The sequence below is a fragment of the Nostoc sp. FACHB-280 genome (assembly GCF_014697615.1).
Classification (GTDB): Bacteria; Cyanobacteriota; Cyanobacteriia; order Cyanobacteriales; family Nostocaceae; genus Nostoc_B.
On record NZ_JACJSD010000042.1, the window covers coordinates 1 to 57,671 of the forward strand.

Below are 57,671 nucleotides of genomic sequence, written 5' to 3' on the forward strand. Positions count from 1 at the left end.
CACGAGAATTCTGACCACTGAGGGACTCAACCTTGGCGGACTGGTTGATTTGTTCTTTGATGAGCATAGTGGACTGGTGGAAGGATACGAAGTTTCAGGGGGTATGTTTGCCGATGCTTACTCTGGGAGATCATTCATTCCTGCTCCCGAAACGCTGAAAATTGGTGCCGATGTTGCTTTTGTGCCTCCAGAAACTGCTCAAATGATGGCAGAACAAGTCGGTGGTATCCGAGGAGCCGTTAACGCAACTGAAGATAGATTCCAAGACTCGGCTGAGACTGCTAACCGCAGATTGCAAACAGCAGTTCAAACAGTAAATGAGCAACTGCAAAGCTCGGTAGAGAACGTGAACCGTAGTCTACAGGAAGCAAGGCAGAATGCAAGTGAGCAATTGCAGACCGCAACTGATGCTACTAGCAGCAAACTGCAAGACTTGAATCGAGATGCGACTGCTTCGCTGACAAATAATCTGATTGACCCTGCGGAGCAAAAGGTATATGTGATTGGCAAGCACGTTGAGCAGGATGTGCTGACTCCAGACGGAAATGTATTGCTACTGCAAGGGCAAGAAGTCACCCTAGTCGATGCAGAAGCGGCCGATCGCCTGGGTATCCTTGATGAACTCTATCGAGCCACTGGTGGCAGTCTAACTGCAAACATCAGCCGCAATATGCAAGCAACAATCCAATCCACTAGCAATCGAATGGGGAGCGCAACTCACAGTAGCGTCGCTAATCTGCGTCACTCGGTTGATGGGCTGGCTGCACACGTGGCAATCCAGCAGGCAAAAGGGCGTAGAGTCCTGCAAACAGTGCGTGCTAACGATGGCTTAATTATTGCAGCATCTGGGCAGATTGTGACCGAATCCGTCCTTGATCGTACCCAGACTTACGGTAAAGAAGCAGAATTACTCAACGCTGTCGGTCTAGATCTGGCAACCGCAGTTCGTTCTAGTGCTAATGACACATGGTTAGAAACCAAAGTTCAACTGCGCGAGGGGGCAAATATTGCTCAAGAGAATCTCAACACTTTTTGGCGAACCTTGAAAAAGCAGTCTGAAAATCTACAAGGACGCAGTACACGCGCAATGAAGAAGCAACGGATTGAACAAGCATTGGGTCGTCCAGTTACCCGTGTCATTCTTGACCCAGAAGACAACGTAATTCTCAATGTGGGCGAACTGATTACCCATCGCGCCGTCCGTCAAGCTGAAGAAAGTGGAGTTTTGAATATCTTGTTAAGTTCAGTTTATACCAAGGAGCCAGAAATCTCGGACAAGGAGTTACGTGCATCAGAACATGGAATGGCAGCTTTGGTGCATCACGGTAATGGGCGATCGCAACTTGAATCTAAATCAATCGTAGTCAACTAATGCTAGATTTTAACACCTTAACTATCCTGCCACACAGAGGTGTTAATTTCGGCATCTAATACCATTTCACTTTAAAAATGATACATATCGGCTAGCAGAGGAAGCAGAGGAAGTGATTTGTATCAATAATTTCGTGAATTAGTATAACTAAAGTACCTTAGTGTTGAGCGACTAAAGCTATCAGGAGTTTAGGCAACAATGTATAAACCAATCCTAGAAAAAGATGGGACTAAATTTGATGGTGGAATTACTCTACAGTGGTATGTGGCAGTACATTCCCACCCTTTAGATCAAAGAAATTATTCTTACGCGATCGCTATCGATAACGTATTAGAGCGTAACCCATCCCCTATTGCAGACTTTGACTCATGCTTGTTTGGTTGTTATGAAACACCGGATCAAGCACTGAATGCCGCAGTTGAGGAAGCAAATAAGAAAGTTGTGTCGCCAGAAATATTACAGAACAGATGATTGGCTTAAATAGTAATGCATTAAGCAACAGTTACACAAATTGGAAACATTGCCTTCTATCCTGATTGTGTAACTGTTTTTGCCACACAACAATGAGTATTATTACCAAAATGATTCTAAATGCAGATGCAGAGGTTCGCTATCTCACTCCTGGAGAACTAGACCAGATTAATATCTTTGTTAAGAGCAGTCAGCGCCGTTTGCAACTTGTGCAAACTTTAACTCAAAGCCGCGATCGTATTATTAAGCAAGCTGGAAAGGAACTGTTTCAGAGGTTTCCACGCCTTGTTGCTCCTGGTGGCAATGCCTACGGCGAAAGTATGACTGCCACCTGCCTGCGGGATATGGATTACTACCTGCGGTTGATTACTTACAGTGTAGCGGCTGGAGATACTACACCCATTCAAGAGATCGGGATTGTTGGTGTTCGCCAAATGTATAGATCTCTTGGCACCCCAATTGATGCGGTTGCTGAAAGTGTCCGTGCTATGAAGAACATCACTACCTCAATGTTGTCTGGAGAAGATGCAAGCGAAGTTGGCACTTACTTCGACTACTTAATTACTAATCTCCAATAGGCAGACAATAACAATCACCAGGAGAGCGATGTCTAGCGACGAGCCGTTTATACCATTTCTCTCCTGCCTTCTGCCTTATCCTGACGATAAATATTCACGATGACCTACTTGTGTCAGTATTTGCTCAAGCAACCATCAACACTATTTCAATGCTCTAGATAGAAACTTTATTTTCATCAGCATCGCGTTTGGAAAGAGTGGCATTATTTACAGAATTACTATTATTTAATTAGGAGATATTTTATGTCAGTTTATATTGGGAATTTATCGCATGAAGTGGAAGATAATGATATTAGGCAAGTTTTTTTAAAGTATGGCTCTATTAAGAGACTTGTAGTTTCTACTAACCAGAAAACGGGTGAAAAGAGAGGCTTTGCAGTTATAGAGATGGAAACAGACGCTGAAGAAATTGCAGCAATTCATGGGTTAAGAGGCACTGAGTGGATGGGTTATAGCCTTAAAGTTAATAGAGCTAAAACCATTGCGGATGTAAGTTAGGAGACAAACTTTGCTACACTAGCGATACAACTATTGAATACACTAGAAAGTTAAATTTTCTAGCATTGTATTCACGAATACAATGAACTCTCACCAATCTTCTGAGTCATCACCATCGGATTCTATTGCTGTTGAACCATTGACACAGAAGCAGCAAGATAAAAACAATGAATTATTTCCTATAGTCGGAATTGCCGCATCTGCGGGAGGGTTAGAAGCATTTACGCAGCTACTGAATCACTTACCAATCGATACTGGAATGGCATTTGTACTGATTCAGCACTTAGATCCAAATCAGAAGAGCCTGCTGACGGAGATTCTGGCGAAGACGACACAAATGCCTGTCCGTGAAGTGCAAAATGGGATGTTTGTCGAACCGAACCAGGTATATGTCATTCCGCCGAACACGAAGATGACGCTGTCTCAAGGGGTGTTGCAACTCATGCCCCGTGAGAAAATTCATGGGAAATATATGCCTGCTGATGCTTTTTTTGCTTCGTTGGCGGCAGAAATAGGAAGCAAAGCCATCAGTGTTGTCCTATCTGGAAGCGATGGAGACGGCGCACAAGGATCAGAAGCAATTAAGGCCGCCGGTGGCATTACCTTTGCTCAGTGTGAAGAATCGGCACAATTCAGTGATATGCCGAATACTGCGATCGCTACTGGTGATGTGGACTTTATTCTACCACCGCACAAAATTGCTGAAGAACTAGCAAAGATTGCTCGCCATCCCAACGTTACCTGTTCGATTTCTTCACAGACAGTTGAGCCACTGTCTAAAAGTGAGACTGCTTTGCCGGCAATCTTTGCAATGCTGTTCACCGCCACTGGTGTTGACTTTACGCATTATAAGCAAACGACTTTAAAGCGACGAATTGCTCGGCGGATGGTGCTGTATAACCTGGAAAGTTTAGAAGATTACGTGCAGTATCTGCAAAATCATCCAGATGAAGTGCAAGCACTGTACTATGAAATCTTAATCAGTGTCACCAGTTTTTTCCGTGATCCAGACGCTTATCAAGCTTTGAAAGAGCGAGTATTTCCGGTAATATCTAAGGGTCAGTCAGTTGATGAGCCGATTCGGATCTGGATACCAGGCTGTGCAACTGGGGAGGAGGTTTATTCAATTGCTATTTCCTTAATGGAATTTTTGGAGAATGTGCTTCCCAAACCTGTTATTCAAATTTTTGCGACAGACATTAATGAGACAGCAATTGAAAAAGCCCGCTTAGGTATCTACAAACCAAGCCAAATAGTTGATGTCTCACTAGAACGGCTAAGACGCTTCTTTAATCAAGTAGAGAGCGGCTATCAAATCAGCAAGCCGATTCGGGAACTTTGTGTTTTTGCTAAACAAAACCTCATCAGCGAACCGCCATTTTCTAATCTGGATCTCATTAGTTGTCGTAACGTCCTGATTTACTTTGAATCTGTTTTGCAAAAGCAGGTGATGCCCATTTTCCATTACAGTCTCAAGCCCACTGGGTTTTTGATGTTAGGTATCGCCGAAAGTGCAGGAGAATTTTCCAACTTATTTACTTTATTAGACAGAAAAAACAATATTTATACCAAAAAATTAATACCCACTCCACTTAACTTTAACTTTGCAACCAGCAACTATCCCGTAGCGAAAATAGCTGCTGATAAGTCCATGAGTCATAAGGTTTGGGATATTACTGACTTAAATAAACAGGCTGACCAGATTCTTTTGAATCGTTATGTCCCAGTTGGCGTGATGATTAACGACAATATGGACATTCTGCAATTTCGTGGAGAAACCAGTCCCTATCTGAGACCCGCCCCTGGAGATCCCAGTTTTAATTTGTTCAAAATGGCACGAAAAGGACTGCTAGAAGAGTTACGTACTGCGATTCATCAGGTAAAAAGGCAGAATGTTTCTGTGAGAAAAGAGCAGATACAGATGGAAGGGAGCGAGCCGTCTAGGAAAGTCAGCGTTGAGGTGATTCCGTTTCAGCCTGATTCAGTGGAAACTCGCTGCTTTCTTGTTTTATTTGAAGATGTACCTGCTCCAACAAATCCACAAGTGACCATCACACCTGGAAATGTAGAACAAGTAGGTAGCGAGGAAATACTCCGACTCCAACAAGAACTGGCAGCCACCAAGCAAGAGCTTGCTGCTACTCAAGAATATTTGCAATTGATTAGTCAAGAGCATGAAGCCACCACTCAACACCTGAAAGTGGCAAATGAAGAAATCCTCTCCAGCAATGAGGAACTACAAAGCACTAATGAAGAGTTGCAAACAGCCAAAGAAGAGGTACAAGCAACCAACGAAGAATTACATACAACTAATCAAGAACTGCAAAGTCGCAATCTCGAATTACACAATGTCAATAATGACCTGTTGAATTTACTCAGTAGTGTGAATATTCCCATTCTCATACTGACCAACGATTTACGGATTCGGCGTTTTACGCCAACAGCACAGCGTTTACTGAATCTGATTCCCACAGATGTGGGACGACCACTGAGCGATATCCGCTCCACTATTGACGTTCCTGATTTAGAGTCATTGTTCATAGAGGTGATTGACACCTTAACTGTCAAAGAACTGGAGGCGCAAGACCAAGAAGGGCGTTGGTATAATCTGCGAATTCGACCTTACAGAACTACGGAAAATCACATTGATGGCGTGGTGATGGTGTTGATGGATATTGATGCCCTCAAACGCAGTACCAACCAGTTGCAAGCAGCCCTTGATTACGCTGAAGCTGTGGTGGAAACTGTGCCAGAGCCTTTAGTAGTCCTCAATGCTGACTTACGAGTCATTAAAAGCAATCGGGCTTTTTACCAAATTTTTCAGGTAATGCCCGCCCAGACAGAACAGCAACTGATTTTTGAGCTAGGAAACGGTCAGTGGAATATTCCCCAACTGCGATCTATCCTGGAAGAAATTCTCACTCATAACACTCAAGTTGAAGGTTTTGAGCTTGGCTGTGACTTTAAAAAAATTGGTCAAAAGACTATATTGCTCAATGGTTATAAAATTTTACAGCCAGGCAATCAGCAGATGATTCTGCTGGCACTTCATGACATTACACAGCAGAAGTTGTTTGAGATAGAACGCGCCCAGCTATTGGCTCAAGAGCAGTCAGCCCGCCTGGAAGCAGAGGCATCTAACCGAACTAAGGATGAGTTTTTATCTATTCTATCCCACGAACTTCGCAACCCCCTCCACAGTATTCTGGGATGGTCTGATTTACTCCAGAAACAAAAGTTTGATACCGCTCAAATGAATCTTGCAATTGACATGATCCAGCGAAGTGCTAAAGCGCAAGTCCAAATGATTGAGGATCTTCTAGATATCTCGCGCATTACCACTGGCAAACTCCGTCTGAATATTTGTCCAATTGATCTCCGCTCTGTAATTGAGGCAGCCCTTGAGATAGTCAGATTATCGGCAGAAGCAAAAAATATTCAAATTGAATGCCACTTGCAACCCGTGATTGGAAAGGTACTGGGGGATGGGTCGCGATTGCAGCAGGTAATTTGGAATTTGCTTTCTAATGCCATCAAATTTACTCCTTCTGGGGGAAGTGTGATGATCTCACTAGAGGAAGTTAATTCCCAAGCCCAGATTCGAGTTAGTGACACAGGTATTGGTATACCTAATGACTTTCTCCCTTATGTCTTTGATCGGTTTCGCCAGGCTGACAGTAGCAAAACTCGTGCTAATCAAGGGCTGGGCATAGGGTTGTCCCTTGTCCGTTATCTAGTCGAACTTCATGGCGGCACGGTTCAGGCAGAAAGTCCAGGTGTAAACTTAGGGACAACTATTATTGTTAGGCTACCATTGAACGCCAATCTTGAGGAGGATTTTAGCTCTTGTGATCCAGGGGTGATAGATATTGCCGGCAACGCGGAAATATCCGTTGATAATATTCCTTCCCTGGAAGGTTTACACGTACTTGTTGTAGATGACGATGCCGATATACGTGAGTTAACGAAGATGATGCTACAAAATCACGGGGCTGAAGTAACTGCTATCGCATCCGCTGATGAAGCATTCTCAATACTCACAAGCCAACCAGGGTTGTATGATGTGCTATTGTCTGACATTGGGATGTCGAACCAAGATGGCTATACCTTGATCCGGCGAGTGCGCTCTCTTAGTGCTGAGGCTGGGGGACAAATTCCCGCAGCAGCAATGACAGGGTATGCCAGTAGTATTGATATCGAAGAATCTAGGAAAGCAGGTTTTCAAATGCACATTTCTAAACCCGTCGAGCTAACCCAATTGGTATTTATGGTTGCCAACTTAGCTAGACGAACTAAAAATGCTTGAAGATAACGGGAATTAAACATTTGTGAGGCAGAAACAAGCCTAAAAGCCATCCAAGGATAGAATCTCAACCCCACAAGCTCTGGAGATATTTGAGCAATGGCAACCTTATATAGTCGTGAGTGACATTAGCTTGCCAAAGGAAGATAGCTATGCCCTGATTCAAAAAGTGAAAAGCAAAGCGAAACAGCGAGGGCAAGTGGTGTTAGGGATTGCTGTGACAGGCTACGTCCATGAAAAGATATGTGAACGGTCTTTGTCTGCTGGATTTGACCTATGGTTTGCCAAACCCCTAGATATTGATGAATTCGTTGCTGTGCTTGTCTGTTTAGCTATTTGCCAACAGTCCTCATATGCGATCGCGCAACGGATTTTAGGTCATGTTCCTAGACATGGTGATTTAAGTCTGGAACAGCAGTTAGAACCGTCAGTTTCAAGTTAGCATCATCATTTTTGAAACACTATCAATTAATGTAATTTCGTTCTGGAGATTTTGAAAAATGTCGTTTACTATCGAATCTGCACGCTCTATTTTTCCTGAAACTCAAATTGCTAATGCAATTCCAGCTACGATTGAATCATGCAACCAACTTAGTGCTGAGGATCAGTTGGCTTTACTTTGGTTTGCCTATACAGAGATGGGAGTTACAATCACTCCTGCTGCTATGGGAGCAGCCAATATGGTCTTCGCAGAAAAAACCCTGACTCAAATCAAGCAGATGCCTGCTAGAGAGCAAACGCAAGTTATGTGCGATCTGGTTAATCATAGTGATATTCCCATTTGTCGTACATATTCATCTTTCGGTACGAATGTTAAGTTGGGCTTCTGGTATCAGTTAGGCGAGTGGATGAAACAAGGAATCGTTGCTCCCATTCCAGAAAGTTATGAACTGTCTGCACAGGCATCAGATGTCCTCCAAGCTATCCGTCAACTTGAAGGGGGTCAGCAACTCACCGTATTACAAAATATTGTCATCAATATGGGGTATGCCCCAACAGTTAGCACCCAAAAAGTCAAAGAACCTGTGGTTCCACCTAAAGATATCGCACTCAGAGCTAAGGTCAGCATTGAGGGTATCAACAACTTGACAGTCCTAAACTATGTGGAGAATATGAACGCCTTTGACTTCCAAGGGGCTGTAGCTTTATTTGCTGAAGATGGTGCCCTGCAACCCCCTTTTCAAGAACCGATTGTAGGTCAGGAGAACATCCTCGTCTATATGCGCGAAGAATGCTACGGACTCAAACTCATACCAGAGCAGGAGGTAGCTGAACCAACAGAAGGAGAATTTACCCAGATTAAAGTGACAGGTAAAGTGCAAACTCCCTGGTTTGGTGACAGTGTTGGGATAAATCTAGCATGGCGGTTCTTGCTCAATCCGCAAGGCAAAATTTTCTTTGTGGCAATTGACGTGCTGGCAACTCCCCAGGAACTACTTAACATGGGCTTTAGCCAGTAGAACAGGTTTGGGGTAGGCAGTATCTGGGTGGGTCTAGAGGAGTAGAGTTGGTAAATATTCTATTAGGAAGGGGCTATTTAGGTAGCGAGCAACCCATTTGCAGCAGCATAACCCTTTGAACCCCTGAAACACGGGGTTTTCTTTGTTTTTATCAAGCTCAATTATTAGCAATACTATTCGCTGAAGCTTGGGTGCAACATGAATTAAAGATTGATAGACAAGACCCCATATTTAGTTGCAACACAGTTTTTGGAACTTTTACAAAGGTAAAGATGTTTTTAATTAAAAAGATAAAAATAATATCACAAGTATTTTAATTTTGTAAATAATTTGTTATAATAATTACATATAACTTAAACACGAGGTCACGCCCATGCGCTACACCGATAAAGAAGGGAAGACCCTCAACCTTGATGATTGTATGACTGCTGACAGCTTCTTTATGGAAGCTGAAGTGTACATCTGCGAACCATTGGAAATGCATTTCAATAAAGAAGGAGATTTAAAAGCAGGAAAGAAACCGAACAAAGCGATCAGCTACGCTGGGCGGAACGCCATCGCACATCTTCGTAGTGATGGCAGTGAACTGATCCCCGCTGAAGTTCAAGCGCGTAGGCACAGAGACGGCAGTCAATTGCTGAATATGCCTCTCGCAACTGGCTACACATTAGATGATGAGGGAATGATCAATAACTACGCAATCCAGCCTGGTATGTCCTTGGCAGAGTATCCTTCACCAGAACAGCAACAGCGCTACATCTTCCAAGGGGCAGTAGCTATCCTGTTTGTTGCTCTGACACTGATGACTGCATTTGCTGTCAGCTAGGTTTAACAATAGCTAGTAGTCTATCGCATTAATCTTGATGGGCTACAATATCCCGGACTTCTGCAGAAGCCTGGGATCTGACCACCACTAACGACTGACAACTTATGCGATGAACCACTAATTAAAGTTTTGACAAACTATCGAAGGCAAATTTAGGAACATAATACAACGTAATTCTGAGCGTTTTTTCTGAGTTATGTTAACAAAAAAATGTGATGAATATAGATTTTTTAAAGAAAATTACTAGCTTATCTTTATTGCTACTTTGTCTTGCTTACGCTTTCTTTGGTTGGTATCTATCTACTTATCATATTATTTTGCTTGTAGTAAGTTTTATAGCAACTGTGGCTTTCTTTGGCGGTAGTAAAAATAGCTCTCTATTTGCGCGTTCGTTGAGTTTTTTTATTCCAAGTTCGTTTGTAATTTTTATTGTCTCTTTAATTATGAGTATATTCCTATTTGCTTTAGCAGTAAATAGCCCTATTTTAGGAATTCTCATTATCACACCGCTAGCAACTACTGTTTTAGCAGAATTAGAAATGCGTCTTACTGGTTTAAACAAACTAAATGCACTAGTAATTTTAACAATCATAGCTGGATTTGGTTTAATATTGGGCGAAATTATAGATGTCGTGCTTGTGCCAAGTCCTAGGTACTAAGTTATAGATACTGTCTCAATATAGCAGCCCTAAATTGATTAAAAAATAATTCGGGTAATAGCTTTTTAAATTATATTTTTTTATTTGTAATGATAGTTATAAAGGCTTATATTGCTTCTTGAAAACACAATATCTATAATCAGCTATCAATGATAAAGGAGACAAAAAATGCAAGTATTATCAAATGAATCGAGACAATTACTGACTCATAATATAACTGATAACAGCCAAGGAAATACAACTACATATACCTGGAACTCGGTGTGGAGCCACCATAGTTGCCCTTGCTGTTCATACGGGTTACTCCGTCATATAAGTAATGATGGTATTTACTGGCGTTGTAGCCATTGTTATCAAGAAATGCCCGTTTGGGACATATCTAAGTGCATAGCTAGCTACTCTAGCTTCCTGCCTCTACAAGATTTTCAAGCCAAACATCCATATTAAAATCTGGGAATTTAGCCAGGAAACTAATGCTCGACTTTAACACATTAACTGAATTCTCCAGCACTTACTGTATTGGCATTTGTGCCTTTCTAATTCCAGCCAACCTGCTTGCTACCTCATTGACAATAATTTTTACACTATTGCATCGTCCGGCTGTTCAGGTCTGGCAAGCTGCTGGAATTGCCAGTATCTTTGCTCTACTCATGATACTGCATGTACTTGCTTGGTTTATGATGGGAGTAGTTATGGCTCCTACATACATTTTGTTGGGTTTGGCAAGCATCTGTTTATTAGCAAATTTAGGGGCAATTCTTAGACATAGACGCTTTGTGAGAGCTGATAATTACAATACAGTTGATACCAGTATTTAACTCGCTTATTAACCGAGCTAAATACACTAAATTCTAGTAATCTAAGTTAATCAGCGTGTATCTTACTCTCCAGCGAGTGGGATGTTGAATATACCATTCAGTCTCAGCGAGGGATACAGTTTATTAGAGGTTTTTTATGAATATTTTGCTCCTGTATCCCCTTTTTCCAAAAAGCTTTTGGTCGTTTGAGAAGACCCTGGCATTGCTCAATCGCAAAGCGATGTTGCCGCCGCTTGGGTTAGTGACGGTTGCCGCTATTTTGCCGCAAGAATGGGAATTTAAGCTAGTGGATCGCAATGTACGCGAAGTTACCCAAGCAGAATGGGATTGGGCAGATTTGGTGATTCTGTCCGCCATGATCGTGCAAAAGGAAGATTTATTAAAGCAAATCCAGGAGGCGAAACGTAGAGGAAAACGGGTAGCAGTAGGTGGGCCTTACGCAACTGCATTACCTCAGGAAGTGATGGAGGTAGGGGCAGACTATTTGATTTTGGATGAAGGAGAGATTACTTTGCCCCTTTTTACCTGTGCGATCGCACGAGGCGAGCGATCGGGAACCTTTCGTGCAAATGGCGAAAGACCAGATGTTACCCATACACCTATTCCCCGGTTTGATCTGTTGGAATTTGATGCCTATGCAGAAATGTCAGTACAGTTTTCGCGCGGATGCCCCTTCCAGTGCGAGTTTTGCGACATTATTGTGCTTTACGGTCGCAAGCCGCGTACAAAAACACCAGAGCAATTACTTAAGGAACTAGATCGTCTCTACGAGTTGGGTTGGCGACGCAGCATTTTCATGGTGGATGACAATTTCATTGGCAATAAACGCAATGTCAAACTGTTCCTTAAAGAACTAAAACCTTGGATGGTAAAACATCAGTATCCTTTTTCCTTTGCCACAGAAGCCTCAGTCGATTTGGCAAACGACCAAGAATTAATGGATTTGATGGTGCAATGCAATTTTGGTGCTGTCTTTTTGGGGATTGAAACACCAGATGAAGCTAGTTTAACTCTAACCCAAAAACATCAAAACACAAGGGATTCTCTGAGTGAGGCAGTGAATGCGATCGCCAGATCAGGCTTGCGAGTAATGGCAGGATTCATTATTGGTTTCGATGGTGAAAAGGCGGGCGCAGGGTCGAGAATTGTACAATTTGTAGAACAAACATCTATTCCCACAGCGCTGTTTAGTATGTTGCAAGCATTGCCTGATACAGCTTTGTGGCATCGCTTAGAAAAGGAAGGACGACTCCGCACTAAGTCAGCTAACATCAACCAAACCACGTTGATGAATTACGTACCGACCCGTCCCTTAGAGGAGATTGCTCATGAATATGTAGAGGCATTTTGGCAATTATACGATCCAGCAAAGTTCCTTGATCGTGCCTATCGCCACTACCGAATTCTGGGCGAGGCGACTTATCCCAACAAAGGTAAAGGTGCAAAAAAACCGATTAATTGGGTAACGATTCGTGCCTTATTGACCATATGCTGGCGACAAGGTGTCTTTCGCAAAACCCGTTGGCAATTCTGGCGCAATCTTTGGAATATGTGTCGCTACAATCCAGGTGGCTTAAGTAGCTATCTGTCAGTTTGCGCTCAAATCGAGCACTTTGTGGAGTATCGCCAAATTGTCAAAAGGGAGATTAATGAACAAGTAGCGCAGTTTCTGGCATTGGGATAACAGCCAATGATAATTTTGCCGATCGAGATTATTCCATTTGGCATCTTGGTTAATGCAGTGTACGGTAGCAGTGAGGTTTATTTCAATGGAGTATTTCTCCTTTAGTCCTAAGACGATCTCTACTGCTGCGTTATCAACTCCCAATGCCATACCTGAATATAACTGGATGCGTTTTTGACATCAAATCGTATCTGCCAATTTCTCGGTTGTCCATCCAGTATTTTAGGCAAGCGTTACGAACAAAACGAGCAGTTTTAATTGCCTCATCCAGCGATTGATACTGCTGTTTTGTACCTTCCAGTTTTGCCTCAAATACCAACATTATTACGTTAAACTTGCTGACGTAATTATACCATCAACCGACTGCTTAATCTGGCTTAAGGCTATTAACATTTCTTCTCGATTGAGATGTCGTTTCTTGCCTGTTTTAGATACTTGGATAGCGTAACTCCATTTTATTCCAGCTTGTGAGCATCTTTTTCTTAACTGTTGAACAGTGATATGTTTGTTTGTAGAGCCTTGCTTTTTGTTAAATATCCGAAGTTTGGATTTATCAGTTAAGTTTTCGATTTTACTTACAGTGGGTTTTATAGATGTAGTGCAGTTGCAGTGCTTTTCAAAAGTGATAGATATCTCTAGCAAGAATTGAAAAATGAAGAAAATAGAAAATCCGTAAATAAGAATGTAGAGAAGCCCTGTTAGCATATTCTGTGCTAATTCCATTGTTTTAACTCCTGTTGATATAACTAGTAACTGGTTATTTGATGAAGCGGTATACCAGCTTTCTATTGATATCAAAGCGTGAGCTTGTGTAAATTTACTCTGAAGAAAAGGCTCGATAATAAATTAATGGTGTAACAGTGATGAAATATTTTGGGCTTGGTTTGCTTCGATAAAGATGCCACTCTACATATATTTAACAACTGTTCTAATATTATCAACTAACTGTAGTATCATTCCCAAAATAGCTTTCCAGCCTAGTATTATTCCCCAAAATCCGCTAACGAATAGACCAAGTACTGATTTAAGGAAGATAACTCCCCTGTAATTTATCTCGATATTTGATTCGGCTTTGGCATAGATAACACTATCCCCAATTTGATTTTTCAAATTCCTCACTTTTTGTTCTTCTTCTCTAATCCTTCTTTCTTCTTGCACTTTCCAGCCCCAAGGGACAAATCCCAAAATAATCGAAATGGGAAGATAGAATGGCCAGTTATATATGTAGCCCAGGGAAGCATAGATGATGAAAAAGGTTAGCCCCAAACCAGTACGCCAAATTAAACACCAAATAATAAACAAACTGTTGATAATAGCGTTACGGATAACTATACTTCTATTTTGATGATATGACATTTGAAGGTGGCTCCCGATAGCTAATATTTAATTTTTATTTATAGTGGTTGCATACCTTAACATCCAACCTAATGCTAGTTTGAATTATCATCTTTTTAGTTGGAAATTATAAATACATAATCAATTGCAATTACCTACTGAACCTCATCACAGAAGGTTAAATATACCAACCTATCGTAACGATGTTTGTACTTAGCCCGGTATAGTTGCTGTTGCTAAAATTAATATTTACTGTTTTACCGATTGTATCTTCACTGATTTTAAATCTAAGCAAAGTTTTGATGATTTTTTTAATAAATTTAAAATTGAGGTATAGTTTTTAAAAAAATAAAAATGATCAAGATTTGACTCTTAACCATTTGATGATATATTTGTAAAATGATGGGATATACCTATGTTTGATTTACATAGTTAAGGCGTATGCCATTAGTTGTGGTTTTTCTTGTTGCGCGTCTTAGTAGCTGATTGCACCTTAAACCGTACCTGTTTCCCAATAGTTATCTCAGCAACATTGCTAATATCTTTACCAGATTTATAGGCTTCAATAATTGCCTTATTATTAGCTTGGTACTTAATAACTCTAAATTCATCAGGAAAATCTTGATCGTCTACCTCTACTAGTAAGTTAGCGACTTTGGGCGGGTTATCCCTGATTTCAATTACCCTTTCCTTACCAATATTTTTGTCACTGATTAATCCAATCTCGTGTAGATGGATCAGGGTACGCTTGATTTGTTCAAGTTGAGTTTTACGACGTGAGATTACCTGGTCGTGGAGTTCGGCTACTCGCACTTTTCTTTCTTCCCAGGTTTCAAGGTCAAGATTTAACTGGTCAACTACCCAGGCGATCGCATCAATTTTGGTTTCGATACCATCTTGAACACTCATAAGTTCTTGTACGAGTTGTTCTACTTTACCTTCTTCGCCTAACTCGCTTGCTTCTTCTATCTGTGACCAGAGTTTAGCAGCATCTAAGCTTAACTCTTTGAGCGTGAGTTGATTGATTTCGCGTTCAATTGCTGGAGTCATAATTTACTTTTGATATGAAAAGCTAGTAGCAGTTACCTATTTACCTGCTACTGCTTGTTGACTAGGAAGAGTTGATGCTTGAAGGGATATTGAATCTAGTACCCGTACCGCAAGTGATAGTAATCTGACTTTTCTTGTGCTAATTCTGCTTCGTAGTCATAGTAATCCGCCTCGCTTAGTAAGGTGCTTATTTGTTGAATTTGCTGGGCAGAGGTTACTAATTTTTTGTTAGCTTTTAGATTAGAATTAGTAGTAGTTTTCATGTCTATACAACTTCAATTGTTCAATGAAGTTATTGCGTCAGCAAATGTTGCGATCTTGACTTAGAAAGATAATATTTATTTTTTACCTTTCTCATAACTATCTACTACTGATTTGTCTTTAACCACTGGCTTTTCTACCACAAAGATAGTTGTCCTGGTGATATATTTCCCCGTCGTCGCGTATGGAACAGCAGATGACAAGCTGTGCATAAAGCCGCGAGATTCTCGACTCGATTATCTTCGGGCAGATAATTCCAGTGGTGAACCACTAAAGTTTTAATACTGCGTTCTCTACGATTTAACCCATCTCTTTTATCAGTTGGGCGTAAGCATTGTATACCACAGCGCGTGCATTTCCAGTCGGATTTTGATTTGACCTCAAGTGCGATAGTATCCCAGTTTGAAGAATAGCGACTGCGGGTTTTGCTAGTCATTAATCAGTCCTTTTGGGTTACACAAAAATAATTTTGATTATATCGTTAATGTTTATCATAATATACTTAATTTTTTTATATTCAGTTTGATTTATAAATTTATTTGCGTAGTTAGGGAAATCTTAACTTTTAAAAAAGGATAGATATGCACTGATTATTGTAATTGAATAACGCAGGTTACGCCAAAAAATAAAATATAAGTCTTTGATATCGGTATGTATTTTTAACGGAGCAAGCTAATGATTGACGCAGAGGATCTACTACTCTTGCGGTTGCTCCTTTGATGAATTTGATGCAATATTGTTGTTTTTATATTGAGTATTTAAGCAGAAAGTTTTTCGGAAAAATTCACCTGCGACATAACTTGTGCGCGTATTGAATTAGCAGCCGTCTCTGCAATTTCTGCTCTATCAGAATCAGTAAGAAGTACTGCAAGTAGCGATTTGAGAGCTTCGCGGTTAGATATAAACTCTTCACTGTATAAATCATCTTGCAGCAGGGTGGCTTCTAAGTGAGGTAATAGCTCAGGCGCAGGAGATAGTAACCGCTCTTTAATGCGTCTCCTTGCAGTCTCTGTTGCCGCTTTTGTACCTACACCTAAATCCCATGTTTCAATTATTAGCTTGATTTCACGGTTAAGTGATACACGCAGCGTTGATAGGCGGCCAAATAAAGGAAGGTTAAGCATTAAAGGTGGTAGTGCATTACCCCAATCCAGACCAGCACCAATAGTGCAATTGGCTTCATCTTCGATACGAACAGCTTCATCGAGCCATCCTTCACCAAAAAGTAAATCTATAGCTTCTTGGGTTGTTACTGGCTCATTCACCTGAGAATTATTATTTTGCTGTTGATGATTCATAAATTTTCACCTGCTCTCCGTCTCAATACACCATACTCAAAGTAAACCAAATTATCGTATTCTTCTTCAGGCCCGCAGTTAAACATATTTTGTTTTTCATAAAATCCTACAGACCTTGGTAAAGAATGCAACCCAACTCTACCTTCATACCCAAGCTCAACACTTCTAATTCTGGCAAAATTTAAAAGTGCTTGACCAACACCTTTGAATTGAGGCGGACGCTGAATTTCAATTCGGTTAGTGGGGGCAGTTGCAATACCATCAACATAAACTAGTCTCTTACCAATATTCAACCGGGAACCGTGCATTTGTGTTTCTATTATCATTAATCCTTGAGTTGTGTTTTCGCACTCAACTGCATAACCTTCAAGATTTGCTTGATTGGCAATATATCTTAATTTAAATATCCAGTCCCAGTATTTATCTTCTTGAGTAAATAACCTTAACTTTTCGACCCAATCATTGACATAATCATCAACATGTTTTTGTCCTAAATCTACCAGATAGGCTTCAACAGGTGTATTATCAACACCCCTTTTTAACTCGATTTTTCGCTGCACCTAAAGCTCCTAATTGTCAACTGATTATTAAAGCTTGTGACTGCTATTTGACTGGTAGATAAAAGAGTAAATGTGAATGCGTATATCAATAGCTTTATGCCAACCAGCAAGCACAGCATCATCTGAAATGTCTCCAATAACTACCAAACTATTTTCTTTATCCACATAGTACGGTAAAGGTTCAGCACTCAACCAACCATAAGCAATGGCTTCTTGGTCTCGCTCAAAAATTGAAATTTCTAAACTTTGCTCATATCTTGAGTAGTAGTAAGGTAAATAGCAAGCTGGGTATTCTCTTAAAGATTCGCGATTAACTGTGTATGATTGCCAACGTAGTCGCTCACCCTTAATTTCTTTATGATTAGCTTCTAGCCAATCATAAAGTTTTTTAGCTTGCCGCAAGGCGTGGTCTTTGCCTTCAAAAACAACGCTGGGAAGAAAAATATCGCCGTCAAAATGCACCGCGACTTCAAATAAATCTTCATCCTCATCCTCATCTTCGGCTTCTGCTTCTGTTACCTCAATGATTCCAGCCTTGTATAGTTCTGCCATTTCCCTGCATTGCTTCGTCAGATATACCTCTACATTATTAAAATTTTAGCTTTCAGTTACAAAATAATCAGAACGCTCTGTTGGTTCTAATCCCTTATCTGGAGGGAAGTTTTGTTTGTGTACACGAGCCAGCACCGTAGTGTTAGTGCAGGTCGGCATTATCTCCAGGAGGAACTAAAGCCCTATTCTTTTTCTTACCCGCGATCGCATTAACAGAGCGAATCAGTGTAAATTCAGAAATTCTTAAAATTAATAAAAATTCTAACTTGCCGGATGATATAACCCCGTATCCTGATTAAATTCCCATCCTAACCCTGCTCTATCCTTGCCTTTGCACCATCCCACAAAAAGCGGTGGTGGCAGATTAATTCGCTGCTCGCGTATAGTTTCTACACTTACACCAAGTCTTGAAGCTAAACCTTCTTCCGTTAGCGGTTGGATTCGAGGAGTTTGCCCTTGATAATATGAATTGTTGTTGTACGATTTCTTCTGCCGTTTCGGTTGGTTGTTGAGATAATTTTGAATTTTAATAATCGCCTCAGCAAATTGTTTCATTTGGGCTGTTATCTCTTCAGTTTTTTGTTCTAAAGAGTCCAAACGTTTATTTTCATTACCAGCAATTGCATCAAGGTCATCTAAAGAACCATCTAGGTATAGCTCAATAAAACGGGTGAGCGTCGCTGTTGCTGTCGTGCCTTTCGAGTTGCAACGGGCGATAAACTGCTCCCACATCTTTTGGTCACAGTTGAAAGATGCTAGCTTCTTTGTTCTCCCTGTATTGCTCATATCTAGGTAAAGTCTAGGTAATATCTAGGTAAACTAGTCGTGGACACCGAACAACTGAGCGTGTTTCCATCTTGATAACTACCTTGACACTATCATGATGAGCGTATGAGTGCGATGGCCGAACCGCCCAGCGGAGGCGATACCTTCTGGAGTGGCTTCCCCGTAAGGGTAGGGTACACCTACGTTTTTTATTACCTATGTTTGCTTTTTTTACGCAGTGCGTGAGAAGTCCCAACACGCCCGACGTGGTGAATGTACTTTGCAGTTGTCGCCGGGGAAGCGTGGCCCAAATCTGCTTGCAAGTCAAAATCAGAAGCTCCATTTTTTTTAGCCAGCGTTGCGTGGGTGTGGCGCAGAAAGTGGGCGCTGAACTTAATTCCCGCACAAGTAGAAATTTCCTCCATCATCAGTCGCAACCCGCGATCGCTTAAAGGTTTACCCCTATCCCGCCGGCTGGGACTAGGAAACACCGGCTGATCATTGCTGGCATTCCCACGATAATCCAGTAACACTGCACTAGTTTCCGGATCGAGACTAATGGTTCTAGTTTTATTTCGTTTCCCCGTCACAGTTAACAACAGACAATCTCCATCCTCCCGAAACTGCCGCCAAAATAACCCCGGCGTAATTACGCGCTTACCATAATCAGAAGTTTGCCGGGCAATTTCTCCCGCCCTCACCCCACTGTAAAAGATGAGAGTAAACAGCAGCCAGTGCATCTTATTAGTGTTATGTTGCAAGTCTACTTCAATTGCCGCTTTTTCCAACTTAGCAATCTCGCGTTCCGAGAGAATGCGCTCTGCGAGCTTATCGTCCCACTGGATACTTAAGTCCTTGCCCAAGTCGATAGCAAAATAACCAATAGAAGCTCTAGTACCCCACTCCCACAAACTTTTAATCGCTGCCGTGTATTTAGCCGCAGTATTTTTACTCAACCCATAAGTATTGTTCTTTCCCCGTACTGGCTTTTCATCCTTGAGCCAAGCCAGATAAGCGTGTAGATGAAATAACGTTACCATCCTCAAATCAGATATCCCAAACCGCGACTGCATATAATCGACAAGCTCATAACCAATTTGCCGATATGCCCGTCGCGTTTGGTCGCTTTTAATAGTGACAGAATGCACCCATAGCTCAATTAGCTGCTGTGTGGAATTAATTTTCTGGCGGTTGGGAAAATAATAATCCACAAGCGCGACACGAGCTTCATCAAGCGGTAGAGTTACCACCTCCACAGCAAGTGATTCCACGCTTTTGACAGGTAAATTTTCCATAATATAAATCCCCAACCCCCACTGATAATTATGATGCCGAGAACTGTAATTCCCGGTATCTTTATGATAGTTGTTTCTAGGACACGATTAAATTGCTCATCTAGAATCATCTATATCGTATATACGCGGATATCCCGTATGCGATGATGGTAGTGAGAAGAGTAGGGGAAGTAGGGGGAGATGGGGAGGTAGGGGGAGTAAGTAAATATTAGAACTTGAAGCAAATGGTTAAAGAACTGGTTAGAAATCACTTCTCCACAACAAAAGCGCGAGGGACTGGTGGAATATCCGCAGATAAATATAAAACTTCTGTCTGAAGAAGACCGGGAGTTGGTGAAGCAGGCCAAGCAGCGTGCTGAGGAGTTGCGCCTCACTTTTAAGGAGTTTGTGCTGAATTGTATTAAACAAGCACTTGTGGAAGAGAGTCCCGATAGTGCAGATAGTGCAAGTGCTGCCGAAATTGAAGCTTTGAAAGCTCAAATCGCCGCCCTGGAAGAGAAGGTGAATATTCCTTCTGCGACCAAAACAGAAGTACATAACCTCCAGGAGCGGTTAAATCAATTGCGGGTGGGAATTTCAAATGAAATTAAGAAGGATAGGGAGCAACTTGCATCTTTAACGTTGGCGATCTCCCGACTTGAAAGCCAAATTGAACAGCTAATACCTTCCTTAAATCTTCAGGTGGATGGCGAAGGTAATGCCGACAGTGATAGCGACTGGATTTTTGGGGAAGGCTCCGGTGGTGTGGGAGAAGATGTTGAGGATACCCGAACTGATGGAGCATGATGGGAGAAAATGGAAATTAATAGTTTAGGGATTAACAAAAATCGGTTATTGAATACTTATGTAGACGAGACGTGATAATAGTTACCTAAATCTTAGGTATTGCTTTTTAAATAAATTGTTAATGAAATTTCCCTACTTTAAGACGCACGATAATTTCGACTAGCTAGGAAAGGATCGTAAATAACTCGCCCTGATGAGTTAGTTTCTATACTTGACCGCATTCTCGACGGCTGTGGAGATGAGGGGGATGTTGCCATATTGCGTCAATATCTGTGAGTCCCTCGACGTACTGCAATATTGTCACCAGAGCTAATCGCAGCGGAGACATTCCAGGTTGCCCTTGGCTAGAAAACAATGTACTGAAATCTTGGTCACTGAGGAAGCAGCTAAAGCGATCTGCCATCGTGATGTAAAGGTTGCCTTTTGGAAAGATAGCTCTAGCAACTTTAGCGGTTTCTGCTGGCACAGTATAGCCTGGTTGTGGATGCAGTGACATCGAACGATACCTCTTGCGATCGTCTTTTAGATCCTAAATAACTCTTGATGGAGCTAACTTATTTGTTAAGCAATATTTCGCCACCAGTATCACTTTTGGTGATCGCTTGTTGGGGAAGGCCATCTTTTCCTTTAAGTGACAATTTATCTGCGATCGCCACAGTTGACGAGAGAGTCTAAACAAGTACTGGATATTTACACTAAAATTAGACTAATTGAGCTAAATAAGAAAGACTTGACGGGCAAGCCATAACCGTTAAAACTAAACTAGAGAATAAACCAAATTAATCCGTAAATAAGCAATTTTCCTACTAGCGAAGTATCTATGAAAACAGTAGAACTAATAAAAATTTTTCTAGCTTCTCCAGGCGATGTACAGACGGAAAGAAATTATGTTAAAGAAGTCGTCGCAACAATTAATCGTACTGTAGCTCAATATAAAAATGTAAGACTAGAAGTAAAATGTTCTGAAAATGCATATCCCGGATACGGTAAAGACGGTCAGGCAATTATCAACGAGCAGATAGGCAAAATGGATGAATATGATTTATTTATCCTAATTATGAAAGACCGCTTTGGAAGTCCTACTAAGCGTCATGCATCTGGAACAGTTGAGGAGTTTACACTAGCTAGAAAAGCTCACAAGGAAAGAGGTAAGCCTGATATATGGTTTTATTCTGGCTCAATGAAGCAAGATGTAAAGAAGAAGGAAGATAAACAGCAGCAGGCGAAAGTAAAGGGATTTAGAACTAGGTATATAAATAATAGGTACGGTTTATTCAGAGACTATAAAAACCCTTCTAATTTTAAAAGTCAGTTACACGAGCAACTTACTCTATGGTTGAATGATTATAGTAATAAAAAAACCAGAAAAAGCATTACTACTTCAAAAACTAAGACTGCTTCACTCAAGAAAAAAGAGCCTATAGATAAAACAAAAGTAGCCAATAATTCTAATCAAGCAAGTTTAATTTCCAGTAAGCCAATAAAAGAAATAAAATCTACTACTAATAAGAATAAAACAAATACTAAATCAAAAATTAATAATAGCAAAAGTATAAGTAATTCTGGTGCTTGGGTTTTACTTGATGACAATTTATTTGAAACTAAATCAGTTTTTCAGGATGTTAATAGAAAGCTGATTCTTAACATACCGATTATAAATTCAGAACAGGAAACTAATCTACGACACTTACAAACCAACCATCGCTACGGTAACAGGCTTGTTTCTTATAGCTACCAAAATGATGCATTTATGGTACAAGTGGAGAGTATTGAAACTGATTCTATCAAAGGCAAAACTTCTTGTATAGTTACATTGAAACCAATACAACAATCTAATAATTATAATATAGCTAGTTATAACAACTACAGTATAGAGCAAACTGCCGAGCTAATACGTTTTTTACTATTAAATGAAATTCAGGATAATCAAAATCAAGCCAATAATCCTATGCTGAATTATATGCTTACAGGAAGTAGCTATTCAACAAAGCTGGAAAAATTTATTTTTAGCGATATATGGAAGAAGTGGAAGAATAAGCCAAAAATGTTTTTAATCAATGCGCGACTGGCAGCAGTACATCTTTTGAAAAGCAAAAATATAGTTGAGCATATATTAAAATTTAACATCAGTCTTAATCAAAATGTTGTATCAATTGATTTTAGTGGAAAGATGCAGAATATTTACGCAAATCAAGAGCCAAAAACATTACAGGTAAAAGGTAAATGTACTTTATAATTGGAAAGTTTATAGTTAGTATTCTAAAAGCAAGCTGATTTTAAAAAGTCCTCTAACTTATATAAATCTATAGAATCTAAATCTTTGGGATATATCATTACTGTTAATTTTTTGGTTATAAACTTTTCTTTAGATGCTATAACGAAAGCTTCTATAATTAACTTAGCTAATGCCATCCTTGGCAAACCAGTACGAGCCAAGTCGGAGCCGATGATTGGAATGGTTACATTTTCGCTATGACCTTTGAGGCGGATTTCTTTCCAAAGATTGTTAAGAGATTGCAGAATATATTCAGAAGAAGATTGTACAGTTATATCATTATTCATATAACCATAGGCAGTTAAAAAATAACGTTTATCGTGTGTACCAAGCGTTATAGCTGTACCAATGGGATATCGACCAGTTTTACCTCGCTTTTTGTTAGTTTCTTCTTTACATAGATTACGTAACGGTTCAAGTGCTGTTTCAATATCCGCGTCTAGTCTTGCAATATCATTTGCATAAACTTTGGTTAAAAACTGTCCTTGAACACTTGAAGGTTTAATTATCTCTCCTAATTCAGTATCAAAAACATCATTAGTGCCTATTACAATATGACCTTTATCATCAAAAATATCTCCTACTTTAACTTCAACTATTGAATCTGGAGATGATAGTTTATGGCAAAAACTTCTTCGAGGAAAGCACTTTAAGATAGCGAAAATAAAGCAGATGATTATCAATGCAAAGTAGCCTGTCCAACCAAAATCTGGCCTTCCAGGGAAAAAGAGCGAAACAGGTTTAGTCAGTAACCCCGCCAAACCAAAAAAACTGACAAATGAACTCCAAATTCGCTTTAAGCTAACTTTGCTAAACAATTTAAAATAAATTTCAATTGCCATAATCAAGTTTAATAAGCGGAACTTCTGTAACATTAAATTAAAACTCAATAATTATAAATCATTTTTGTTAGAGGCTATTTATAAAGTAAATCTAAAAGCCAGGAGAAAGGAGTTCTGATAACGATAAGATACTTTATATGCAGTGAATTTACATAGATAGTCGGTATGGCGCGAAAGTCTTACCCCACAGATTTAACTGATATGGAGGTTTTGCCAATTTTGGTGCTTAATTTGAGAAGTGGTATTGGATTCTAGATGTTCTCTAACTTGCATTCCCACAGCATATGCAAGCAATGGGGGTACCGAATTTCCGATTTCTCTTTGGGCGTGGAGTATTGCCTCACTGAAATTAAACCAATCAGGATAACTGTGCAAACGAGCAGCTTCTCTAACTGAGATAACCCGTGGTTGTTCTGGATGGAGGGGACGCAATGCAGTGCGGTTGCCACTCCCCGCTCTTAACGTCACGCAGAATCCATCCCATTGCAGCTTCTTTGATTTGGATTTAGCTTCCCTTGCACCTGGGGGAGTATTGATGAATTGCTGAATTACTTCTGGTGTATGTGTTGTCGCTGCGAATCCCGTCTCAATGTTAGTTACTATACCAAGATTTGGGAATATTTTTTCAAGATACTTAGCATATTCTCCCTTCACCCAATCTGGATGCCATTCTTGAGTGTTTTGCTTGGGGAGTAGGGGGACTGGCAACAAGTCCGCGATCGCATCTCTAACTGTATGTTGAGGTTGATGCTGCGGCGGTATAATTTCTCCAAACTTAGATGCAACAAAAAACACCCTTTTTCTAGCTTGCGGAACTCCGTAATCTGAAGCGTTCAGGTTTCATTTTGAGAGAAAATAATGTTCTTCTAGCACTGCTTGAAGGTTAGCAGTAATGCAGCCAAACTTCTGATTTTTAATGCCTGGCACATTCTCCATGATTGCAGCTAGGGGATTGAGTTCCAACACCAGCCGTACAAACTCCCCTACCAACGAGTTTCTCTCATCCTCAACATTTTGCAGTCCAGCAACGCTAAATCCTTGGCATGGTGGGCCACCAAAAACGGTATGAATTTCCCCGTCCCAATCTGCATACTTCGCCTGAATACAGGCACGTATTTCTTGCGCCGTCACCTCCCGAATGTCTTTGCACAAGACTGTGGCGTGCGGGAAATTATGTTGGTATGTTGTTAGGACGATGGGATTATTATCAATGGCGATCGCTATTTCAAATCCTGCTGCTTCAAATCCCAAATCTAATCCACCCACCCCGGAGAATAGGCTAATAGCTATTTTTTTGTTTGTTGCTGTTGAGTTCATTTTTCTGCGCTAATATAATGCGCGGTTTTATCTTTAAGACTAAGTTTGCTAATTCGACTAGTTAAATAAGTCAAGCTGCTTTTTCCCAATTTTTTGATGACGATTTGGAGATAGCAGCCAAAGCATAGCTCAAGGTATGCTTGTGAATTTTGGGCATTTTGTGAAACGACATATCTTGACCCCAATCTTGGACTGATTTGGTGCCAATATGTAATACTTGCGTGAGAGTTTTGACACAAGTTGCGCGAAAATTGGCGTGAGAAACGGTTTGCAGTATTTGTTTTTCAGTTAACCCTTCAAGGAGTGTTTTTTCAAGAAAGGTTTGAGCGTCTACTTCCGGTGCATTGTATTCTCCTGTCAAGATGCTATTTAGCTGGTTTGGTACGATTTCGGCGGCGTGAATGTAAGCAAGTGTAAATTTACAATAGTTAGGTATTCCATCAAAATTGAGATCGCTTCCCCACTTGCGAACTGTTGGTCTTTGTACACCTAAGATGGCACATAGTACAGTGATGCATTTTTTTCGATATTGCGAATCTGTTTCTTCTTCAAGAAGTTCTCCAGAACTGAGTTCGGCAATACCGAAACAGTGGCGTAGAAATTGTCTGGGTTCTAACCTTTCTTTGGGTAAACTCTTGAGCATTTCATAGTTTTTCATAAATGATCCCTCACCTAAATGCAATTACAGCAACTCAAGGTACAGAGATACATTTTGTGTATTCTCTGCATAGCAATTATGTGAAGCTAGCTGTAATTTGTTAGGTGTAACTCTAAAATGTGATTTGTTGTTATTAATGACGTTGGGAATTAGTCAAATCAAAGACAAAAGCCGCAATAGCATTTATCCCTGTATGTAAAATTCCATTGACTGCTCGATAACCTTGACGACTCCAACCAGCCCAACCAAACTGCTCTCCTATATGCCCAAATTCAGCAATAATTATTGATTCTTGGGTTTCGATGTTAGGTAAAGGTAATAATTGGCGCAATTGCGTTATTTCTTCCTGTTGTTTGGTATTAACAACTTGAAGTTCGGCTAGTTCTTCTTCTCGTAATAAGAGTACATTATTTAAATGCTCAACTTCCAACATTAAAGGTGTAATAGTTTTCTCCAACTCCGAGTTCACTACTTTAGCAGCTTGGCTATTGAATGTATTGCTCCATCTGTTTTTGTTAGCATCTTCGAGAGCTTTTTCTAATTGGGCTACTCGTTGTTCCAATTGTGCCTTTTCTGTTTGGAGTGACCGCACTTTCCCTAGTTCGCGTTCTGTTTCAATTAGCTTTTTAGCTACTTCTTCCTTGGCTTGGGCCATTTTTTGGGCATATGCTCTTGCTGCTTGGAGTTCCACAGTTGCTGCTTTTAGTGCTGCATCTCGAATTTCAACAAACCGCCCCAGTTCTTCTTCGGCTTTTTCTTTATTTTGTTGTGCTAAGGCTTCTGCTATTTTCTGCTCTAGTTGAGCCGCAGTGTAGAGTTCTTCAGTTCTGTAAAGCTTTGTCTGTTTGGGAGTAATTTCGGCAGTGGACACTTCTACTTGTAACTGTTCTGGTTCAAACAGGCGCTTAGTTTCTAGCCCCATAGAAACTGTATGGTCTAATAATACCCACCACAAATCTGAGTCAGTTTTATCCCATTTAGAAATAATGATGCCCCTACATCCAGTACAACCCATATTGTCCTCGACCACGATAACTCGCACTCCCGGTGCAAACTGTGGCTTAGATGATGCGATAGAATCTGATTTCCTAACAACCAGAACTGACTTAGAGTTATAAAGAGTATTTGCTTTAGGAGTAGGCAGTTTTGAGGTTGCTGCTGCTTTAATTTGTGCTGCTGTCTTTTTCCCAGTATCTACCACCTCCTTCACTAAGTCAGTTGAGATTTGAGTTAACTGGCGCAGGGCTGCAACGCTCCAATTCTGTACTTTCTCGCGCACAAGGCGTTGCACCCTTTTCGGAAGCTTCTCAAACCAAGCGTATATTTCCATTGAGGCTTTAGCGATGTAGCGTGATGCCCCAAAGTCAGGGCTATCGAGCCATGCTGCAAAAATCTTTTTCCCATCAGTGTCCATAGCGATGCAGTCGTCATAGACATGCTGCAAAGCTCGACCACTTTCTAATAAACCATCAAAGGTCTGGCGAACAAACCCTAAGAAGTTACCCAATGTTGTTCGGGCTTTGCTTTGTAGTTCAGGTCTTTTAAATTGGTTGTAATCGAAGCTGTAAGTTATTGCAAAAGGAGCAATGGCATCGGCTTGTTCTTCAATATATTGCTCTAATTCTAATTGGGCGATCGCTTGGTTGTCGGGTAAAACTACGATCGCTCCTTGCAGTTGTGTCATGATTATATTGACCTCGCAAGGGGTTGACGTTAGCCGTTGCGATTCTTCCTGGAAGTCGAGTGCAGCGGCTTTCTGTTACTAATTCTACTTGTGTTAACTAAAACCGTCAACCCGTTGCGGTAATGCAAATGGTAAAGTTACTGTAATGGATATGAAGCAGTTAAGAGAGCGGTTAAATCTCAGAACCGTCGATGTAGCTAGTAAAGTTGGTGTTGGAGAATCTTCTGTACGCAATTGGGAGAAAGGGCGTACTATACCAAAACTAAGAATTGATCAGACAGCAGCATTATGTAAGCTTTATGGATGTTCAATTGAGGAATTAGACCAAGCAGTTAAGGAATCCATAGCTAATGCTTCACAATACCAAGATTGAAAATTTCCTATTGTTTTTAAAGATTACAAAGGAAGAGAGAATAGCACTTAACTATTACCAAGCTATTATCAGCCGATGATTTGCTAATTTACTTGTCGAATACCAAAGCACTAACGGACAATAAGAAACAGGAAGGTGAATATGCGATAACACAGGCAGTAGCAATTACAGAATCAAAAATAGATCTGTATGAAATATTCAGGGTGAACAGTATCAAGTAGCATTTGTGGGCTTGGTCAAATCTGATACGGTATAACCCTGTTTTGTCAATCTGGGAGAAGCCAATCTCTGAAAGCGTTTCGGAGCTTTACTTTTCAACTTTTGGCTATAAATTTTAGTTTCTGTTAGAAAATAAAGGCTCAAAGCTTTATTAAATAAAACTTTCAGAGTTTAGCTTCGATTATTCCTTTCCGAAAGTGATAAAACAGGGATAAGATGCAATTATTCAACCCAGTAGGCGCAAATGTTCTACACTGCCTGACTGATTGCATCTAACAAAAACAAACCCAAGTCTTTATGCAGTGCTTCATTATGCTGCGGACAACCAGTTGAATGTAGACACCTTGGACAACCTGCTTCACAATCACATTCAGCTGCCAGCGCATATGCTTTAGCAGCGAAATTAGTCAAATCATTAAATTCCCGGTACTCGACGTAGTATATTCTTTGCCACTAAAGTTTCAAACTGCGATCGCATTCCTTTAGCAGCTACAGGGTCATCAATTAGTACACCAGCTTCAATATTGCGTTCGTGGGCGGCTTCAGTAAAGTTGGCTGAAGTTACAAGCAGGCGTTCTTCATCTACAACAACACATTTCGCATGAAGACAGGCTTTTGTACCTGCACCTGGGGCGAGGGAACGGGGGTCATAAAACACTTCTGGTAAGCGTTGTCCCGTCCAGATTTCTTGACGGAATGTGTCTGCAAACTCTTTCAAAAGCGTTGACTCTGGTAATTTATTGTTGTGCGATGGGCGAAGCCCCACCGTAGGTGTTCGCTTCACGTTAAGGAACATCCTGACATTTAGTTCTAGATTCGCATCCATCCGGGAAGCCAGCACACCAAACAGAGCTTGTGCTTTTTTCCCTTTGTCAACAGCAAAACTGGAAATAAGGATGCTACTTTTGGCTGTGCTGAATAACTCGCGCACAACAACGCTAGTATCGCGGCTTTGAGAACCGACGACTTCCTGTCCTGTCCAAACCAACTCTACTCTGTCGTGTACTTCCTGAGATGCTGACCGTTCTGCTGCTAGTAGACGCAATGTGTAAGCTATGTGACCGGGAGTAGCACCCATTGCGTTAAGTCGATTGAGTTCCTCAACAACACTGCTACTGAGAATTTCTGGGACGTAGGTTTTAATAGTTGATATGCTAAAGGGTGGATGAAGCCTTCCTGTTTCAAAGGCTGTAGCCAAACTGAGCAAAACTGGTCGGCTCAGTTGGAGAAACGCTGTCATGACAATTCCTGATTGAGAAAAAACTCAGCACCCAAACCCTCAACTGTAGCTACGACAAGCGCCCGGTCAAGAAATTCGTTACCACGTTCGCAGGAAGATTCAGCAATTAATAAACATCCATGACAGGCTGCACCATGCAAAAAACGCTCCTCTTGTACGTTGTCTGGCTGGTGTTGGGCGCAAACAGGGTCATTAGAACATAGCCTTCCTAATTCTAGGGCGGTAGTTAGATGGTACTCAATTCGCTTGCCAATTTGTACCAGACCTCCCAAAGTTCCCTCCGACCCAGGGGAACCAGTATATAAAAGAATTCCATAGCCAGTGTCACCAACATAAATGCGTTCACGAATTGATGAAGCAGCATAACCGCATTCTAGAGATACTGCTGTAATCAATAGGTGTGATAAGGAGTGCAGCATAATATAAGGTAGTCCAGGAAATTTAGCTTCTGGGAGTGCCTTGCGCTTCTGCCACACCTCGAAGCCCCTCAACAATTCCAGCCCACGTTTTTGCACCGCAGGCTGCTTTACCCAGTTTTCGATTGCCTGTTTTTGAAAGCTGATAAATACACCCTCACCACGGTTTTCGATGGCAGGAACCCAGCTTGGTTCGATATCAAGGGCAGCCCGCCGCACATCCAGTGCCAGTTCGCCATCAATATCAGGCATTGCAGGTTCAAAGCGGGTGAACCCGACTTGGGCAATGACCTCTCGTAAACGATGTACTAGAATAATCCGGTCAATACGAGAGGATAATAACGGGGGCAAAGCAGTTAACTTGCGGGCGCGGGCATAAAAGTCACCATCTGGGGCATCTTCTCCCATCTCTTCTGGGCTGGAAAGCAAGGTTTCAATTTCTACTTGCTTAATACTTTTACTTTGGTCTCCTTGTCCACTTTGCTTGCGCCGTATTTCTGCCCATACAGCTTCATCGCTAAATCCTTCCAAGGCGTTAGCAACTTTTTGTTTACGGCGTTCTCTTTTGACATCATCTGAGCTTTCTGCATACTGAAGAAAGTCTTCATAGACTAAATTAACTGCTGCTCGCAGGGCTTCATCTGAGTCTGGGAGAGAGATAACACTCAAAACTTGAGAAAAGTAAGTATTACTTGCAGCTCTTACTAGCAGTCGGTTGTACTCTGGTTTACCAGTGACGCGGGAAACACAAGGTTCAAAAGCTTTTGGCCCTAGCCAAGGACGATGCCCCAGACATTGACCCAAAATTTTGCCATTGGGTACTGTGGCATCAGAGAGGGGACGACGAGCGCCGCAGGCTTCACAGCGAACGAAGATATCTACGAAATCGTTGCCAGAACCACGTTCGTCAAGCCAAAGTTGACCCCGGCATTTACTGGAAACATCGCTATTACTGTGGACAAAGCGATACCAGTCGATATCACTGATGTGTCCGTTAACACAGGCTTGGACAAAGCGAACGGGGACAACTGGGATTTTCTTTTTGGTATCGCTGAGGTATTTACCTTTAACTAGACTACCCCAAGGAATCAGAGGACGAGTACGGTACTCTTTGGCGTTAGGAGAAGTCCAAGTTTCTTCTACTTGAGCGACAAACCAAGTGGGGAAGGTAAAAGCTGAAATCCCACTTCTGGCGGCGGCTGGGTCTTGCTCGTCTGTAGGTGGCGCATACATAGCAATGTCTCTGACACCCAAAATCTCGGCAACCCTGGCTGCAAGGCGGTCTTCGTAAATTCGTCGTCTATTACCCCGCCAGTGGTTGAGTCCGCCGATGATGACTGAGTAATTTGGTAAGTCCACCATTGCGCCGGGGCCAAAGGTGGAGATAATTTGGCTTTGCCGTATTTCTCCTGAAGGCTTGCGTTTGCTTTTTGACTTCATTTTTCGTCCTCCTCAACCTCAAAACCATCAGGGTTGCAAACCCACAAGTTGACTGTTGGTTCTACATCTCGGAGGCTGCGTTGTGCTTTGAACTTGCGTGCTTCCATTGGTTGCTTTTCAAGTTCTGGGTCAAGGGGGTCAAATAATAACGGTGGTGCTTGACCTACTTCTTGTTGGTATTGCAAGCTGATTTTTTGACTAGCAATGCGTTCCCAAGTGTCTAGTAAATCTTTCACCCGTCCGCGAACTTTTTGACGTAGTGCTTCGGCTTCTACGGCATCAAGTTCTTTATCGTGCATTTCTGCGCGATCGCTAATGGCATCGACCACATATTCTAAATCCTGCCGATGTTGTAAAATCTCGATAGCGCGGGGTGGTGCAGTCATACCAGGATGTCCTAAACGCGCCAAGGCAACGGAAATAGCAGCAATACCCCTGTCAATGGCGCGAGGTGAAAATGGAGTGACGCTAGTTGCTTCTACAGAACGATAAAAGCTGGTATGCCAAGCTGGAAAGCGTTCGTAGTGAGAGCGATCGCGTGGTCGATGTATATTTAATAATGTAATCACCAAACCAGGGCGATTTTCATCCCGTCCCACCCGGCTGGTAGATTGAATATACTCGGATGCTGTTTTTGGTTGACCCAACACGACCATCAACCCTAAACGGGTGATATCCAAGCCCACGGATATCATATTTGTTGCTAAGGCTACATCGATATGTTTCTTCTCGTGAAATGGTAGTGCCAAGCAGCTTTTGATTTCAGCAACAACATTAGTGCTGACACGGGAAGTTAATTCCGCCGGTTCATAGGCAATTTGACGGTCAGCAAATAAACCTTCAGTTTCGTTGACTCGTTTTCTCAGGCTATACCTTGCTAGACGAGAGTTGACTTCATCTTCAACGATGCGGCGACTACCACCTAATTCTCGCAGGGAGTTAAAATATCCCAGCAGGGTCATGTAAGGATCTGCGGGGTTATCTGGATTTTTTGCTCCTCCTGCTGCTTGATAATGTTTCTGTGCAGCACCCAGTAGTGCTAAGTAAGTTCGTAACAGTACCACTTTTAAGCTTCGTCCCTGGGCTGCAATGCCTACATAGGTACGGGCATTACTGACACTTGCTGGTACTGTTTTGGCGAAAAACGAATCGCGGCGATCTGGACCGGGAGGTGGGAAAATATCTACAGCATCTCGACCAAATAAGGCTCGAATTTGTTTACTAGCTCTCCGTACTGTTGCGGTAGAGGCGATAATTTTAGGGCGTAATTTTTTACCGTTAATTCTTCGGCTGCTCAGTTCGTCAATGGCAGTTTCATACAACCCTACCATTGTTCCCAAGGGGCCGGAAATTAGGTGCAACTCGTCTTGAATAATCAAGTCTGGGGCTGGTAAATGACCTGCAAGTGCTTGACCGCGACCGGGATGGGCAGGCCCGTAAAAACCATCTTTGTCATAACGGTCTACCAGTCCGAATAATGCTCCAGTTTCTCCTACCCAAGGGAGATTGGCGAATTTATCGACAGTGGCGATAATAAAGCTGGGTAATCGTTGGTAAATTGGTTCATCTACTGCAACGATGGGCAACGATTGATTGCGGGTAAATTTGCATTTGCGGTTGATACAAGTAATTTGCAGTGACTTTGGCTGGTCTGCATCTGGTAGTAATTGAAAGGAATCAGAGGTAAACCGTTTACCGCACCAAGGACAGTTTTCTAAAGGGATGGGTGAAGGTTTGCGGGTGTCATTTTGAAAGGCAATAGTACGGGCGCGGGCGGTGTATTCATCGTTGTCGCCTTTTTTTCCCATACGGTTGGGAGTAGCGGTTTGTCCCACCCACAGTCCAATTTCAAAAGGCCAGGGACCTAATTTTTGTGTATCTTTTTGTCTTTCTAACTCTAAGGCGCAGACAAGAGTAGCAGCACGACTTAATTGGTCAAGGGTAAGCAGGCGCAGGGTATAACGCATCAAAACACTTACGCCAGCTGAGTTTATTGTGGGGTTTCGCAGGCGGCGCAATACCATTGCGAATGCTGCTAATCCTAAGTAAGCTTCGGTTTTACCACCGCCTGTGGGGAAGAACAGCAAATCTACTAATTCTCGGTCAGGGTGTTCGGGATGGGCAATACCAACCAAGTTCATTAATAAAAACGCCAGCTGAAAAGGTCGCCATGCCGGAGGTCTGACAGATTCTGGGGTAGTATCTGTATTGTGGGTAAGACGCTGACGGATAGCAATGGCGATCGCGCGATTGGCAATTTGAAATGCTTCTAATACATTAGGATCGTCTAGGGCTTGCAATCCGGCGGCGATGCGTTTGTTTGCCCTGCTTGCCCGGTTGAGTAAATCGTTAGCAACTTCCAGTCGTTCTGGTTCACTGGGAAGATTGAGCTTTTGTGCTTCAATCCACAGCCCATAAGCATCAACTATCCCAGACATCATATTTCGCAGAGTTTCCACCGTGGGTGCGGCGGCTAGTGCTTCCATCCCCAGTTCCACGCCTGCAACTTGCTCAGGTACTACCTTTTCTACATCAGCAATGGGCATCCAAGCAGTGCGGACTTCTTGACAAGTAGTGTCATCGTTGGTGACAGCGACAGCTGAAACGTTATGTCCCACCGCATACTCATAATCATCTCGATACTGTAAATCTGCTACCTTCTCATCCCAATCATCACCGTGTCGTCCGCGCAGGTTGGGACGAGGAACGAGAGAATAAGGGGTGCGGATGATGAGGCAAGTTTGGAAGGCGAAAGCAATATCGCTGTAGGGGTTGGCTACTGGCGGGCGATAGTTCACCAGGAACACGGACACGGAACGAGTACCAACAGGAACTAACTCTGCCGCAGTTACGGGACGCACTGAGGTAACGAGTCTCAAACCGTTACTACCAGGAATTTCCCAATGTTTGGGTACATTACTGACATGGAGAGGAACTGTTAATTCTGCTTGTCCGGGGGTTCTTTGCCACAGCCGGGGTAACTGGAGTTGGCTTTTAGAGTCTTCCTGATTTTCTTCATCCTCTTCATCAACTGGACAGTAATCGCCCCAGTGAACAGTAACATTTATTTCCTTAGCGGTTGCTGGTACAAGGATGCTTAAACCCATTGATGAGGGGAAAAATGCTCTCCGGGCGGAGGCACTGTCGGGTTGCTTTTCATCATCGCCAGCGTTCACCTCAGAAATCTCGTCTATGTCATCGTTACCTATATCTTCTGAACGCTGTTCTACCGAAGCTTCATAAGGCACTAAAAAACCCGTGAGATACCACTTAGATGGAGCTTGGTCGATAATTTCGTCAACGTGGGCGATATCATTGGGCGTAGGCCCCACTAAGTCAAGTTGTAGGGCATCAATGAGAGATGAACGCACTTCGGCAGGAGTATTGGGCATGGTGTATCGCTGTTTACTCCTTTAAAAGATATAACAAGCAATTAACTGTTTTCTTATGTTGCCCGAAGTGTTTAAAAGTGTCAAATAATACTTTAGTCTATCTTTACAATCAGAAATTCCTATTGAAGAGGGTTAATTCTGTTTTGTAACTCAATTAAATCTGGGTACTGATTAACATCAAGTTGATTCAGCACCCAATCAAAAAAAGTTTTCAAAGAAATATACCGGGAATCTCTTTGCTGCATAGCTTTTTGAATATCCTTACCATGAAACCAGATCAAGTACTGCTTCTGTGTCCAAAATTCCTCTTGGGCAAATTGCTGCTGATATTCAGCAAGACTTTGTTTAAATCTGTCTGGCGTTACTGTTCCTACAGCTTGTTGAAACTGGTTAATTAATGCTTCAGCTTCAGTTTGACAGTCTTGGAGAGTTAGCGAGGGCGGGAGTTCACCACTACCACCTGTCCATGTTGTTTTTAATTGATGCCGACTTGCACTTGATTGCAACAAGTCGGCTAATGCCCATCTTACTGCTTGATAATCTTGCAAGCTTCTTGCAGCTTCTTCAATCCAAGTTGCGATCGCCTCAATTCCTGGTGAATCTCCATGTCCCCATTTGGAAGTGGGATTTTCTTGTTTTTCTAGATATTTTGTGTGCCAATAATCGTGAATTAAATCGGCATTTATTAAATAATTCTCCACACAAGCACGATGGGTAAGCAACATGGATTGGAATGGGATTAATCCGATGTTGGTAGTAGGTTGAGCGTCAAAATCGCGATCGCGAAAAATGATAGCTTGTTGATTTGTCGTTCCCTCTCTAGAAAAGTAACCCTGAACAAAACTTGAAAAGGTAAATTTACTGCCAGAGGGAACAATTGTGGGCTTATTTGTTCCAAGGTTCTCGACAACTCTGTTAAGTAGTCTAAAATCTAAACTAGTTTGCTTGCCCTCACAGAAAATAATTTTGCCACTAACGACACTCACAACTACACCTCTAGCCGGATAATATATGCTTCAGGCACTAATTGCTCTATATAATCAGAGTGGGTTGTAATAATAAACTGATTATTTGTGCCTAATTTGGGTAAAGCTCTCAGCAATGCCTGTTGCATTGGTGGATGAAGGTGCAATTCAATTTCATCAATTAGAATGACGGAGTTGTGAATATTCCAACTAGCAAAGTCCATTAACATTGGGAAAATAGCTCGTTCACCGCCGGACATCTCAGAAATTTCATACTGGTTTTTACCGTCGTATAAATAAAACCAGGGTTCACTTAAGATATCGTCTACATTCTCTCGCAGAACTGGGCCTTCAAAACTGCGTTCTGGAAAGACTGCTTTGTAAGCGCGTTCAATTTCGGCGTATAAATCCTTTTGTCCTGGGCGTAGATTGGGGATTTTAGGTGTTCCTACATCTTGATGGAATTGTCGCCATTTAGAAAGGCGATCGCGCAACAGGTCTTCTGTAATTTCTAGTTTGCGATCTGGGTCTTCTGTAGTCAGGCTAGTTGATGTTCTCTGTTCTGTGTACCAAAAAATTGTACCCACTCGCTCAAATGCTGAAAATCCTTCAGCACGGAGTAGTTGTTTAGCGTATTCTCGTCCTTTAAATTGAAATAATTCCGCAGCACTATCTGCTTGAACACGCCCGTTTCGCCATTTAAGGTTAACAATATGCTTTTCCGCAGGAGGCTGCAAATCACGACCCATTTCTCGTAACTTCTGTTGAAAATACCGCACAGCTTCGAGTTCACTAGATGAGAACTGCACCTGTACAGTCACCTCCGGCTCAAATGCTCCCCAATTACTCCCAAGCAGTTCATAGTTAAATCCTGCCCATTCTAAATCGGCAGGTTCTTTTAAGCGTCCGGTTGCTGTGCCGAGAGTTGCGGCGATCGCTTGTAAAAGACTTGTTTTTCCAGCACCGTTCATGCCGATGAGAACAATAATATCTCGTGCCAACCCAGTTTCTGGATCTGTGAAATCAAATGTAGAAGACCGGAATTTTTTAAAGTAATTTAGCTGTAGGGATTGAATTTTCATAAGCTAGTCTCCACATCAAATCCCGGTATTATTGGTGTAGTTTCCCCAATCTTTTTAGATTTGGTTTTGGTTGTTTTTTTCTTAGTAGCTTTAGCCTTGGGTTTCTTTTGTGCTGCTTTACCGCCAAGAATTTCGGCTTGCGATCGTTTTTGGTTAAGGTCGAGTAGGCGTGCTAAAACTTCATCATGCACTTCTTCTGTCCAACGGTAACGCCAAGGTTTTTTGCGTTGTCGTCCGTTGCTGGTTTCTTCTTCGTCTTCCTCATCGTCGTAGTCTAGCAGGAAGGTGCAGTCGGTGGGGATGTCACTCCAGCCGTAAGCTTCGAGGACGGCTTTATCCATTGCGGCGTGCAGTGAGCGTAATTTTAGGATATCAGGGTCGCGTTCTTCTGGGTCGTGGAAGCGGTTGTAGGTGTCGGTTAGTCCCTGGTTGTTGCGAACCATTAACGCGGCGCGGTATTCGTAGTATTCTTTACCTACGGTTTCTAGGGTGGGGTTGGTTTCCCAATTTTCGGGGAAGGGGAATGTTTCAAAGCAGTCAGATGGGGTATATACAGGGTCATCCTTCATAGTTGATCCTAAGAATAATGCCCACATTTCATGTATACGAGAATGCATTACACAAAAAGAGGCAAAATCATCAATAGAAAATATTACTATTTTGTGACTAAAAATTATATTTGAAGGTAAAAATGTAAAACTTCTGTATTTACTAGTTTGACAACAGACTATCACCTGATTCAGTTCTGTAATAGCTCTAAATAAAGCAGGTGTAGTTTCACCAAAACGCCACCAATAACGTGCGCGTGTTTCACGATTTTGTTTTAATCTTGCTGGCTTAACTTTAGCTTCTACAATCTCCATTAAATCAGTATATTGCCGTGCCTCATCTTCGCTCATCTCCCCAAAATTGATAACATAACGGCGATGTGCATGAGTTGGACTGCTATTTACTTCTTCACCACCAATATAAGGAAAAATTCTCTCAGCATTTTTTGTATCTTTCTCAATCAAGCGGTGCATTTCTGCAATGGGTGTTGCTTTTTCATCAGAGTCATCAAAAACAAAACCCTGACCATATATCTTACTACCTAAAAAACTTTTATTGGCATTAGCTAATAATACCACCGGATTTTCATTTCCACCAGCATGGAACATAAACGCAGAAATTAGAGAAACTTCTCGATTATCTAATAGCTTTTTGCCTTGATAATTACCTTTAAAAATATTAATTACACTCACAACAACCGCAGCTTGTCCTGCCCATTTTAAACGTTTTTGAGCATGATAAATAGTACCTGAATTTTGACAAATCCATCTTAAACCAGTGGTACGAGTATCACCTTGAGCAATAGTATTTGTTGCGATTAATCCAAAAGTTCCACCTTGACGTAACAAATCAAATGCTCGACGGAAAAAATAAGCCACTAAATCACCATTTCCATGCGATTCAGGATATTGTTCTAAAATCCATGCAAGGTATTCATCTCCAAAATTTGAAGAAATTCTGCTTCCACCCAAAAACGGTGGATTCCCAATAATTGCATCAAACCCTGGATTTTCTCTATCAAAAACCTCTGGAAACTCAATATCCCAGTTAAATGGAATAATCCCCTTATCTCCACTCCGCAACCTATTAGCAATTTCCTCCAAACTCTCAGTATCAGCTTGGTGATATCGCCACCTTCTCACCAATTCGGCAATTTCAGTTTCCCTTTCCTCTCGCTGCTTCTTATTACTTCTTTCAAAAAACGCCGCAATTCTCACATCACCCGTTAACCGCGCTTGGTACAATTCTTGTTCTACTTTGCAGAGATAATCCCGCTTTTGGTCATCATCAGCATCACTGCGGGTATCCAACGCCTGAATTTCCGCCCGATAAGAACGCGCACGGTCAAGTTGCTCTTTTAAATATGCCAATAGTGGTAAATCGTAAGTAGCATCCTTCCCAAAAGACCCAATCTGCTCTTTCCTCAACCCTACCAGCGAATCCCCACACTTGAGGGCATGGTCAAGAAATGTAAACGGTAAATCCTTCGCCAGCGTCACCAACCATAAAGATAACTTCGCCAAATTCACCGCAAACGGGTTTTTATCCACACCATATAAACACCGTTGCGCCACCAAGCGACGCGCAATTAATAAAGGTTCTTCTTTACCATAATTGCTAATTGTCGCATTCTCGTTGCGATCGCTTTGGTGGGCGGAGCGATCGCTAATTCCCATTTCCTGGCGGGTATCGTTTTCCTCGCGTTCCCACGCTTCCACCACCTTCTCAGCCAATTGACGACAAGTTTCTACCAAAAACGCACCAGAACCCATCGCCAAATCACAAACTTTCAAAGATAAAATTTGTTCCGCAGTCGGTTTTTCTCCCAACGCTTCCAACACCGGACGCAGGGTTGTTTCCACAATTGGTTTAGTCAGTGACCTGGGCGTATAATGCGAACCAGAACGCCTGCGTTCTTCCCCTGGCTGCAAGTACAGCGAACCCACAGTCAATAAATTTGGCGTTTGCCGCGATACCTTCCGACCTAGTGCGATCGCTATATCTTCCAATGACTGCGCTGCTTTCAGTTCCTTTAGGGCATTACCTGACACCTCGCAATTTGCCAATTCCTTCAGTAACTTTTGGCGATCGCCCGATTTCGCTGCCAAAATCGCTGCTACATCAACTACAACCGTTGTAGAAACCTTTGAACCCTTGGGTTTACTGTAAACTCCAATACTGGGACTTTCTGCCCTTTCCACAGCAAAACCCATAATGCCCTCATACACCGAGCCAATTTGCTCCACATCTAGGGATCTATAAGATAGCCGCTCCCCTTCTAAAATTAGTAATTTTTCTAACAACCGATAAATCACCCCATCGGGGATTCGCGGAGGCTCGATTGCTTGACCCGCCACCCCTTCGGGGTTCGCCAGTCCACTCGGCGGCATAGCCGCACGTGTGGCTAGTCTCACAAACTTACTACCGCGTGGGCGACCTTCCAAAAACGCATATTCATCTGGGTCAAAAAGCTGACCATGCCGTGCTGGTAAATACTCTGGTGTTTGTCCGCCCCCATCATAAACTAAGCGAAACAAACTCAACAGCCATACCCAGGCCCCATAACGCTGATCCATCGTGTCGGGGTAGCTTCCAGCATCTTCACGTAGCCGTTCATACAAGCCAGTTACAGAATAGTTACGTTGGTAAATATCGTCTGGTGGCATTAGCCCTTCGTCCTCAGCGTAGAGCAAAAACACCAGCCGCATCAGCGTAGTGATTAATCCACCGTAAATGTGTTGTGGATCTGTAGCAGCAATTTCACCTAATAACTTACCATCAACTGCTGCATCCGCCATTTGAAACCCACGCAGCAGTTCCCACAAAGCATCCAGCACTTGGTTAGCCAAGGTTGTAGAAACTTCCGCTTGGTACTTACGGCTGTCTTCCAACAAATTTTTTAAAGAACGACCTGTAGTAGCACTAAACACCCGAAATGCCGATAGCAGCATTTCCATCGCCCCCAAAATCAGCCTTCCAGAAACCTCACACATCGCCTGCACTGGAAAGGTCAAATGTCCAGAAGACTCGCCCCGTGGTGCATATACCAAACGCAGCAACCCACCATTACACAACAAACCTATGGGTATTTGCGTCTCCCGCAGCAACCGCTCAAACTTAGCTTGGGGGCTAGCGTGCCAACCACTGCTAGACTTAGTTAATTCTGGTGCGACTACATCCAACTCAGTACCAGGAGAAATTATTTGCACCAAAATCTGCGGCTTGTCGCTATCTAGGTCAGGCACAATATAGGTAGGCGCAAGAATTTCGCTGTAATCAGGTAAAGCTATCTCATATTCTGGTGATGGTTTAACAAGGTCGCTCTCAGCCCAGCCTAATACATTAACCGTAAAAGCCTGAAAATCAGCAATCAAGCCATCCTCATCAACCGCAGCCAGCAACGATTGTTGCAAATCTACAACATTCCGGTTGACCACCGCCTGCGCCTTCACCAACGCCGGGGGAGATACCACCAACCCTACAGGCTGGAGAAAACCCAACCACTCTTTATGTCTGGTGATTTCTGGGTCAATTGCCATCGTTTCTCCTTTACGGTCTTTGAGTCTGGTACAGTTTGTTTACTTAATCTGATAACATCAAAATCTGCTAATGCACATGATATTGGTGCGATGCGAACAAAAATACAACTAATTCGCGGTCAAGATAGCATGACCGTGGAAGCAGATTTAGTAGAATTAGTGCAAAAGCACGTCAATGATTATGCCTCAGAGTGGAAAGAACAATTAAGATTGTACGGACAAGAAGATAAATTTTGGGACTGGGAGTTTAAACTTCAGTTCGTTATTCACAGACAGCCAAACCGCGAAGGCTATGCAATTGAGTACGAAGGCAAAACTCAAGGGTTAATGCTGATTGAAACTCAAATGCACGGTTCGCGTATCAGTGAGGGTAAACGCTTAGTATACATTGATGGAATTGCTTCTGCCCCTTGGAACCGGGAATTTATTCAACGCCCACCAAAATTAAAAGGCGTTGGTACTGCACTTTTAGCATTTGCCAGAAACCGCAGTATAGAACTAGGTTACGAGGGTAGAGTTGGGTTGCATTCGCTACCAGGAGCAGAAGAATTTTATGATAATCAAGGGATGATTGATTTAGGAGAGGATGAAGATTACGAAGACCTAGTTTATTTTGAGTATGGAGTTCGCCGTTCTTCTGAATAAGGTAGCGAGGTGAAGTTAATGAATCAGGAAGAACCTAATTATATTCAAAGCACTTTTAATCAAGAAAATGCAGTAAATCCGATGGATTTATTATTTGATGAAAAATGGTTGAGAAAAGCTGTAGAAGCAGAAGATAAAGTGGGTGGTAATATTGGTGCTGGATTGGATTGGGGTTCTGGATTTGGCGACCTCATGCTTAACTTTGAACTTTTAGGACGTTTAACAACTTTACGGGTTTCTCTTAATCGAGAAGTGCGGTTGCTGCTGAATAATTGGAATTTAGGAACAGCTACAAAAATTGCGGTAAAAACTGCAAGAGATAGATTACTTCAAAGATTAAGACTACCTACACCAGAAGTCAGAGAACAGATACTCATTGTTTTAGGAAAAGATGAACTTTATGGCGAAGAGTTTATCTCTAATCGAGAGATACTGCGCGAATTGCTGGCGGTGTTGTTGAAACAAGAAGATTGGGAAACTATTGCAGCAGTTGCAGCAGATTCATTAAAAGAGACAATTATGTATCAAGTTTCTGTTGAAAAAATTTCAGCATAAGTCATAAATTTAAATAGATGAATTCATCCATAACTGATTTAACTACCAACCAGCAAACTTTTATAGTAAATGATATCCCCACTCGCTTACATAAGTTAGCAGAAAACGTAATTTGCTGGATTGGAGAAATTTTATGAGTCGTCCACCATTACTAGACCCAAATCGCTCATATACTTTTAGCAATTACTTTGAATTAGGGTTTGCAGTTGATGATTTAGTAGCTGAATTTGGTTATTCATTCGAGCGTAAATTTCTGGAATTACCACAATATTCAGGCTCATTAGACAGACTTGCCGAACTAAAACAACGAATTGAAGAAGTATTACCTTTTGTAGATTTAGAAAACGAAGCTACTCGCAGGGAAATTTTAATTGCACCGATTGTTACTGATTTAATTCATTATTCCCACGCTAAATTACGAATAGAATATAATATTAAAGTTGATAATAAACTCCAAGGTAATTTGGACTATTATCTACGAACAACAACAAATTTAATTGTGATTGAAGCCAAGCAAGCAGATATAAATAGGGGATTTATACAACTAGCCACTGAGATGATAGCTCTCGATAAATGGACTGATTCTACACAAGCTGAAATATTAGGAGCAGTAACTACAGGTAATGTTTGGCAATTTGGTAGATTAAATAGACAAAAACAAAGTATTGAACAAGCAATTAACCTTTATCGAGTCACTGAAGAATTGGAAGTTGTGGTCAGAACGTTGCTGGCTGCACTGATGAATTAACCGCTAACTGGATACAAATAAACTATACCTACAGGCTCGACCCGTACCGCCTTCACTTCATAAATTGCTTCAATTCGTGCTGGTTCGCGTACCAACTCTTGGGCTAACATATTTAGCCGCTTATCCCAATGGCGACGGTCTGCTTCTAACTGACGCAACTCTTCTTCAGGAAATAATGACAGCTGTAGGGGTTGTTCGGTTTCTTGTTTAGTTTTGAAAATGCGATCGCGTTGTTCTTCTAAAATTTTCTTCATTTCCTCAGCTTCTTTTTGTCCCCTTGCTGTCAGCTTTTTCTTAGCGCGTTCAGCTAGTACCTCTGCGCGTTTGTGTAAATGTGGTGTCAACTCTCCCACATCCTGAGATGTAGCTTGACATAAGCGTTGTCTTACTGATGTGGGAACCTCTCGCAATCGGGGAGAAGCTAAGGAAGTTTCCAATAAAGCTAAAACATCATCTTTTTGTCCTTCTGGTAAAGCTTGTAACTTTTTACGCCCTCTAGTTACTGGGTCTGACCACTCCGCAGCCACAGCAATTACTTCATCATGTAATCTAGTAGCGCGATCGCCATATAGAGATAAGCGTCCTAAAATTAACACTTTGGGTAAAGGTTCATCCGTGAGACACACGCAAGCACGAGTTAATTCATCATGGGTAAAACCTTGCGATAAAAAGCGTCCCAGCAATCGCTGTACCAATCGGTGTTCCAAATGCAAGTGAACTACATCGCCATCCAAAGTACCTGAGTCACGGAAAATTACCGGACGAATAGGAGCTTCCCGCCGCCATTCCCAAGGTTTTTGACCGTGTTTTCGCGGTATTCTTAAGGTATCAAGGGTACTAGCCCAGGTGGGGTCTGCTCCCAAGCGTTGGTTAAGAGATGGTACTATCCAACGTGCAGTAGTAGGGTCATTAGCTGCCTCATTAGCATCCACAGGTGCAAGCGAACTGACTCCCAAAATTTCCAAGGAAGCGGAAATAGCATCCCGAAAATGGCGGTCATCCAATCCCAACCAATCCTGGGAAGTTTTGAGCATTTCTTGAAGTTGTGCTACTTGGTTAACCAATTGCTCCTTCCTGAGTCTAATTTCCTCCAGTTCTTCATCAACTACTTGGGAGAAAGCGTTGGCTTGAGTTTCAGACTGGTCTACTTTTTTAATCACCTCAGCAATTGAATTTGCTTGTTCATGGCGAATCCCCCCTTCCAGCAATCTTGATAAATTCTTCTCTACTACTGGCGAAAGGCTACCCAGTTCTTTTTGTATAGTTGCTGTCTTTTTAATTAAGATATCTAATACTCGGTCTTCGGCTCGCTGTGGCAGTGCAAAATAGTAACAGCGAACAATAGGCGATCGTTGCAGTTTTCTGTCAATCCGCCCGTTGCGCTGTTCCATACGGCTGGGATTCCAGGGAACATCAAAGTGGAACAAATCAGCACAGTTATTTTGTAAGTTTACCCCCTCCCGTGCTGCGTCGGTGGCAATAAGGATACGTAGAGGATGACGAGACGGGTCAGTATTAAAAGCAAGTTTGATTGCTTCTCGACGTTCTTCGCTCATACCACCATGAAATACATCGATACGTTCATGCTCTCGGTCTGAGCCTGCAATCAACGCTTCTAATTGTTGTTGGAGGTAACGTTTTGTATCTGTATACTCAGTAAATATAATTACTCGGCGGTCATTCCAAGTAGCCCCTGGTTCGCCCAAATCTGGACACAGATTACTACGAATCCAATTTTCTAGTTCTTTGATGCGGGGGTCTGGCTGATAACGTGCAGCATTTGCAGTCTCAGACATTTCTTCTAGTAGTTCTAGTTCGCGGGCTGTAAGTGCAGAGGTCGTAACTTGACTAGTCGCTGCTATCATCTGAGCATCTTCTTCTGCCTGTACTTCTATTTCGTCCAGTTCAGCGCGGTCATCATCAGCACCTGGAGGTTCCCATAGTAGCGGTAAATTACGTGACAATTTAGTTGTATTAGAAGTAGAAGCAGCTTGCTTTTCAATTGCAGTACGATGCACCTTTAAAGTTCTAGCAAATGCTTCGATAGAGGAGAGTAGGCGTTTTTGCAGAGAAGTGACAACAAGCATCGCTGACTTTTGAGTGGATTTGGATGTATCTTTTAACCGCTCCTCACGTAGTTGGCGATATTCTTGTAACAATCGAGACAGCTTTAACTCTGGAGCATTTGCAGGTAGCCCATCAATAACTATGGGAATAACTTGGCGATTAGGAAAATCTTCTCCTATTTCCCGGAGGTCGCGTTTTAATCGCCTTACCATCACAGTATCAAGTAGTTTTGGGTTGCGAACGGGTACGCCTCGACAAAACCGTTGTGGGTCAAGAATTTCTAGTAATGCGGCAAAGCTGTTAGAGTGGCCGTTGTGGGGAGTGGCAGACAGAAACAGCTTATGCTCAAACCGAGGTGCTAAGTCACGGACAGTTCGTGTCAGTTGAGAATCAACAGCATATTTGGCACCACTTGCTGGGGCGGCGTTATGAGCCTCATCAAGTATCAGCATTGATGCAGCAGAAAAATCACCTAACCAATCACGTAATGGTGCAGCATAGGTTTCATCTCGGAGTAGCGCATGAGAAATAATAAAGCGGTTGTGCGTTGTCCAAGGGTTAATTCCATAGCCACGTTCTTGGCGACGGGAGGCAACAAACTCCCGATCAAAAATCATAAAAGTGAGTCCAAATCGGCTCTCCATTTCATCGCGCCATTGTCGTACCACCGATGGGGGACAGGAAATGATCACGCGCCTCACTTTTTGGCGCATCAACATTTCACGCAGGATCAGCCCAGCTTCAATGGTTTTTCCTAAACCAACATCATCAGCAATAAACAAAGCCACTCTAGGCATCAGTAAAGCTTTACGTAGCGGCTCTAGCTGATAAGCTTTTACCTCAATTCCAGCTCTGTAAGGTGCTTGAAATAATTTTGGGTCTATTGAGGTAACACAGTTCCAACGCAATGTGTGCAGATAAGCAGAAAATAGCCGTGCATCGTCAAATCCTCGGCTGGCAACTACATCCCAATTAGTTGCACTTATGTACTGAGCATCAACTTCTCTCTCCCACAAAACTTCCAGAGGAGCTCCTAGTGCATCGTCATCTAGACACGAAAGGCGAACTAAGGTGTCTTCCTCAGCAGACGGCCCAAGAACTACATCTTCTACAAGATACTGTCGGGAGCGTACCCGAACGATTTGTCCGGCTTCAAGGTTGATTGCTGGCATTTTGTCCTACATAAGTACAATGGCACTTTGCGTTTTATCATCCGAAAGGCATTGCTGCCATAGCATACACACCTAAAGTACCGGACTTCTCACCTAGTGTTAGTTATAAATTTTACCACTAGCTGTCCGTGAAACGCAGCAATATCAGACGATTATATTTTAATCTCAGACTATGGTAAAGCGTGGCATTTTGCTATCAAACCCATTGTTTTAGCAACTTGCAATCAAATAACTTCAAGATTTGACAAACATCCTGTATTTGGAGTTATTAAAATTTTGGCATTACAAGATTAAACCTGAAACTTTACAGATAGAAAAGTAACAGTTGATTTTGATGTAAATCATTTCACTTTTGGCTATGAATTTCTGTTAGAGTGCTTTTTTCTCAAAAAAGTTGTTTTTTCATTTTTTTACTCATATATACAAACGTGCTTGCATTATCAACAGGCAGTATGTAACTTGGCTAGTGTGCAGTTTATTTGGAGATAGGTTGAAATATAGATGTATTTGAGTTGAGCTATACCTGTACTAAACTGGCATATTTGGTAAATTATTTTTTAATCTACAAGCAATTTAGTAATGTGCTAGTTTAATTCGCTTCTCATTGATGTTGTCTTTTACTTGGAATTGAGTTTGATGATATGTGAAAACGTTATCTACACCCAAAAAACACTTGCCGAAAGATACGGGATTTCAATCTCTGCTTTACAAAAGTGGTATCCCTATGCCGGTATAGTAAAACCGCGAAAGCGGGGAGGATATTTTGATGCGGCAACAGTTGAGATTGCTGATGTTTTCTATGTTGCTACCAAAATTCGGCGGTTGACGTATAAGGAATATTTACAGCAAGTAATTCCTGCTGGTGGCTTAGATGCTTATTTACAAAAAGTTAATGACTTAACCCTTTATAACTTTTTGACCAAGCATATATCTGATGAAGAAAAAAACAACCCAATTGTGCAATCAGTAATTAGGAGAATTGAGCGAAATGAAGCATATCAACAAAGTGGCAGAGACTTTGCAGGTGTCGCCTGATGTGGTACGTACCTGCTGTCGGTTATTAGATTTAGCTTTGCAGCCAAATGATACGCTTGATGAAACAATCGAACAGCAATTAGTTCAACTTAAAGAGATAGCTTCTCGTGAAGGTATGTCCCTAGAAGAAGCTGCCCAGCACTTGATTACAATGCGCGATCGCAAATCAGAAGTAGGCGAACATAAGTTCGATAAGCGCGAGTATATTAAACAGCGATTTGGCGTAGATCCAGAACAAGCTTCCCCCGATAGTTTTGTAGGAATACTGTACCGGGATGCAGACAGAGGAATTCAGTTAGGAGAATTACGCCATAAAGTGGTGCTTGAATCTTCCACACTTGCTCTAGAAGAATTTGTTTTTCATGGCAGTAGTTCGCTTGCTGAAGGTAATACTTCCGTTCCACCTGGTTACGACCAGGCGCAAGAGCGAATCAATTCGCGCATTGATAACGATTTTTTCGGCAAAGTGAACTGGGGGGAAGAGACTCATCCTCTGTTGGTCGGTACATCGACACCGCAGCCGAGACAGTTGAAGTCCTCGCAGCCGAAAACCGGGCAATCTCCGAAGAAATAGTAGCTCAGATGTTACCTATCTGCTATCGAATACGAGATGAGAGTTTACTTAATTTGAGAAAAACATCTACCCAAGCAGTTGGTATAAATTTACTTTCGGTAGTAGCTGGTACTGTGGTTGGGACATGGGTAGCGATTCCCCCAACGCAGGATAAACAGGAGATTTACAGCATCCAGCCAATTTTGGTGGGTGTAGGCATAGGTGAATTAGTTGGTTTGATTCTGGCACTAGTAGTTATTTGGTTTACCAGGGAGCAGGTATGAGTGCAGCATTTGACTTTTTGGTTAACACAGCAGGTGGTTTGTTAATGAACCTGGGTGTTTCTGGGATGGTGGGACAGCTATTAGGAGTGGGGGCCACGCTTGCCTTGCACCCTCTGTTGCTACTAACCGGAATAGTTGTGGGTGGTGCGGGAATTGCAATCGCACGCGAGTTAAACAAGCGCCCTCAGTTGCAGTTGGTTGTTGATAATACGTGAGGGGTAAAGTATGTTTACTCCTACACCTGTGCGAAATAAACAACCAAGTCGCAGAAGACAAAAGGTAAATGTCACCCTGTGGACGGTTTGTTCGACTGTTAGTGCGCTGTCTGTTATTGGGGCGGTTGCATTAATGGTTGGATGGAAGCAACAAATTCCAAGTAATCAGATATCGGAGGTACAGCAAGTAAAGGCGCAAGTTGCCCAAATTCGAGAAGTGTACTTAGAAAAGCTTTCCCGTACTGACTACAATATAGACCATCTGTCCAGTTACTCCTCATTAGAAGGTGCGCCTACTCTTACAGGCTGGCGACAGTTAGCTGCGGCATTGTGGGGACAGCAATTGCGGGGTGAAATATCCAGAATGCAAGCTAATGAGAAATCTGGGTTTTACCGCCTTCATTATATGCCAGCACTGGAAATAGTTAAGTTCAACTCGCTGGATGTTTTACTAGAAGCGGCTTCTGGAAATAATAGTTTTTATTGGGGATACCGCAAAACCGATGGTACGAAAGTTGAGGAGAAGATACCAACCGGGGCTGCTGCTGTTTTGATCTTGGGTAAATTAGAGGCGATTGATTACGCCCAGAATTTGGAATCTCAACCATCAGTCGATCTCAATCAAATGCTAATTCAGATTAGGAATGCTCAAGAACCATACTCGCTTGCACAGGCGCAGTTATTACGGGCGCGGGGGTATTTAGATCCAGTAGAGCAGATGGCACAGGTGGCAGACATCCGCGAGAAAATACGCCAGAAAGAGGAGCAAAGGCGAATATATCTCCAACAAATGAAAAAGCCATTACCTAATCCAATTCCTAATAGAAAGCCTGTTAATAAATCAGGGGAGTGATGTCATGTATGTTAAGTTTGCTGCTGCGATAATTTGCATAGCTTTGTGTTCGCTCAATGTTGTAGCGGCAGTCAAACGTACCCCTATTCGTACTACCCTGGAAGGTTCAACTCGCACAACGGTTGAAATGATGCCATCTCCCAATTCAGAAGTGCATTGGATGAGTGCAGTTATATTTTTGGCAGGGTTTGCTTGTTTCTTGAATTGGGGCATTTCTGACTATAACAATGCAGTTGAAGAAACAGATGAAGTATCTGATCGCTTGGGAAATTCTGGCAATCAACAACTTCATGTTGGTGTTTCTAATACTGATATTCAGCCTTCTTTAATCCCCCCAGTTTCGCCTCCTGGGATGAAATTCAATAACGAGTTTTCTGCTAAAAATGTCGTTCAATTTTCTCCTCGTTCTGCTGTTTCTGGATTAGGGCGAGTAGATAGTAGTGAGTTTGTTGAAGATGGAGTGCAAAATCAACCTGGAATGTTATCTCCAGAAGAGTTTTACGCTCAACTTCAAGATGAAGATTTTTGGGAAGATACTAACTCCCAAATAAATAATAAACCCGCCAGCTAGTTAGTTAATTTGAGGTCATATTATGAGTAGAAATCAACGCCGTAATTTTGATGTTGATTATTCTGAAGGTGGAGCAATTGTGCCTGCCAATCGGTTGCAAAATATGTTGCAGCAGGTACAGCAAGGAGGAATGGTAAATCAGCAACCTAGCGTTTCTCCTATGACCACTTATGATACTCAACCTGTAGAAGTTAGGTATATCAATGCACCTACTGCCTATAAGCCCAGGGTTCCTCAGATAGAAATTCCCTACATTGAGACTTGGAAAGCACATAGGTTACATCCACAAAATCCCTGGAGATTTGGCTGGTATCCAGTATATTTTTTATCAGATGTAATTAAATCTCCTGTGGGTGTCGCTGCTGTAGGAGTGTGGTTATTAATAATGCTGTTGAATTTTCTCCTTAATGGCAGTTACACCGGGCCAGGATATGCAGCTGGGAAGAAGATTGAAGTTGTACCCAAGGAAGTTCCATCTTTTGCCCTGCCTGTGGTTAAGCAATTGGATTAATGTGGGTAAAGGCAATTTTTTGGTTCGTACTGCTGGTATGGATTGCAGATATCTTGCAACCGGGGTATTTGCAGTTTTATAACTGGCGTAATGCTGTGGCGTTGGCACAAAAGCTTCAATTTTTATCGCCGACTGCTGTTTCTACTGCTGCACCTAGTGTGAATATATCTTCTAATCCTGTCTCTACGCGCTATTCCCCTAAAGTTAAGGAATCTGCAACATCCGGAGATGGCCTAAATTCTCCTGATTGCCGTGTAGCTCAGAATGATTTTGAGGAAGTATTGAGTACTGCAAAGATTGGTTGTTGGCAGGTTTCTCCTGCTAATGCAAAAAGGCGTTGAGACAATGCGAATAATCTTTGAAACTGACGGTAAAAAGGAGGTTAGTAATTCGACTGTAACTAGTTTGGATGAGACAGCCGATACTAATTCGAGTGAAAGTTGGAGATATGCGATCGCAACCTCAGTTGTCATTGCAGCTATGGTCATTCCCCAGGTTTCTGGATGGATTGAATCTCAATTGCTGGTTAAATCTCTCCAGAATCTAATACTACCTAGAACTGTTGTTAGTAATAAGGTTTTAAATAACGGTCGAATTGCCTTTCCTACTGCGGCTGGTACTCCTGTAACTAGTGAATTTGGTTGGCGGACACACCCCATTACAGGCGATCGCAAGTTTCACAGGGGAATTGATTTTGGCGCAGCCAAGGGTACGCCAATTTATGCAGTTGATGCTGGCCGAGTAGTTTTTGCGGGTGACAAGGATGGTTACGGCAAAGCAGTTGTTATTCAGCATCAGGGAAGTTTATCTACTCTCTACGGTCATGCCAGTCAGCTGTATGTACAGCAGGGACAACTTGTTGTCCGTGGGCAGATGATTGCAGCAGTAGGTAGTACGGGGTTTTCGACGGGGCCACATTTACATTTTGAGGTTCAGATTAATGGTGTACCGCAGAACCCCCGCCCTTATTTACACGAATATTTAGCAAACCGTTGAAAGTTATTTGGTTATTGGCAAGAGCAATGCAAATTGTACCGATTTTTATATCAGGTGTAGTTGGTGCAGCCTGCTCTGTTGCATTTTCCTATGGAGTAGCTTCATTGCCATGTGGATTGGTATCCAAGGGTGCAGATACTGTTTGTCAAGTGCGTAGTTTCGGTAAGGCAGTTGATAGTTGGAAATTTGGGTTTATTGTTGGTGGTTTAGCAGGATTGATTTTCAGTCCTCGTCGTCAATTTATATCCCGGTTTCAACCCATTCATTTGTCAACTGCTTCTTTAATTACTTTAGGCATTTATTTCTCAATTTCTCAAGGTAATAGTGTTTCTTCATTGTCGTCAAATAGTTTAAGAAGCAGAGTTAATACAAGTGATTACTCACCACATCTTTATTCACCACGGTTGAGTGCTTTTTTAGCAACAATTCGTTGGGCAGAAACAGGAACCAGTGAGTCAGAAAGTTATCGCAAGTTAGTATTTAACGGAACTTTTAATGATTTTTCTACACACCCGTTAAAGAAACAGTGCGCTCCTATTAATGGTAAAAATGTTTGTTCAACTGCGGCTGGTGCTTATCAAATGTTGGATATAAGTTGGTATGACCTTCAGCCAAAGTTAAACTTAAAAGATTTTAGTCCAGCTTCTCAGGACAAGATGGCAATTGAATATATTCGTCGTAATAATGCTTTAAGTGACATTGAAGCAGGAAGGTTTGATACTGCTGTATGCAAAGTAGGTAGAATTTGGGCTTCGTTTCCTTGCAATAATTACGCACAGCCACAAAAATCACTTGCAGAACTTAGAAGTGTTTATCAGAAAAATTTAGAAAAATATAGGAGCATTAACTAAAATATGGTACTGGTTTATCCCATTTACGTTTTAATTTCGGTACTTCTACTTGATAAAGCATTTTCCATAGTTTGATACCTCGACTTCCAGCTACATGATATCTATATGCTTTTGAATCAGTTTTCTTAGTATTGGCACATTTATAGTGTGTATTTGGAACCCAAATATCAAACCAGTATTTTACCCAATCTAGTATTTCTTTTGTTCCTGTGAGATCAATTTCTATGCTATTAATTTCTCCTTTAATTTTAAACAAATTTACTCCACCATCCCCATCTATTAATCCGATAATGAATGCTTTGATTAATTGCTCATCTTCTAGTGGTGGTGGACATAGTGTTAGTGATTTTCTAGGTGTAATATTGAATATGCTGATTAAATCTTCACATATATCTTTGCTGTTAAATCTGAGTTTACAAGCTGTCCCGCAAATATATTTCTTACCAGATGGAAATTTTTTTAATTTTGCCGAATTAGACATTTTACATATCTTATTGCTACATTCTAGGTCTACACGAAGCGTTTCCAAATGTCTTACATCTACTTCATTTAGAGCAATTTCTATAATATACCCATGATTTGAATATTTTATGCATCCATCAGCTGCTAAAAATCCAGCCCAATAGCAATTTTTTAAATTAGGAGTGTTAAAATATTTGTGATTAACTGTATATGATGCAAGCTTTCTGAGCTTCATTTTTTGAGCTTTTGCTCTTACTGCGGGTTCATCTTTTTCAAGTTTTTGACCTATTTCTTCATAGGTTTGAGTTAAGTAGTTATCCTTGAGGTATCTTTCTTCTTCTCTTGTCCATCTATGGCGTTGTTTTAAGTTAAGTCTTTGTGCTTTGGCATGAATTGCAGGAAGAGTTCTATGAGGCATGAAACGAGATTGTATCAGCTTTGGTGATAGCTCAGAGTAAAGCTGGTGTAATATTTTTTCTTCCTCAAGAGTCCATTGTGGTTCAAGTGTTAATCCTAGTAAGCTCAGTTTTCCTTTTACTGATTTTCTACTTCTATATGGAAAATATTCCTGATGTATTTCATCAATATTTGAGCATTTTGTAACTGCTTCGGCAAGAAGTTGTTCTTCTTCTACACTCCATCTATTCCAATTTTTCATAGTCATTTTTTTTAGTCATTAACTCAATTTTATCATTCTAATAATTGAAAAAACAATGTTGGAACTGTATACTGATAACAACAATACTGAATTTCAAAAACAACAGCTTTGGACTGCAATTGTGCAGGCAAAACAAGATGGTTTAGACAATGAAGAGATTATAGAGAATGTACGGGAAGCTTTACCGGACGCAATGGTTTCTTATGCTGAAACTGTTTTAAAGCAGATTGACTTTAGAGCAAAATTATCACGTCCAGTTGTTGAATTTAACTTAGAATTTTTATTTAAGGTAATATACGAATCAGTAATTGCAGGTACAAACGATGATGAAATATTATCAATATGTGCAGAACACTGTACTTTAAATCAGTACGAGTTTGTACGTTATGCACTTGAATATATCCATCTCAATCGAATGCCATCACAATGGGAGCAAAATAACGTATATCAAAAAATGATTGAGATAGTTAGCATCTCGTCAATAGAATCTTTATTTGAATATATAGAATCAATCAAAAATATTTATCTCAAGCAGATTGGTTATAAAGTAGTTCAGGAGAATCTTTATAATTTATTTTTGAGCAATAAAGAAACTGGTTATTTTACTGATTTAGCAAATAAATCGAGAGATAACTTTATTAAAAACTATTGCTGTCGAACGGCAGTGCTTGTTGCGCGTGCCACAGGTAAACCATTAGATTTAAAAGTGACAGGTAATGGCTCAATTCTTTTAAAAGAACCTAAATATTTAAATAGTGAAATTGCTAATAATGAGATTATTAACTCAAATCTTTTAACTATGGGGCAAGCCGGAAAACTATTAGTTAATACTTTAGAAGATTTTAATATTAATGCTAAGTATGTTGATGCCAAAAATGGCCCTACTTTTAACCGTATTAGGGTAAAACTGGGACGGGGTGTTAGTTACAAGAAAGTAGAAGACATAGGTAATGACTTAGTACAGCAGCTTGGTGAAGAATTAGGCTTAAAAGTTGCGCCAATGGTGAGTGTAGTGCCTGGGGGAGTTGTATTTGACATACCTCGGTTAGACAGACAATTTGCTTATTTTCGTGATTACTTTACTTTTGACGGCGAACCTGACATTTATTCGGTGTCTATCCCCGGTGGTGTTGATGTTGATGGCACTTATGTCGAAATCCCCCTTTATAGCGATAACGTGACTCATATCCTGGGTGGTGGGCGGACGCGGGGTGGAAAATCGCAGTTTGAGAAAGCCGCAATCTTATACTTAGTGCGACGATATCCCCCTTCTGTTGTGCGATTGGCACTTTCAGATGTTAAGCGCGTGACCTTTGGTAAATTTGATGGGCTTCCCCATCTTGTAGCCCCAGTTGCGCGTGATGCAGAGTCTACCGCTAACTTACTTGATTACTTGGTCGAAGAAATGGAATTGCGCTACCAGGAATTTGAGCGCCACAGCAGTATTGAAACGATCGCACAGTACAATTCACGGTTTGCACCTGATTGTGTCATGCCACGAGTGATTTGTCTAATTGACGAGTGTTTTGACTTACTTTCTGATGATAATTATTGCGATCGCATTGAGACTGCGCTGATGAAGTTGCTTGCAAAAGCGGGTGGTGCGGGGATTCATGTATTGTTATATACCCAGCGACCTGACAAAAACGTGATAGACCCATTGATTCGCTCAAATTTTCCAGCGAAGACAGCCTTTGTTACAACCCGTCCTGAAGACAGTTGTATTATCCTGGGTGACGATAAAGACAAGCGTGCAGTTTATTTGCTGGGATACGGTGATTTTTTGTACAAGACGACTGAAGTTTTACGACTCCAAGCTTTATATGTTGCTGACGATGAAGACCCTGAATACTTTCAGCAATTACTCTTAGAAGCAAAAAACCAGAACGATCCTTATACAGCATGGAAATCTGGGTTAGATTTTAATGAATTTGTCGCTAGTCTGTATGGCGAGAGTAGTAGTAATGATAATGGTAAATTTAAAGCCACTACTGCTACTAAAACTAAGCAATCTAAGACTGATTTTGAGGGCAGTTTTAGTTTTAAGGTGCAGCTTGACGAAGAAGCAAGAAACTCAATTATGAATTTGCATCAAAAGGGCTATAAACTTGATGAAATTGTCAAAGCAGTATTCAATTTATCCCGTCAAGATGGTAGGTCATACAAGAAATTTAGAAACGTTGTTGAGGAATTTTTAAATAGCTTGAAAGGGAGTGAGGAAGATGATATTTGAACTAACAATGCCTTTACCCCCTTGTATGAACGAAATTATTAACCAGGCACGGTCGAGTTGGCAAGCGAGTGCTGAACTTAAGAAGTACTGGACAAACTTAATTGGTGAATTTGTTAGAGAATGCGAATTTTATTTAGATAGTACAGTGTGGATTGAGTTTCATTGGTATCTCAAAAATTTTGCACGAGATAGTGATAATGTAGCTGCTGCCGCTAAATTTATTATGGATGGGCTAGTTACAGGACGAGCAATTCGTAACGATAACCTGACAGTTATCCAATCACCTGTTGTTCATTACTATCATCGCAGTAGTGGTGATGATGGTGTGCTGTTAAGACTTTCACAATCACCTGATTTTTTATTAGATAATTTTATTCTATCTAACCAATTTTCTAGAAAAAGTTTAGAAAGACACAATCAAAAAATCACACATTTAATCTCAAACAAATTGTAGTTTATCTAAAGGATAATAGTAATGTTACGTTATAAAGAATATACTTGGTTGATTGGTAAACTAAATGTAGGCAAGAATGTTAATTTATGGGGTAAACAGGATATTGGTAAGACTTTTACTGTTAAAAACTGTTTACTTAAAGATATTACTTTAAAGTCTGTCTATCTCAATCTTGAATATCCTTTTAGTGTGGCTCATCTCTTTGATGTTATTCCTATGAGTTTTGATTTGTACTACCAGCAGGATTGGCAAAATATAATAACCGAATTATCTGAAGGATTCAATAGACTACTTGTGATTGATAATTTTGATAGATTGCACTTTGTTAGCGATAGTTTTAGCAATGATTTATTGAGATTACAACAGTTAGCTAAACTAGAAAATTTTTCTTTACTATTAATATCTCGGATGCCGCTAAGATATTTTCACTTTCCGAGTTTTGTTAACTGTTTTGAAGAATTGGAATTAAACGAAACTAATACTTGGACTTTTGGAAAGTAGATATGTTATTTCTATATATTGTGATTTGGTGATATTTCAGTTCGGGTAGATTGTTGTTTTAAGCAACAAAGCAAGTTCGATTCTTGCTATCACCATTGGGAATGAAACTACTACTGAGACTGAAAATTAACGAGTACATATCTATTAAATAGTTGTGGAATTGTTAATAGAGTAAGGGGTAGGTTAGTGGTGTAGTTCTCAGCAAATCCCAATTTGTGCCGGGGCGAGAGTAATTAAAAATCTTGTGACCTGCATTTTGGAGGGATAAATGATGTTGAAGAAGTTTGTGTTTAGTTGCTTGAGAAACCTTAATGCTGCTTTTGGAATGGTGTCTTTAACTGCTATTGCTTTAGGCACTGTAGCAACTTTTTCTGGTTTGGGCTTATTGTACTTAGCTAAGGGCGGATTCCCGATAGTTCAGGAAGAACGCTCTGAACAAATTGCCTATATTGGCACTGGTGCTATTGTATTGGGCTTTACCGGAATTATTTTTGCTTCCTTGGGCGGTGCTTTCTTCAGCATTGTTGAAGAATCGGAGGAAACTAATTCGAGTAGAGAAACTGCAAAAATAGCTGACATAAAACCGCTTGTATTAACAAAAGCTGAAAACTCTGAAAAATCTGATTGTCTGCCTTCAATTTACACTTACACGGTGATGAATTTTGAGGGACATCCTGATTCAAAGTGCTTGGTTATTTGTAGGTTTGAGGAAGAACCATATCGGAAAATCGTACTTTACGAAGAACTACGTTCTCACCAAATTGACGACTTGGCAGTAATCTATGATGAAACAGATCCAGACAGATTAATTGGACAAACATTCTCCTCATATAAACCTTTACCTTATGAAGCTTTAGAGGAGCATTTAGATATACACCGACGCTATATTAATGCAGTTAATAGCGAAGAATTTAGTTCTTGCTATTTACAAGTATGTGCTGGGTGTAAATTACTGCATGGTGCCAATAATATTGTTTGTGGGATTCATCCACATGGATGGTTTGAGAATGGTTGCTGTCCAGATAAACAATGGGATGAACGTAAGGCATTGTTCCCATTTGAAGATGATGCTGTTGTCGAAAATTTAAATAGAGAAATATCGTCCAATCAAGCGAATATTTGCAAATTTTACGGCAATCTTATCTTGTGGGATGAATATGCTAACCGTAGGTTTTCTTTTTCCTATTCCGGTATCTTGCTTAAACATTCTGACAGACTGCTTGAGCTTGGTATGGAAGCAAAACTTCTTTCTTACATCCAGTATTTCCGTACTCGAAATGTAGTGGTCTTTGACTACGTAGCATCAGGACGAGTTTTAGAGTTTGCAAAGGAACTCAATGGCATAGCTCAAATCGAAGTTGATGGTGATGAAATATCTATCTTTTTTGATATATATGCGCCCTGTCATCGCTTTCGCCGTGATGGTGTAGCACTGCATCCTTACTCAACTTTCGTTCCTCAAGAACTCAGATATAACTACAACTTGGTTAGCTACGTTAACTACCTTAAGAGTAAAAAATTTGGAGTGCTGGGATGAATAAGGAAGTTTCTCAAAGCTGCGAGTACAAGCCGGAAAAATCGCATTTCGCATTTTTGCAATTTCTGTATCTTGAACTTGTAATTTCTCCAATTTAACAACTGCAAATTTTGGAAAACTTACTTCATCTAATTGCTTAAAAAGGCAATTTACCCTCCTTCCTCCTGCTATCAGTTGGGATACGTATAAAAGCTTTCACTCAGTACGG

At 41.3% G+C, this 57,671-nt stretch carries 53 protein-coding genes, 1 tRNA gene and 3 pseudogenes; 34 read left to right on the plus strand and 23 right to left on the minus strand.

Translation table 11 applies throughout. The features are described 5' to 3' along the window. The 11 genes from H6G75_RS24825 to H6G75_RS24875 all read left to right on the plus strand — a co-directional run. On the plus strand, positions 1-1,372 hold a 1,372-nt coding region (locus tag H6G75_RS24825), incomplete at its 5' end, for a PRC-barrel domain-containing protein (RefSeq protein ID WP_190982601.1). Positions 1,373-1,570: 198 nt separating this feature from the next. Beyond that, positions 1,571-1,843, plus strand: a complete 273-nt coding sequence (locus H6G75_RS24830) for a hypothetical protein (protein WP_190982602.1) — start codon at positions 1,571-1,573, stop codon at positions 1,841-1,843. A gap of 92 nt (positions 1,844-1,935) precedes the next feature. Continuing rightward, the gene (locus H6G75_RS24835) at positions 1,936-2,421 is read left to right on the plus strand and encodes an allophycocyanin (RefSeq protein WP_190982603.1); all 486 of its coding nucleotides are present in this window, start codon (positions 1,936-1,938) and stop codon (positions 2,419-2,421) included. Between the two features lie 243 nt (positions 2,422-2,664). Then, entirely contained in the window at positions 2,665-2,919 is a 255-nt protein-coding gene (locus tag H6G75_RS24840) for an RNA-binding protein (RefSeq protein WP_190982604.1), read from the plus strand. 82 nt (positions 2,920-3,001) lie between these two features. Next, positions 3,002-7,225: a chemotaxis protein CheB gene (locus H6G75_RS24845; RefSeq protein ID WP_190982605.1), complete on the plus strand. Its 4,224-nt coding sequence runs from the start codon at positions 3,002-3,004 to the stop codon at positions 7,223-7,225. Positions 7,226-7,340: 115 nt separating this feature from the next. Further along, positions 7,341-7,664 (plus strand): response regulator, encoded by a 324-nt coding sequence (locus H6G75_RS24850; RefSeq protein ID WP_242051633.1) that lies wholly within the window; start codon positions 7,341-7,343, stop codon positions 7,662-7,664. 58 nt (positions 7,665-7,722) lie between these two features. Continuing rightward, positions 7,723-8,682 (plus strand): orange carotenoid-binding protein, encoded by a 960-nt coding sequence (locus tag H6G75_RS24855; protein WP_190982606.1) that lies wholly within the window; start codon positions 7,723-7,725, stop codon positions 8,680-8,682. Positions 8,683-9,055: 373 nt separating this feature from the next. Then, positions 9,056-9,508 carry a photosystem II assembly protein Psb34 gene (gene psb34, locus H6G75_RS24860; protein WP_190982607.1) on the plus strand — a complete coding sequence of 151 codons (453 nt, stop codon included), beginning with the start codon at positions 9,056-9,058 and terminating at the stop codon, positions 9,506-9,508. Between the two features lie 215 nt (positions 9,509-9,723). Next, positions 9,724-10,167, plus strand: a complete 444-nt coding sequence (locus H6G75_RS24865) for a hypothetical protein (RefSeq protein ID WP_190982608.1) — start codon at positions 9,724-9,726, stop codon at positions 10,165-10,167. Between the two features lie 473 nt (positions 10,168-10,640). After that, positions 10,641-10,985 carry a hypothetical protein gene (locus tag H6G75_RS24870; RefSeq protein WP_190982609.1) on the plus strand — a complete coding sequence of 115 codons (345 nt, stop codon included), beginning with the start codon at positions 10,641-10,643 and terminating at the stop codon, positions 10,983-10,985. 136 nt (positions 10,986-11,121) lie between these two features. Beyond that, complete coding sequence (locus H6G75_RS24875; RefSeq protein WP_190982610.1) at positions 11,122-12,669, plus strand: B12-binding domain-containing radical SAM protein; 1,548 nt, start codon at positions 11,122-11,124, stop codon at positions 12,667-12,669. A gap of 181 nt (positions 12,670-12,850) precedes the next feature. Here the strand turns inward: H6G75_RS24875 and H6G75_RS24885 are convergent. From H6G75_RS24885 to H6G75_RS24930, 10 genes and pseudogenes are all read right to left on the minus strand, one after another. Further along, positions 12,851-12,991, minus strand: a pseudogene (locus H6G75_RS24885) (RNA-guided endonuclease TnpB family protein); the annotation flags it as partial. 2 nt (positions 12,992-12,993) lie between these two features. Then, positions 12,994-13,392: a hypothetical protein gene (locus tag H6G75_RS24890; RefSeq protein ID WP_190982612.1), complete on the minus strand. Its 399-nt coding sequence runs from the start codon at positions 13,390-13,392 to the stop codon at positions 12,994-12,996. 183 nt (positions 13,393-13,575) lie between these two features. Then, a complete protein-coding gene (locus H6G75_RS24895; protein ID WP_190982613.1) occupies positions 13,576-14,025 on the minus strand; it encodes a hypothetical protein in 450 nt (149 codons plus the stop codon). 426 nt (positions 14,026-14,451) lie between these two features. Then, positions 14,452-15,054, minus strand: coding sequence for a siphovirus Gp157 family protein (locus tag H6G75_RS24900; RefSeq protein ID WP_190982614.1), 603 nt, complete (start codon positions 15,052-15,054; stop codon positions 14,452-14,454). A 397-nt stretch (positions 15,055-15,451) separates the two neighbouring features. Then, on the minus strand, positions 15,452-15,751 hold the full coding sequence (locus H6G75_RS24905; RefSeq protein WP_071524687.1) for an HNH endonuclease: 300 nt from the start codon (positions 15,749-15,751) through the stop codon (positions 15,452-15,454). A 322-nt stretch (positions 15,752-16,073) separates the two neighbouring features. Beyond that, entirely contained in the window at positions 16,074-16,613 is a 540-nt protein-coding gene (locus H6G75_RS24910; RefSeq protein WP_190982615.1) for a hypothetical protein, read from the minus strand. Continuing rightward, entirely contained in the window at positions 16,610-17,173 is a 564-nt protein-coding gene (locus H6G75_RS24915; protein WP_190982616.1) for a GNAT family N-acetyltransferase, read from the minus strand. Before H6G75_RS24915 ends, H6G75_RS24910 begins: the two co-directional genes overlap by 4 nt. 27 nt (positions 17,174-17,200) lie before the next feature. Next, positions 17,201-17,725 carry a hypothetical protein gene (locus tag H6G75_RS24920; RefSeq protein WP_190982617.1) on the minus strand — a complete coding sequence of 175 codons (525 nt, stop codon included), beginning with the start codon at positions 17,723-17,725 and terminating at the stop codon, positions 17,201-17,203. Between the two features lie 261 nt (positions 17,726-17,986). Further along, complete coding sequence (locus H6G75_RS24925; protein WP_016869159.1) at positions 17,987-18,457, minus strand: hypothetical protein; 471 nt, start codon at positions 18,455-18,457, stop codon at positions 17,987-17,989. 245 nt (positions 18,458-18,702) lie between these two features. Continuing rightward, the gene (locus tag H6G75_RS24930) at positions 18,703-19,785 is read right to left on the minus strand and encodes a site-specific integrase (RefSeq protein WP_190982618.1); all 1,083 of its coding nucleotides are present in this window, start codon (positions 19,783-19,785) and stop codon (positions 18,703-18,705) included. Positions 19,786-20,064: 279 nt separating this feature from the next. On the opposite strand from H6G75_RS24930, the gene H6G75_RS24935 reads away from it, so the two are divergent. Together H6G75_RS24935 and H6G75_RS33955 are read left to right on the plus strand one after the other, a co-directional pair. Beyond that, positions 20,065-20,571, plus strand: coding sequence for a hypothetical protein (locus tag H6G75_RS24935; protein WP_190982619.1), 507 nt, complete (start codon positions 20,065-20,067; stop codon positions 20,569-20,571). A gap of 219 nt (positions 20,572-20,790) precedes the next feature. Next, positions 20,791-20,847, plus strand: a complete 57-nt coding sequence (locus tag H6G75_RS33955; protein ID WP_397332693.1) for a hypothetical protein — start codon at positions 20,791-20,793, stop codon at positions 20,845-20,847. Here H6G75_RS33955 and H6G75_RS24940 read toward each other — a convergent pair. Beyond that, a pseudogene (locus tag H6G75_RS24940) lies at positions 20,831-21,067 on the minus strand (IS5/IS1182 family transposase); the annotation flags it as partial. The gene H6G75_RS33955 and the pseudogene H6G75_RS24940 overlap by 17 nt on opposite strands. Positions 21,068-21,114: 47 nt before the next feature. Between H6G75_RS24940 and H6G75_RS33610 the strand changes: the two are divergent. Continuing rightward, complete coding sequence (locus tag H6G75_RS33610; RefSeq protein ID WP_277884107.1) at positions 21,115-21,246, plus strand: hypothetical protein; 132 nt, start codon at positions 21,115-21,117, stop codon at positions 21,244-21,246. A 145-nt stretch (positions 21,247-21,391) separates the two neighbouring features. After that, positions 21,392-22,807, plus strand: a complete 1,416-nt coding sequence (locus H6G75_RS24945) for a DUF4062 domain-containing protein (protein ID WP_190982620.1) — start codon at positions 21,392-21,394, stop codon at positions 22,805-22,807. 23 nt (positions 22,808-22,830) lie between these two features. Here the strand turns inward: H6G75_RS24945 and H6G75_RS24950 are convergent, their stop codons facing one another. The 4 genes and pseudogenes from H6G75_RS24950 to H6G75_RS24965 form a co-directional block, all read right to left on the minus strand. Next, the gene (locus H6G75_RS24950; RefSeq protein ID WP_190982621.1) at positions 22,831-23,688 is read right to left on the minus strand and encodes a macro domain-containing protein; all 858 of its coding nucleotides are present in this window, start codon (positions 23,686-23,688) and stop codon (positions 22,831-22,833) included. A gap of 192 nt (positions 23,689-23,880) precedes the next feature. Beyond that, positions 23,881-25,005, minus strand: a pseudogene (locus tag H6G75_RS24955) (DNA cytosine methyltransferase). A gap of 70 nt (positions 25,006-25,075) precedes the next feature. Beyond that, positions 25,076-25,663: a hypothetical protein gene (locus tag H6G75_RS24960; RefSeq protein ID WP_190982622.1), complete on the minus strand. Its 588-nt coding sequence runs from the start codon at positions 25,661-25,663 to the stop codon at positions 25,076-25,078. Positions 25,664-25,796: 133 nt separating this feature from the next. Beyond that, the gene (locus H6G75_RS24965) at positions 25,797-27,347 is read right to left on the minus strand and encodes a hypothetical protein (RefSeq protein WP_190982623.1); all 1,551 of its coding nucleotides are present in this window, start codon (positions 27,345-27,347) and stop codon (positions 25,797-25,799) included. A gap of 151 nt (positions 27,348-27,498) precedes the next feature. Between H6G75_RS24965 and H6G75_RS24970 the strand changes: the two genes are divergently transcribed. Further along, positions 27,499-27,720 carry a helix-turn-helix transcriptional regulator gene (locus tag H6G75_RS24970; RefSeq protein WP_224311777.1) on the plus strand — a complete coding sequence of 74 codons (222 nt, stop codon included), beginning with the start codon at positions 27,499-27,501 and terminating at the stop codon, positions 27,718-27,720. 634 nt (positions 27,721-28,354) lie between these two features. Here H6G75_RS24970 and drmC read toward each other — a convergent pair. The 6 genes from drmC to H6G75_RS25000 all read right to left on the minus strand — a co-directional run bounded on the left by drmC (position 28,355) and on the right by H6G75_RS25000 (position 40,562). Then, the gene (gene drmC, locus H6G75_RS24975; RefSeq protein ID WP_190592741.1) at positions 28,355-29,179 is read right to left on the minus strand and encodes a DISARM system phospholipase D-like protein DrmC; all 825 of its coding nucleotides are present in this window, start codon (positions 29,177-29,179) and stop codon (positions 28,355-28,357) included. Further along, a complete protein-coding gene (gene drmB, locus H6G75_RS24980; RefSeq protein ID WP_190982624.1) occupies positions 29,176-31,035 on the minus strand; it encodes a DUF1998 domain-containing protein in 1,860 nt (619 codons plus the stop codon). The genes drmC and drmB overlap by 4 nt, the downstream gene beginning before the upstream one ends. After that, on the minus strand, positions 31,032-34,427 hold the full coding sequence (gene drmA / locus H6G75_RS24985; RefSeq protein ID WP_190982625.1) for a DISARM system helicase DrmA: 3,396 nt from the start codon (positions 34,425-34,427) through the stop codon (positions 31,032-31,034). Before drmA ends, drmB begins: the two co-directional genes overlap by 4 nt. Positions 34,428-34,546: 119 nt before the next feature. Then, positions 34,547-35,413 (minus strand): hypothetical protein, encoded by an 867-nt coding sequence (locus H6G75_RS24990; protein WP_190982626.1) that lies wholly within the window; start codon positions 35,411-35,413, stop codon positions 34,547-34,549. Positions 35,414-35,415: 2 nt separating this feature from the next. Continuing rightward, on the minus strand, positions 35,416-36,474 hold the full coding sequence (locus H6G75_RS24995; protein ID WP_190982627.1) for an AAA family ATPase: 1,059 nt from the start codon (positions 36,472-36,474) through the stop codon (positions 35,416-35,418). After that, the gene (locus tag H6G75_RS25000) at positions 36,471-40,562 is read right to left on the minus strand and encodes an Eco57I restriction-modification methylase domain-containing protein (protein WP_190982628.1); all 4,092 of its coding nucleotides are present in this window, start codon (positions 40,560-40,562) and stop codon (positions 36,471-36,473) included. The genes H6G75_RS24995 and H6G75_RS25000 overlap by 4 nt, the downstream gene beginning before the upstream one ends. 90 nt (positions 40,563-40,652) lie before the next feature. Between H6G75_RS25000 and H6G75_RS25005 the strand changes: the two genes are divergently transcribed. The 3 genes from H6G75_RS25005 to H6G75_RS25015 all read left to right on the plus strand — a co-directional run bounded on the left by H6G75_RS25005 (position 40,653) and on the right by H6G75_RS25015 (position 42,510). Next, positions 40,653-41,207: a GNAT family N-acetyltransferase gene (locus H6G75_RS25005; protein WP_190982629.1), complete on the plus strand. Its 555-nt coding sequence runs from the start codon at positions 40,653-40,655 to the stop codon at positions 41,205-41,207. Between the two features lie 18 nt (positions 41,208-41,225). Beyond that, positions 41,226-41,762, plus strand: a complete 537-nt coding sequence (locus H6G75_RS25010) for a hypothetical protein (protein WP_190982630.1) — start codon at positions 41,226-41,228, stop codon at positions 41,760-41,762. Positions 41,763-41,895: 133 nt separating this feature from the next. Then, on the plus strand, positions 41,896-42,510 hold the full coding sequence (locus H6G75_RS25015) for a hypothetical protein (protein WP_099070241.1): 615 nt from the start codon (positions 41,896-41,898) through the stop codon (positions 42,508-42,510). Here the strand turns inward: H6G75_RS25015 and drmD are convergent. After that, positions 42,507-45,749: a DISARM system SNF2-like helicase DrmD gene (gene drmD / locus H6G75_RS25020; protein WP_199338013.1), complete on the minus strand. Its 3,243-nt coding sequence runs from the start codon at positions 45,747-45,749 to the stop codon at positions 42,507-42,509. The two genes, H6G75_RS25015 and drmD, sit on opposite strands and share 4 nt — an antisense overlap. Positions 45,750-46,385: 636 nt before the next feature. On the opposite strand from drmD, the gene H6G75_RS25025 reads away from it, so the two are divergent. Genes H6G75_RS25025 through H6G75_RS25070 form a run of 10 tightly spaced genes read left to right on the plus strand, consistent with a single transcriptional unit; the run spans position 46,386 to position 51,618 of the window. Continuing rightward, on the plus strand, positions 46,386-46,784 hold the full coding sequence (locus H6G75_RS25025; RefSeq protein ID WP_190982631.1) for a hypothetical protein: 399 nt from the start codon (positions 46,386-46,388) through the stop codon (positions 46,782-46,784). Then, on the plus strand, positions 46,738-47,358 hold the full coding sequence (locus tag H6G75_RS25030) for a hypothetical protein (protein WP_242051634.1): 621 nt from the start codon (positions 46,738-46,740) through the stop codon (positions 47,356-47,358). Before H6G75_RS25025 ends, H6G75_RS25030 begins: the two co-directional genes overlap by 47 nt. 8 nt (positions 47,359-47,366) lie before the next feature. Then, the gene (locus H6G75_RS25035) at positions 47,367-47,621 is read left to right on the plus strand and encodes a hypothetical protein (RefSeq protein WP_190582573.1); all 255 of its coding nucleotides are present in this window, start codon (positions 47,367-47,369) and stop codon (positions 47,619-47,621) included. Then, the gene (locus H6G75_RS25040; RefSeq protein ID WP_011316696.1) at positions 47,618-47,836 is read left to right on the plus strand and encodes a hypothetical protein; all 219 of its coding nucleotides are present in this window, start codon (positions 47,618-47,620) and stop codon (positions 47,834-47,836) included. The genes H6G75_RS25035 and H6G75_RS25040 overlap by 4 nt, the downstream gene beginning before the upstream one ends. Before the next feature lie 10 nt (positions 47,837-47,846). Continuing rightward, positions 47,847-48,689 (plus strand): phage terminase large subunit family protein, encoded by an 843-nt coding sequence (locus tag H6G75_RS25045; RefSeq protein ID WP_190982632.1) that lies wholly within the window; start codon positions 47,847-47,849, stop codon positions 48,687-48,689. Positions 48,690-48,693: 4 nt separating this feature from the next. After that, positions 48,694-49,260, plus strand: coding sequence for a hypothetical protein (locus H6G75_RS25050; RefSeq protein ID WP_190982633.1), 567 nt, complete (start codon positions 48,694-48,696; stop codon positions 49,258-49,260). A 22-nt stretch (positions 49,261-49,282) separates the two neighbouring features. Further along, positions 49,283-49,771: a hypothetical protein gene (locus tag H6G75_RS25055; RefSeq protein WP_086834080.1), complete on the plus strand. Its 489-nt coding sequence runs from the start codon at positions 49,283-49,285 to the stop codon at positions 49,769-49,771. Beyond that, positions 49,771-50,112 carry a hypothetical protein gene (locus H6G75_RS25060; RefSeq protein WP_190982634.1) on the plus strand — a complete coding sequence of 114 codons (342 nt, stop codon included), beginning with the start codon at positions 49,771-49,773 and terminating at the stop codon, positions 50,110-50,112. The genes H6G75_RS25055 and H6G75_RS25060 overlap by 1 nt, the downstream gene beginning before the upstream one ends. Positions 50,113-50,116: 4 nt before the next feature. Beyond that, complete coding sequence (locus H6G75_RS25065) at positions 50,117-50,767, plus strand: M23 family metallopeptidase (protein ID WP_190982635.1); 651 nt, start codon at positions 50,117-50,119, stop codon at positions 50,765-50,767. A 26-nt stretch (positions 50,768-50,793) separates the two neighbouring features. Then, positions 50,794-51,618 carry a lysozyme gene (locus H6G75_RS25070; RefSeq protein WP_190982636.1) on the plus strand — a complete coding sequence of 275 codons (825 nt, stop codon included), beginning with the start codon at positions 50,794-50,796 and terminating at the stop codon, positions 51,616-51,618. Here the strand turns inward: H6G75_RS25070 and H6G75_RS25075 are convergent. Beyond that, positions 51,611-52,738 carry a hypothetical protein gene (locus H6G75_RS25075; protein WP_190982637.1) on the minus strand — a complete coding sequence of 376 codons (1,128 nt, stop codon included), beginning with the start codon at positions 52,736-52,738 and terminating at the stop codon, positions 51,611-51,613. The two genes, H6G75_RS25070 and H6G75_RS25075, sit on opposite strands and share 8 nt — an antisense overlap. A gap of 55 nt (positions 52,739-52,793) precedes the next feature. Here H6G75_RS25075 and H6G75_RS25080 point away from each other — a divergent pair, with 55 nt between their 5' ends. From H6G75_RS25080 to H6G75_RS25100, 5 genes are all read left to right on the plus strand, one after another. Further along, on the plus strand, positions 52,794-54,971 hold the full coding sequence (locus tag H6G75_RS25080; protein WP_190982638.1) for a DNA translocase FtsK: 2,178 nt from the start codon (positions 52,794-52,796) through the stop codon (positions 54,969-54,971). Continuing rightward, the gene (locus H6G75_RS25085) at positions 54,961-55,425 is read left to right on the plus strand and encodes a hypothetical protein (RefSeq protein ID WP_190982639.1); all 465 of its coding nucleotides are present in this window, start codon (positions 54,961-54,963) and stop codon (positions 55,423-55,425) included. The genes H6G75_RS25080 and H6G75_RS25085 overlap by 11 nt, the downstream gene beginning before the upstream one ends. 21 nt (positions 55,426-55,446) lie before the next feature. After that, positions 55,447-55,926: an ATP-binding protein gene (locus H6G75_RS25090; RefSeq protein WP_190982640.1), complete on the plus strand. Its 480-nt coding sequence runs from the start codon at positions 55,447-55,449 to the stop codon at positions 55,924-55,926. A gap of 27 nt (positions 55,927-55,953) precedes the next feature. Continuing rightward, positions 55,954-56,021 (plus strand) — tRNA-OTHER (locus tag H6G75_RS25095). A gap of 173 nt (positions 56,022-56,194) precedes the next feature. Then, positions 56,195-57,463, plus strand: a complete 1,269-nt coding sequence (locus H6G75_RS25100) for a hypothetical protein (protein WP_242051635.1) — start codon at positions 56,195-56,197, stop codon at positions 57,461-57,463. The last annotated feature ends 208 nt before the right edge of the window (positions 57,464-57,671 follow it).

Excerpts from the sequence above, each read along its gene's own strand:
- H6G75_RS25030 (WP_242051634.1), top strand. The coding sequence starts at position 46,738 with ATGAAGCATATCAACAAAGTGGCAGAGACTTTGCAGGTGTCGCCTGAT.
- H6G75_RS25025 (WP_190982631.1), top strand. The coding sequence starts at position 46,386 with ATGATATGTGAAAACGTTATCTACACCCAAAAAACACTTGCCGAAAGA.
- H6G75_RS25050 (WP_190982633.1), top strand. The coding sequence starts at position 48,694 with ATGTATGTTAAGTTTGCTGCTGCGATAATTTGCATAGCTTTGTGTTCG.
- H6G75_RS24835 (WP_190982603.1), top strand. The coding sequence starts at position 1,936 with ATGAGTATTATTACCAAAATGATTCTAAATGCAGATGCAGAGGTTCGC.
- H6G75_RS24855 (WP_190982606.1), top strand. The coding sequence starts at position 7,723 with ATGTCGTTTACTATCGAATCTGCACGCTCTATTTTTCCTGAAACTCAA.
- H6G75_RS25060 (WP_190982634.1), top strand. The coding sequence starts at position 49,771 with ATGTGGGTAAAGGCAATTTTTTGGTTCGTACTGCTGGTATGGATTGCA.
- H6G75_RS24865 (WP_190982608.1), top strand. The coding sequence starts at position 9,724 with ATGAATATAGATTTTTTAAAGAAAATTACTAGCTTATCTTTATTGCTA.
- H6G75_RS24905 (WP_071524687.1), bottom strand. The coding sequence starts at position 15,751 with ATGACTAGCAAAACCCGCAGTCGCTATTCTTCAAACTGGGATACTATC.
- psb34 (WP_190982607.1), top strand. The coding sequence starts at position 9,056 with ATGCGCTACACCGATAAAGAAGGGAAGACCCTCAACCTTGATGATTGT.
- H6G75_RS24895 (WP_190982613.1), bottom strand. The coding sequence starts at position 14,025 with ATGTCATATCATCAAAATAGAAGTATAGTTATCCGTAACGCTATTATC.
- H6G75_RS25055 (WP_086834080.1), top strand. The coding sequence starts at position 49,283 with ATGAGTAGAAATCAACGCCGTAATTTTGATGTTGATTATTCTGAAGGT.
- H6G75_RS25005 (WP_190982629.1), top strand. The coding sequence starts at position 40,653 with ATGCGAACAAAAATACAACTAATTCGCGGTCAAGATAGCATGACCGTG.
- H6G75_RS25075 (WP_190982637.1), bottom strand. The coding sequence starts at position 52,738 with ATGAAAAATTGGAATAGATGGAGTGTAGAAGAAGAACAACTTCTTGCC.
- H6G75_RS24900 (WP_190982614.1), bottom strand. The coding sequence starts at position 15,054 with ATGACTCCAGCAATTGAACGCGAAATCAATCAACTCACGCTCAAAGAG.
- H6G75_RS25040 (WP_011316696.1), top strand. The coding sequence starts at position 47,618 with ATGAGTGCAGCATTTGACTTTTTGGTTAACACAGCAGGTGGTTTGTTA.
- H6G75_RS25015 (WP_099070241.1), top strand. The coding sequence starts at position 41,896 with ATGAGTCGTCCACCATTACTAGACCCAAATCGCTCATATACTTTTAGC.
- H6G75_RS24875 (WP_190982610.1), top strand. The coding sequence starts at position 11,122 with ATGAATATTTTGCTCCTGTATCCCCTTTTTCCAAAAAGCTTTTGGTCG.
- H6G75_RS25070 (WP_190982636.1), top strand. The coding sequence starts at position 50,794 with ATGCAAATTGTACCGATTTTTATATCAGGTGTAGTTGGTGCAGCCTGC.
- H6G75_RS24965 (WP_190982623.1), bottom strand. The coding sequence starts at position 27,347 with ATGACACAACTGCAAGGAGCGATCGTAGTTTTACCCGACAACCAAGCG.
- H6G75_RS25100 (WP_242051635.1), top strand. The coding sequence starts at position 56,195 with ATGATGTTGAAGAAGTTTGTGTTTAGTTGCTTGAGAAACCTTAATGCT.
- H6G75_RS25000 (WP_190982628.1), bottom strand. The coding sequence starts at position 40,562 with ATGGCAATTGACCCAGAAATCACCAGACATAAAGAGTGGTTGGGTTTT.
- H6G75_RS24920 (WP_190982617.1), bottom strand. The coding sequence starts at position 17,725 with ATGGCAGAACTATACAAGGCTGGAATCATTGAGGTAACAGAAGCAGAA.
- H6G75_RS24925 (WP_016869159.1), bottom strand. The coding sequence starts at position 18,457 with ATGTGGGAGCAGTTTATCGCCCGTTGCAACTCGAAAGGCACGACAGCA.
- H6G75_RS24870 (WP_190982609.1), top strand. The coding sequence starts at position 10,641 with ATGCTCGACTTTAACACATTAACTGAATTCTCCAGCACTTACTGTATT.
- H6G75_RS24930 (WP_190982618.1), bottom strand. The coding sequence starts at position 19,785 with ATGGAAAATTTACCTGTCAAAAGCGTGGAATCACTTGCTGTGGAGGTG.
- H6G75_RS24830 (WP_190982602.1), top strand. The coding sequence starts at position 1,571 with ATGTATAAACCAATCCTAGAAAAAGATGGGACTAAATTTGATGGTGGA.
- drmB (WP_190982624.1), bottom strand. The coding sequence starts at position 31,035 with ATGAAGTCAAAAAGCAAACGCAAGCCTTCAGGAGAAATACGGCAAAGC.
- drmD (WP_199338013.1), bottom strand. The coding sequence starts at position 45,749 with ATGCCAGCAATCAACCTTGAAGCCGGACAAATCGTTCGGGTACGCTCC.
- H6G75_RS24950 (WP_190982621.1), bottom strand. The coding sequence starts at position 23,688 with ATGGCAATTGAAATTTATTTTAAATTGTTTAGCAAAGTTAGCTTAAAG.
- H6G75_RS24890 (WP_190982612.1), bottom strand. The coding sequence starts at position 13,392 with ATGGAATTAGCACAGAATATGCTAACAGGGCTTCTCTACATTCTTATT.
- H6G75_RS24945 (WP_190982620.1), top strand. The coding sequence starts at position 21,392 with ATGAAAACAGTAGAACTAATAAAAATTTTTCTAGCTTCTCCAGGCGAT.
- H6G75_RS25035 (WP_190582573.1), top strand. The coding sequence starts at position 47,367 with ATGTTACCTATCTGCTATCGAATACGAGATGAGAGTTTACTTAATTTG.
- H6G75_RS24910 (WP_190982615.1), bottom strand. The coding sequence starts at position 16,613 with ATGAATCATCAACAGCAAAATAATAATTCTCAGGTGAATGAGCCAGTA.
- H6G75_RS25085 (WP_190982639.1), top strand. The coding sequence starts at position 54,961 with ATGATATTTGAACTAACAATGCCTTTACCCCCTTGTATGAACGAAATT.
- H6G75_RS24840 (WP_190982604.1), top strand. The coding sequence starts at position 2,665 with ATGTCAGTTTATATTGGGAATTTATCGCATGAAGTGGAAGATAATGAT.
- H6G75_RS33610 (WP_277884107.1), top strand. The coding sequence starts at position 21,115 with ATGGAGCTAACTTATTTGTTAAGCAATATTTCGCCACCAGTATCACTT.
- H6G75_RS25010 (WP_190982630.1), top strand. The coding sequence starts at position 41,226 with ATGAATCAGGAAGAACCTAATTATATTCAAAGCACTTTTAATCAAGAA.
- H6G75_RS24970 (WP_224311777.1), top strand. The coding sequence starts at position 27,499 with ATGAAGCAGTTAAGAGAGCGGTTAAATCTCAGAACCGTCGATGTAGCT.
- H6G75_RS24960 (WP_190982622.1), bottom strand. The coding sequence starts at position 25,663 with ATGAAAAACTATGAAATGCTCAAGAGTTTACCCAAAGAAAGGTTAGAA.
- H6G75_RS25065 (WP_190982635.1), top strand. The coding sequence starts at position 50,117 with ATGCGAATAATCTTTGAAACTGACGGTAAAAAGGAGGTTAGTAATTCG.
- H6G75_RS24995 (WP_190982627.1), bottom strand. The coding sequence starts at position 36,474 with ATGAAAATTCAATCCCTACAGCTAAATTACTTTAAAAAATTCCGGTCT.
- drmA (WP_190982625.1), bottom strand. The coding sequence starts at position 34,427 with ATGCCCAATACTCCTGCCGAAGTGCGTTCATCTCTCATTGATGCCCTA.
- H6G75_RS25045 (WP_190982632.1), top strand. The coding sequence starts at position 47,847 with ATGTTTACTCCTACACCTGTGCGAAATAAACAACCAAGTCGCAGAAGA.
- H6G75_RS25090 (WP_190982640.1), top strand. The coding sequence starts at position 55,447 with ATGTTACGTTATAAAGAATATACTTGGTTGATTGGTAAACTAAATGTA.
- H6G75_RS25080 (WP_190982638.1), top strand. The coding sequence starts at position 52,794 with ATGTTGGAACTGTATACTGATAACAACAATACTGAATTTCAAAAACAA.
- drmC (WP_190592741.1), bottom strand. The coding sequence starts at position 29,179 with ATGACAGCGTTTCTCCAACTGAGCCGACCAGTTTTGCTCAGTTTGGCT.
- H6G75_RS24845 (WP_190982605.1), top strand. The coding sequence starts at position 3,002 with ATGAACTCTCACCAATCTTCTGAGTCATCACCATCGGATTCTATTGCT.